Annotated in this window: 42 protein-coding genes (1 of these 42 only partly in view); 8 read left to right on the top strand and 34 right to left on the bottom strand. The window is 45.6% G+C overall.

Features of this window, described 5'->3' with window-relative positions; genetic code table 11:
• Positions 1-714 precede the first annotated feature (714 nt).
• A complete protein-coding gene (locus T489_RS0100500; RefSeq protein WP_157608017.1) occupies positions 715-1,503 on the top strand; it encodes a tetratricopeptide repeat protein in 789 nt (262 codons plus the stop codon).
• 102 nt (positions 1,504-1,605) lie between these two features.
• Here the strand turns inward: T489_RS0100500 and T489_RS0100505 are convergent, their stop codons facing one another.
• From T489_RS0100505 to fabG, 5 genes are all read right to left on the bottom strand, one after another.
• Positions 1,606-1,812, bottom strand: coding sequence for a hypothetical protein (locus T489_RS0100505; protein WP_031578085.1), 207 nt, complete (start codon positions 1,810-1,812; stop codon positions 1,606-1,608).
• Between the two features lie 252 nt (positions 1,813-2,064).
• Complete coding sequence (locus T489_RS0100510) at positions 2,065-3,141, bottom strand: methyltransferase (protein WP_031578086.1); 1,077 nt, start codon at positions 3,139-3,141, stop codon at positions 2,065-2,067.
• A complete protein-coding gene (locus T489_RS0100515) occupies positions 3,122-3,733 on the bottom strand; it encodes a COG4648 family protein (protein ID WP_157608018.1) in 612 nt (203 codons plus the stop codon). The genes T489_RS0100510 and T489_RS0100515 overlap by 20 nt, the downstream gene beginning before the upstream one ends.
• 4 nt (positions 3,734-3,737) lie before the next feature.
• Positions 3,738-4,958 carry a beta-ketoacyl-ACP synthase gene (locus T489_RS0100520; protein WP_031578088.1) on the bottom strand — a complete coding sequence of 407 codons (1,221 nt, stop codon included), beginning with the start codon at positions 4,956-4,958 and terminating at the stop codon, positions 3,738-3,740.
• A complete protein-coding gene (gene fabG / locus T489_RS0100525) occupies positions 4,958-5,701 on the bottom strand; it encodes a 3-oxoacyl-ACP reductase FabG (protein WP_031578089.1) in 744 nt (247 codons plus the stop codon). Before fabG ends, T489_RS0100520 begins: the two co-directional genes overlap by 1 nt.
• Positions 5,702-6,168: 467 nt before the next feature.
• On the opposite strand from fabG, the gene T489_RS0100530 reads away from it, so the two are divergent.
• Together T489_RS0100530 and T489_RS0100540 are read left to right on the top strand one after the other, a co-directional pair.
• A complete protein-coding gene (locus tag T489_RS0100530) occupies positions 6,169-7,827 on the top strand; it encodes a hypothetical protein (protein ID WP_031578090.1) in 1,659 nt (552 codons plus the stop codon).
• Positions 7,828-8,084: 257 nt separating this feature from the next.
• Positions 8,085-8,663, top strand: a complete 579-nt coding sequence (locus tag T489_RS0100540; RefSeq protein WP_031578091.1) for a haloacid dehalogenase-like hydrolase — start codon at positions 8,085-8,087, stop codon at positions 8,661-8,663.
• 101 nt (positions 8,664-8,764) lie between these two features.
• Here T489_RS0100540 and T489_RS0100545 read toward each other — a convergent pair whose 3' ends face one another.
• From T489_RS0100545 to T489_RS0100575, 7 genes are all read right to left on the bottom strand, one after another.
• Positions 8,765-9,271, bottom strand: coding sequence for a FabA/FabZ family ACP-dehydratase (locus T489_RS0100545; RefSeq protein ID WP_157608019.1), 507 nt, complete (start codon positions 9,269-9,271; stop codon positions 8,765-8,767).
• A complete protein-coding gene (locus tag T489_RS0100550; protein WP_031578093.1) occupies positions 9,249-10,442 on the bottom strand; it encodes a beta-ketoacyl synthase N-terminal-like domain-containing protein in 1,194 nt (397 codons plus the stop codon). Before T489_RS0100550 ends, T489_RS0100545 begins: the two co-directional genes overlap by 23 nt.
• A 157-nt stretch (positions 10,443-10,599) precedes the next feature.
• Positions 10,600-12,876: an MMPL family transporter gene (locus T489_RS0100555; protein ID WP_031578094.1), complete on the bottom strand. Its 2,277-nt coding sequence runs from the start codon at positions 12,874-12,876 to the stop codon at positions 10,600-10,602.
• Positions 12,877-12,945: 69 nt separating this feature from the next.
• Positions 12,946-13,632, bottom strand: coding sequence for a LolA family protein (locus T489_RS0100560; protein ID WP_031578095.1), 687 nt, complete (start codon positions 13,630-13,632; stop codon positions 12,946-12,948).
• Positions 13,633-13,663: 31 nt separating this feature from the next.
• The gene (locus T489_RS0100565) at positions 13,664-14,098 is read right to left on the bottom strand and encodes an acyl-CoA thioesterase (RefSeq protein ID WP_031578096.1); all 435 of its coding nucleotides are present in this window, start codon (positions 14,096-14,098) and stop codon (positions 13,664-13,666) included.
• Positions 14,095-15,024: an LpxL/LpxP family acyltransferase gene (locus T489_RS0100570; RefSeq protein ID WP_031578097.1), complete on the bottom strand. Its 930-nt coding sequence runs from the start codon at positions 15,022-15,024 to the stop codon at positions 14,095-14,097. Before T489_RS0100570 ends, T489_RS0100565 begins: the two co-directional genes overlap by 4 nt.
• A 2-nt stretch (positions 15,025-15,026) precedes the next feature.
• Positions 15,027-15,833, bottom strand: coding sequence for a glycosyltransferase family 2 protein (locus tag T489_RS0100575; protein WP_051621664.1), 807 nt, complete (start codon positions 15,831-15,833; stop codon positions 15,027-15,029).
• A gap of 355 nt (positions 15,834-16,188) precedes the next feature.
• Between T489_RS0100575 and T489_RS0100585 the strand changes: the two genes are divergently transcribed.
• On the top strand, positions 16,189-17,610 hold the full coding sequence (locus T489_RS0100585) for an alanine/glycine:cation symporter family protein (RefSeq protein WP_369791967.1): 1,422 nt from the start codon (positions 16,189-16,191) through the stop codon (positions 17,608-17,610).
• A gap of 104 nt (positions 17,611-17,714) precedes the next feature.
• On the opposite strand, the gene T489_RS13935 is transcribed toward T489_RS0100585, so the two are convergent.
• Together T489_RS13935 and T489_RS0100595 are read right to left on the bottom strand one after the other, a co-directional pair.
• Entirely contained in the window at positions 17,715-19,961 is a 2,247-nt protein-coding gene (locus T489_RS13935) for a carbohydrate-binding domain-containing protein (RefSeq protein ID WP_031578101.1), read from the bottom strand.
• Between the two features lie 584 nt (positions 19,962-20,545).
• Positions 20,546-21,295 (bottom strand): hypothetical protein, encoded by a 750-nt coding sequence (locus T489_RS0100595; protein WP_031578102.1) that lies wholly within the window; start codon positions 21,293-21,295, stop codon positions 20,546-20,548.
• Positions 21,296-21,610: 315 nt separating this feature from the next.
• Here T489_RS0100595 and T489_RS0100600 point away from each other — a divergent pair, with 315 nt between their 5' ends.
• Positions 21,611-22,261, top strand: coding sequence for a hypothetical protein (locus tag T489_RS0100600; protein WP_157608020.1), 651 nt, complete (start codon positions 21,611-21,613; stop codon positions 22,259-22,261).
• Here T489_RS0100600 and T489_RS0100605 read toward each other — a convergent pair.
• From T489_RS0100605 to T489_RS0100670, 13 genes are all read right to left on the bottom strand, one after another.
• Positions 22,258-23,040, bottom strand: a complete 783-nt coding sequence (locus T489_RS0100605) for a helix-turn-helix domain-containing protein (RefSeq protein WP_031578104.1) — start codon at positions 23,038-23,040, stop codon at positions 22,258-22,260. The two genes, T489_RS0100600 and T489_RS0100605, sit on opposite strands and share 4 nt — an antisense overlap.
• Before the next feature lie 265 nt (positions 23,041-23,305).
• Positions 23,306-24,322 carry an AAA family ATPase gene (locus T489_RS0100610; RefSeq protein WP_051621665.1) on the bottom strand — a complete coding sequence of 339 codons (1,017 nt, stop codon included), beginning with the start codon at positions 24,320-24,322 and terminating at the stop codon, positions 23,306-23,308.
• Positions 24,323-24,803: 481 nt separating this feature from the next.
• Positions 24,804-25,154, bottom strand: a complete 351-nt coding sequence (locus tag T489_RS0100615; RefSeq protein WP_031578107.1) for a hypothetical protein — start codon at positions 25,152-25,154, stop codon at positions 24,804-24,806.
• A complete protein-coding gene (locus T489_RS0100620; protein ID WP_031578108.1) occupies positions 25,141-26,856 on the bottom strand; it encodes an AMP-binding protein in 1,716 nt (571 codons plus the stop codon). The genes T489_RS0100615 and T489_RS0100620 overlap by 14 nt, the downstream gene beginning before the upstream one ends.
• Positions 26,857-26,862: 6 nt before the next feature.
• The gene (locus T489_RS0100625; RefSeq protein ID WP_031578109.1) at positions 26,863-27,102 is read right to left on the bottom strand and encodes an acyl carrier protein; all 240 of its coding nucleotides are present in this window, start codon (positions 27,100-27,102) and stop codon (positions 26,863-26,865) included.
• A 52-nt stretch (positions 27,103-27,154) separates the two neighbouring features.
• The gene (locus T489_RS0100630; protein WP_031578110.1) at positions 27,155-27,415 is read right to left on the bottom strand and encodes a phosphopantetheine-binding protein; all 261 of its coding nucleotides are present in this window, start codon (positions 27,413-27,415) and stop codon (positions 27,155-27,157) included.
• A gap of 192 nt (positions 27,416-27,607) precedes the next feature.
• The gene (locus T489_RS0100635; RefSeq protein ID WP_031578111.1) at positions 27,608-29,635 is read right to left on the bottom strand and encodes a transglycosylase domain-containing protein; all 2,028 of its coding nucleotides are present in this window, start codon (positions 29,633-29,635) and stop codon (positions 27,608-27,610) included.
• Between the two features lie 14 nt (positions 29,636-29,649).
• Positions 29,650-30,624 carry an ion transporter gene (locus tag T489_RS0100640; RefSeq protein WP_031578112.1) on the bottom strand — a complete coding sequence of 325 codons (975 nt, stop codon included), beginning with the start codon at positions 30,622-30,624 and terminating at the stop codon, positions 29,650-29,652.
• An 839-nt stretch (positions 30,625-31,463) separates the two neighbouring features.
• Positions 31,464-36,197, bottom strand: a complete 4,734-nt coding sequence (locus tag T489_RS0100650; protein WP_031578115.1) for an alpha-2-macroglobulin family protein — start codon at positions 36,195-36,197, stop codon at positions 31,464-31,466.
• A 262-nt stretch (positions 36,198-36,459) separates the two neighbouring features.
• The gene (locus tag T489_RS0100655) at positions 36,460-37,293 is read right to left on the bottom strand and encodes a lysophospholipid acyltransferase family protein (RefSeq protein ID WP_031578116.1); all 834 of its coding nucleotides are present in this window, start codon (positions 37,291-37,293) and stop codon (positions 36,460-36,462) included.
• A 27-nt stretch (positions 37,294-37,320) separates the two neighbouring features.
• Entirely contained in the window at positions 37,321-38,100 is a 780-nt protein-coding gene (locus tag T489_RS13940; RefSeq protein WP_051621668.1) for a beta-ketoacyl synthase chain length factor, read from the bottom strand.
• A gap of 114 nt (positions 38,101-38,214) precedes the next feature.
• Complete coding sequence (locus tag T489_RS0100665) at positions 38,215-39,438, bottom strand: nucleoside recognition domain-containing protein (protein WP_031578118.1); 1,224 nt, start codon at positions 39,436-39,438, stop codon at positions 38,215-38,217.
• A 182-nt stretch (positions 39,439-39,620) separates the two neighbouring features.
• Complete coding sequence (locus tag T489_RS0100670; RefSeq protein WP_031578119.1) at positions 39,621-40,442, bottom strand: pyridoxamine kinase; 822 nt, start codon at positions 40,440-40,442, stop codon at positions 39,621-39,623.
• Positions 40,443-40,885: 443 nt separating this feature from the next.
• On the opposite strand from T489_RS0100670, the gene T489_RS13345 reads away from it, so the two are divergent.
• Positions 40,886-41,437: a hypothetical protein gene (locus tag T489_RS13345; RefSeq protein ID WP_037318318.1), complete on the top strand. Its 552-nt coding sequence runs from the start codon at positions 40,886-40,888 to the stop codon at positions 41,435-41,437.
• Positions 41,438-41,561: 124 nt separating this feature from the next.
• On the opposite strand, the gene T489_RS0100685 is transcribed toward T489_RS13345, so the two are convergent.
• The 6 genes from T489_RS0100685 to T489_RS0100710 all read right to left on the bottom strand — a co-directional run bounded on the left by T489_RS0100685 (position 41,562) and on the right by T489_RS0100710 (position 55,206).
• The gene (locus tag T489_RS0100685; RefSeq protein WP_031578120.1) at positions 41,562-45,899 is read right to left on the bottom strand and encodes a translocation/assembly module TamB domain-containing protein; all 4,338 of its coding nucleotides are present in this window, start codon (positions 45,897-45,899) and stop codon (positions 41,562-41,564) included.
• Positions 45,900-45,936: 37 nt separating this feature from the next.
• Positions 45,937-47,784, bottom strand: coding sequence for an autotransporter assembly complex protein TamA (locus T489_RS0100690; protein WP_031578121.1), 1,848 nt, complete (start codon positions 47,782-47,784; stop codon positions 45,937-45,939).
• 402 nt (positions 47,785-48,186) lie between these two features.
• Positions 48,187-48,723: a hypothetical protein gene (locus tag T489_RS0100695; protein WP_031578122.1), complete on the bottom strand. Its 537-nt coding sequence runs from the start codon at positions 48,721-48,723 to the stop codon at positions 48,187-48,189.
• A 234-nt stretch (positions 48,724-48,957) separates the two neighbouring features.
• Positions 48,958-52,203 carry a carbamoyl-phosphate synthase large subunit gene (gene carB / locus T489_RS0100700; RefSeq protein ID WP_031578123.1) on the bottom strand — a complete coding sequence of 1,082 codons (3,246 nt, stop codon included), beginning with the start codon at positions 52,201-52,203 and terminating at the stop codon, positions 48,958-48,960.
• Positions 52,204-53,346 (bottom strand): glutamine-hydrolyzing carbamoyl-phosphate synthase small subunit, encoded by a 1,143-nt coding sequence (gene carA / locus T489_RS0100705; protein WP_031578124.1) that lies wholly within the window; start codon positions 53,344-53,346, stop codon positions 52,204-52,206.
• A 441-nt stretch (positions 53,347-53,787) separates the two neighbouring features.
• Positions 53,788-55,206 carry an aminopeptidase gene (locus tag T489_RS0100710; RefSeq protein ID WP_031578125.1) on the bottom strand — a complete coding sequence of 473 codons (1,419 nt, stop codon included), beginning with the start codon at positions 55,204-55,206 and terminating at the stop codon, positions 53,788-53,790.
• 394 nt (positions 55,207-55,600) lie between these two features.
• Here T489_RS0100710 and T489_RS13945 point away from each other — a divergent pair, with 394 nt between their 5' ends.
• Positions 55,601-55,921 carry a hypothetical protein gene (locus tag T489_RS13945; RefSeq protein ID WP_051621670.1) on the top strand — a complete coding sequence of 107 codons (321 nt, stop codon included), beginning with the start codon at positions 55,601-55,603 and terminating at the stop codon, positions 55,919-55,921.
• A 169-nt stretch (positions 55,922-56,090) separates the two neighbouring features.
• Here T489_RS13945 and T489_RS0100720 read toward each other — a convergent pair whose 3' ends face one another.
• Positions 56,091-57,050, bottom strand: coding sequence for a KpsF/GutQ family sugar-phosphate isomerase (locus tag T489_RS0100720; protein WP_031578128.1), 960 nt, complete (start codon positions 57,048-57,050; stop codon positions 56,091-56,093).
• 404 nt (positions 57,051-57,454) lie between these two features.
• Here T489_RS0100720 and T489_RS0100725 point away from each other — a divergent pair, with 404 nt between their 5' ends.
• Positions 57,455-57,671 carry the 5' end (the start) of a hypothetical protein gene (locus T489_RS0100725; protein ID WP_031578129.1) on the top strand. The gene runs 503 nt beyond the window's last position, so only the first 217 of its 720 coding nucleotides appear in the window; the start codon lies at positions 57,455-57,457; its stop codon lies off the right edge, out of view.

A 57,671-nucleotide genomic window follows, 5' to 3' on the forward strand; every position in this document is an offset into this window, starting at 1 on the left:
AATATTAAGACTTAATATTTCAGACAAAAACAAAATGAAAATTTTTGCCGTTTATTATAGCACCTAGCAGGTGTTCACTCAACGGCAAAACCGGAACAGAACATAGACAAATCAATAAATTGCGCAACTAAAAAACAGTTTTGTGACCTGACAGGCGAATATCAGGTCTTTTTCCGGTGATAAAAAGACCTCCCGACTGAAAAACAAAGCAGTACGTCAGTTTCCGGACAGGACAAATAGCGGAATCATCATAACGGCCGGCACCTCCGCCGCTGGTTCTGCCTCCTCCATGTGAATGACCGCCGCCGGATCTGCCGGAACTGAGTCTGCCGTTTTCGTAGGTGACAGTTCTTACGGAAGAGCCGCGCGTCCTTATATCAGTATCGTCATTTCTCTTATCCTGCCGGAACCTACTGATAAACAGTCATCACAACTTATATAAATTACATATCAAGATGTATCTATATTTATCTGCATTTATTTCTTTTTAATAATCATGTGTTATTTTTGTAAATTAAATGTTATACTTATGTTATCTCCATCAAAAATATCAGCAGTCAGTAAAACAAATAAACACCAGATATGCACAACATCAGCCATTTCATTAACAGTTCGACAGAGTTTAAATTTTTCATTCAGGTATCAAAGTTTCTGTTTACCGCCCTCCTACTGTCATGTTCTGCAGGTACGGCAGAAGCTGAGCATGCCACACACATGCCGAAGCACGTAACGGAAGAAGTCATAACCAGATGCTCTCATGACTATACCGCCAACGGCTGTGCCTCAATGGGTGAAATTTTTGAGGAAGAAGGAAACGTCCACAAGGCACTGAATATCTACCGGATTCACTGCAACGCCAAAAAAGACGCGAATGCCTGTATTCTGGCGGCCGACGTGCTTGTTTCACAGAAACACGTAACTGAAGCTCTGGAACTCTACAGAAAAGCCTGCATGATGACGACCTCGGAGGAATACTGTGACAAGGCACTTGAAGCATACAGATCCAGCGGCTCGGAGAATTCCGCATTCAAGCTCAGCAAAGAGCTCTGTGAAAGCTACACTGACGGTTCTGAACTGAGCAGGTACTGCTATCTTACCGGAGAACACTATCTTAAGAAAAACAACCAGACCAGTGCAGAATACTACTACCTCAAGGGCTGCAATTTTCTGAACAGCAGTGATGAAATTCACCACTGCATCGATCAGGCCGTAAATCTTGAAAAAATGAAGCAGTTCAAGATCTCTGCCAAGCTCTATGAAATGAACTGTTTCAAGAATAACATCTACAGTTGCAGACGCGGCGGAGACGTATACGGAAAGGAAATGAACATTCCGACCAAGGAGCTTAATCTCAGAAAAAAATCCTGTGATCTGCAGAACGGCGACGACTGCTACAGAGCCTACGTTATCTACAGAAGCATCGAAGGGGATACCGACAACGCCGTCAAGTATCGCAGGAAGGCCTGCGAACTTGATTACAGGGAAGCCTGCACCGGAGAATAAACTTTAAAAAGACCTCCCAAGCGATCTTTCAAGATATAAAAATGGAGCCGTTAAGCTCCGTATCAGTTGACGTTCTTTATCGCCCAATCGATGGAGTGACCTTCATCTTCGAATTCCACTACGCTTGCCTCGATGCTGATCCATCTCTGATTCCATCATTTCCTTGATGGTTCCGACTAAAAGATCTCTGAGGGCAGCTTGTATATCAGCTGTGGTTTCAATGTTATATTCCTGAATAAGCTGCTGAATGATCTGACGTTTTCCCTCAGTCATTTGGATTCGGTGGACGGTCATCTTTTCTTTAACCATAATGAAAAACTCCTGATTATATAAGTTAAATTATATCTCAGGAGTTTTTACGACATTTTTAGCTATACGTAATTTACAGAGTTTGGTTCACACGTCCATGAGGACTATTTCTTTACTCTAATTCGATACCAGTCCTCTCTCTGATTCCCAACAATTCCGTGAAGATCCAAAACATTTCACTATAAAAGCGAAGCCGGAAACAGTATCTGTTATCCGGCTTTGTCTTTTCCTTATGAATGCAGACGCCAGAGATTACTTTGTCAGTAACAGCAGCGTATGGGCAAGCCCCACATGATCCATCATTCTGTGAACCTTGAAGCCAATCTTCTCCACCAAATTCACAAATTCGTCTGAGTGATAGAAACGGCTTACACCGTTGGCCATTGAACTGAAATACAGGCTGTTGGCTTCAATGACAAGACTTGCTATGTCGTTGGACTGCTTGTCGCCGAACACTTCACTGATGGCCACCATCGAATCTTCACTCATGGCATTGTAAACCATGGTAAGAATCTCCTCTATCTGATCCATGCTGAAGCAGTCCAGGAACTGACTCATCCACCACAGATCCCCCTGATTGGGAAGTTTGGCGGATTCCTCGAGAATATTTACCGGATAAGTATCGATTCTGTCTTCAAGACCGTGCTTCCGGATATTGTCTTTTGCCAGTTCACACTGCTGAGGCAGATCAATGATGGTAACTTTCGTATCCTTTGAATACTCGGCCACGGCCAGAGCGAATTTACCTGTGTTGCCGCCGATGTCGTTGATGTGACTGAAATTCTTTTCCTTGAAAACAAGAGGAAGCATCAGACTGAATACATTGTCCGAATAATAATGGTCAAAGCTGAACCAGGCCTTCCTCGCATTTTCCGGAAGTGAACTCAGGTAAGGATAGATGGTGCTGCATGATGAAGTGAACACCTTAAGCCCCTTCGGTGTTCCAGTCTGCAGTGATTCGGTAAGGTAACCGAGCCCCTCGTAACAGAGCTCTGAAGAGAAATCGAAATTGACATTGGTCATTCTGTCATTGGCAAGATAATGAATTATCTTGGTGGGACTGAAGGAATTGTCGTCATTTCTGATTACCAGATCCGCCGCCACTGCCAGATCAATCAGAACTGAAACAGCGTAATCATTCAGTCCGGAAATTTCACAGAGTTCCAGTTTGGTTACGGATTCATTTTTACTCATTTTGCCGAAATGGGACAGAAGCCCCTTTTTCTTCATGGCAGCAACGGCCTGAAAGATAAAAGGACTGACTGCCAGATACTGTGCAGTCTTCAGTGCATCAACGGCACTGATATCGTTATAGTTCTTTTGTGTCATTAGTTCTGGAATTCCTTCTTCTCAAAATTATTCTTATTATGTATTCAACGGTAAACACGGTTCCGATAAGGATATATGAAATGACGCCGTTATAAAGCATCCACACCTCATTGCTGCCCCACAGGGCTGTAGCCAGAGAGATCATTCCGTTAACTACAAAAAAGATGCACCAGGCTGCAGTCACTCTGCGACAGTACATCCTGAAAAAATCATCCCTGTCCTCCTCCTTCACGGTATAGGAGGCAATCTTTTCTATCACCGGAGTACGCCCGCCAGTCAGACTCGAAGCGAATACGGACAGGAAGCAGCCGTTAACCATCAGGGGATACAGCTTCACCGCCAGAAAATCCCCGCTCAGGAGAAATACCGCCGCCAGCAGAATATCAAGAACAAAAACCAGCACGGCCGTTTTTCCCGACATGCCGTTTCTGCCTGCCGACAGCAGATTGCCGAGTCCCAGGCATACCAGCATTACCGCAACGGTCACGGTGGCATTCTGTCTGATACCCCAATATACCGCAAAGGGAAAAATTACACCTAGCACCATGCAGCATATTTTAAAAATAATCACCGGTAATTTCAGTCTTTTCAAGTTTTTATTCCACGGCTTTAAAAATCAGGGAGGTATTCACCCCGCCGAATGCAAAATTATTGCTCATGACATAACGTACTTCCGCCATGCGGCCTTCTCCGGTGATAAAATCCAGGTTCCCGCACTGAGGATCCGGCTCGTTCAAATTAAGATTCGGAGCGAACCAGCCTTCACGCTGCATCAGTACACTGAGTTCAGCTTCCAGGGCCCCGGCCGCACCGAGGGTATGTCCCATGTAGCTCTTGAGGGTGGAAACGGGTACGCTGTTTCCGAAAATTCTGTATGTGGCAGAACCTTCAGCCGCATCCCCTGCCTGTGTTCCGGTTCCGTGAGCATTCACGTAACCGATGTCCCGGGCGTCAATTCCGGCACTCTGCAGAGCCATTCTCATGCATTTTTCCATATGCTCGCTGGACGGATTGGTTATATGGGTGGCGTCACAGTTGGTGGCAAATCCGACTACCTCGGCATATATGCGAGCCCCTCTGGCAACGGCGTGTTCATACTCTTCAAGAATCAGCGTGCCGGCACCTTCGCCCACCACTATACCGTCCCTGTGAACGTCAAAAGGCTTTGGAGTAAGCCAGGGTTCATCATTTACCTGAGTTGCGGCGAACATGGCGTCAAAAACACCTACGGTAAACGGACTGAGTTCCTCGGCACCGCCGGCAATCATGATTTTATGCGCCCCGCTCTTTATGCATTCATATGCATAACCTATACCCTGAGAACCGCTGGTACACGCCGTACTGGTGGCTATCACCCTGCCGTGAATCCCGAAAAATATAGCCAGATTTACGGCCACGGTATGCGGCATCATACTGACGTACGTGGTGGCATTGAGAGCCGTAACGTTCTTTTTATCCACGAAATCCGCGCAGTCCGCCATGGCGGTAAAGCTTCCTCCGGAGCTGCCGTAGGCAATACCGGCTGTACCGTCACCGAGTTCCGGAGAACCGGTAAGTCCGGCGTCTGCCAGAGCCTTTTCGGTTGCGGCCGCGGCAAGAATTCCCACACGCCCCATTGTTCTGGTCTTCTTTCTGGGATAGGCCGGCAGTTCAGTCTTTACGGGAGCGGCCACATGACAGAGCATGCCGCTGTATTCCGAAAGCCCCTCCATAACCTCTACCCTGTTTTTCAGGGCGTGTAGCGAGGACATGCACTCTGAAGGTTCCGTTCCCAGCGGAGAGTACATTCCCATACCGGTTATCACCACTCTGGTCATTAGCACATTCCTCCGTTGATACTGATATTCTGACGGGTAATGTATCCTGCATCGTCAGAGAACAGGAAACCGATAAGAGCGGCCACCTCCTCAGTCTTTCCCAGTCGGTTCAGAGGGACCAGAGGAAGAGCATGTTCAATGACCTCTTCTGAAACCATTTTGGTTTCAATGATTCCCGGAGAAACTGAATTAACCGTAATCTTTCTTTTTCCAAGTTCCAGGGCTAGTGATTTGCAGGCGGCTATGATCCCCGCCTTTGAGGCGCTGTAGTTGGTCTGACCGCGGTTGCCCACCATGCCTGAAACTGAAGCGACGGCCACTATTCTTCCGCCGTTTCTCAGTCTTATCATCGGCATCAGCGTTGGCTGAACCACATTGTAGAATCCGTCCAGATTGGTGGTAAGAACCCTGTCCCAGGATTCTCCGCTCATCCCCGGCATCGGTCCGTCATCGGTAATACCGGCATTGCTGACCACGCCCCAGTAGGCTCCGTTCTTTTCGATGTCAGCCTCTATAAGATCTCTGGTACTCTGTCTGTCGGCCACGTCAAATCTTAAAATCACGTGTGATCCGTTCTCAGGTGTCTTCAGTTCCCTAATCAGTTTTTCCAGCTCACCCAGACCTCTTTCACTGTGGCAGTGGAGAGCCAGAGAAAAGCCCATGTCTGCAAGTTTTGCGGCCACGGCCTGTCCGATATCGGAACTGGCTCCTGAAATCAATACTCTTCTGTTCTTATCAGCCATGAATTGTCTGTTGTTCCTCAGCAGTAGATTATTCGTTAATTACCTTGTTCCAAAGACTGCGCCAGAGCCGTTACCATGCCGGAAACATCCCGGGGTAAAACGGACTGACCGTCGCATCTTCGCTTAAATCTTCAGTCAAACTAATGGATTGTATATGATTTAAGGCTCAGCCATAAAGAAAGTTATGCCTAAATTACAGTTTTCGTCATAATACTTACGCCCAATTGACCGTTTTGTTCATAAATCAGCCGGAAAAGTACTGCAGAAACGCTCCGCCACACACGTTTCCTACATGTGTGTCCCGTCGCATTTTCACGGCAGCGAACACAGATTTCAAAAATAATCTTGAGTTTCATGATAATTATGTATATAATTTAATCAGATTAGATATATTTATTATCTTTTCTATTAATGTGTATGTTTTTCCTTTATTCCACAGATTTAAATAGTAATTAAGGGGTTTCAATATGGATTATGCCATTCCGGGTGCCTCCGCACCGTACCGTGTTTTACCGAACCGCAGTCTGAACCCCGGCGCCGCAGGCCCTGATCCTGATACCGGCTGCCGTGTTCCCGTTCTGCTTGAACGTTACTGTCTCAATGTTCTTCTTGCCGTTTCCGCACTTACCGACTATCTTACCTCCGCTGACTTCGGCTTTCATGCAGCTCTTATTCCCGCTGCCGGTACCGAGGCCTTTGCAAAAATCAACCTCTGGCGTACCGAACATCATCTGCCCATGTATGTGCTTAAGCGTGTTAAGGTGAACAATGCCGTCTTTACCCTTATTGTTCTTAACGGGAAAAAATTCGGTTTTGACGGAACCGGCGCGTCCGCCTATGAGAAGCTTGCCGCTGGGGTTTTCAAAGACGCCGGCATTACCCGTTACGCATTTTTCCCGTGCCGCGGAGACTCTGCCGCCTGCTGTCCTCTTTCCTGTTCCCGCGGAGGAAAAAAATCCGCTCATGACAGAAATGTTCATGAGGCGGATCCTCTCGACTTCACCCTGGCTGACTGCGTAACAGCCGCAGCCGGAGCTGACGGAGAAATCTCCGGCTTCTGCAATGCCGGTAAAACCGTCAGGGAGATTTTCATGCTGAAGCTTCATGAAGACCTGAAAGAACTCGGTGCCTGGCATAATCAGCCGGCATACGGAAGCTTCAGGCCACGCGAGCTTTATCCTGACTCCGTCATGAAGGAACTGAAGTTTTCGGATAACCCCGTTAAAACTCTGTCCAATCACGTAAAATTCACCGACGGGAACTGCCGGGCTCCCGGAGTGCTGAAATTACTTACGCTTAAGGGCTGGAGATTTTATGCCTCCATCAAATGCTGTGATAAATATGAAGAGCTGATATCACATCCTGACTTCCGCAAACTTCTGGGTTTTGAACCGGTCTCTTTTGCGGGCTTCAATCCTGTCGCATACCGGGATCTCGAAGCTTATCTTCACGAATCATCATTATGTGCGCCAAACCTGTACCGGAAACTTGCTGAAAGCGACGTATACCGGAGTATGTTTGCCGAAAGTCTTGCCCGAAACTTTGCTGAATACTCCGGATGCCGGGAGACTGCGGCTGACGGTGAAAAGCGTTCCGGTATTTTTGCCAGTCACACGTTCAGGGCCGGTTTTAGCCTGACGCTTGACTCTTCATCCACCGATTCCGTAAATACCGGAAAGGAAGCGGAGGAAATCATGGATTTTCTGCATGTCACGAAGGATGAAGGCGGGATGAAGCTTTCCGGGACATACGACGGCACCCGGGACTGCACCCGTTTTCTTGCCGGGATACAGCCCTTCGGCCTTCCGGATTTCATCCGACTTGAGGAGTCCGTTCCTCACTACCGGAATCTGCATGCATGCTTCTTTCTGGTACATAAACTCGCCCTGCTTCTGAATGCCGAAAATTTTGTATTCGAATTCGATTCTCCGTTTAAGGGAGGAACCGTCACCGCCGTGTACGGAAAAACCGGCTGCTCTGATGACGAGGCTCTTAATCTTATGGAAAAGGGGATTGTTTTCCGGTGCATGACCTCTCCTCTTGTATGCGGAGGAACCCATGCAGGCATTGTCTACCGGCTGTCCGGAAGCTTTGACCGCGTCACCGTGCTTAAGGAAGAGTACTGAAACCGTTCATGATTAAAACCCTCTGCGGTTTAAATTCCCCGTGCAGATAAGCAGGAATCGGAAAGGACATAAGACATTATGTCCTTTCCTTTCGGTCAACTGCAGCCGGGAACCCCAGCTCTGAAAAAACTAAAATTACCAAACTCAAGCTAACGTGATATACTTTGCAGAACATTTTGATACGGAGTCAGGTCTGAGACAACAAAAACCAGAAACATGCCGGACCGTTCACGGACTCCCTGTAACTAAGGAAATTTATGATTTACTGTGTGGATCTTGACGGCACCTTAATCAGCAATGACATGTCCGTTACTTCATTTTTTGAAACCATTCTGAAAAAACCCCAGCTTATTCCGGCCTGTTACAGATGGCATCACGAAGGCGGCAGAGCCAGACTTAAATACAACATCGGGGAAATATACAATGTTGACATCAGCCGTCTGAAGTTCAATCTGGAACTTATAGACTACCTGAAGGAACTTGCTGAAAATCCGGACAACTCCATCTACCTCGTATCCGGAAGCACCCAGAGCATTGTCAGCAAAATCGCTTCATACTTCAGCTTTTTCAAGGAAGGCTTCGGTTCTTCAATCGATGTGAACCTTACCGGCAAAAACAAGCTGGCGCTTATAAAAAAATACTTCGGTGACAGTGACGTATGCTACATCGGCAACGCCAGAGTTGATCTGAAGGTATGGGAAGGAACCCACAGCGGTATTGTGGTAAGCAACTGCGGTTCCTTCATCAGCAGTGCCAAGAAGGTAACCAGAATCGAAAAGGTGTTCAAAGGCAGATTTGCCCATCTTAATCAGGAAGACATCAGTAATAAAGGCTGATTACCGATACAGGCCTGCTATTACATGAAAAAGCCGGTGTTAATCCGCCGGCTTTAAACATAATCATCTGAAAGCTTCAACATGTCGCGGCAGTCTGACGCTTACTTTTCAAAAAGTCGGCTGACATAGCCGTCATCAGGTTTCATAACCGTTATTCTGGCCTCAGTGAGTCTGTTTCCGGTTTCGGCACTGCAGACACAGGCTTCAGCCATGCATACCCCTGAACTGTCCTCATAGGAGATCTTTACGCGGGAACTGAGCTTCATTCCCTTTACGATAGGCTCCTTCGCCATGATTTTCATTTTACGGATTGAGAGAATAAAACCTATTTTGAAGTTTCTGCCGTTTATTCCGTCCTCGGCAATCATCAGTGCGGCGACAGTCTGAGCCATGGTTTCGGTAAGAGATACCGGAGGCATCACACCGTCCTTTTCGGAGTAGCCGACACACGGTCTCATTCCCGCGGTAAATTCGCACACAATGGTTCTTGCTCCGATATCAACGCTTTCCACACGATCAATGAAACGCATCGGTTCCTTCTGCGGAAGCCTCTCGATTACCCAATCGTATTCAGAGGAGGTAAGATTATCTAACATCTGACTGCTCACTGTCGTATTTTCCGAAAATCAAAGAAATATTGTTGCCGCCGAAAGCGAAATTATTGGACATAATCACCGGTTTTTGGAGATCTTCCGGTTCCTTTACCAGATGAATGTCATCAAATTCATGACTAGGCATATGGCTGAGATAGCCTATGGCCGGAAGTTTCATGCCGTATCTGAATATCAGGTAGGCAATATAGGCCTCAACCACGCCTGCCGCTCCGAGTGTATGTCCGGTAAGATGTTTGGTTCCCGATACAGGCACCCTGTCTCCGAACACGTCACGAATAACCTTGTGCTCCATGGCATCGTTAAGAACCGTGCCGGTGGCATGAAGATTCACGTATCCTATATCCTCCGGGCTGAGTCCGGCATCCATCAGAGCCAGTCTGATGGCGGTCTTGGCGCCGTGACCTTCAGGTTCCGGTGCGGAAATATGATAGCCGTCGGTACTTGAGCCGGTTCCCAGAAGTTTCATCACATATCCGCTTTTAAGAGGTTCTCTGGTAAGGATGGTTATGCCCACGCCTTCACCGATATTGATGCCTGCACGGTCATCACACAGGGGATGACACCTGCCGATATCAAGAGCACCCAGGGCAAAGAAACCGCTGACCGTGATTTTGCTCAGAGTGTCACAGGCCCCGACAAGTACGGCATCGCAGGCCCCGGATTCGAGAAGGGCTCTGGCGCTTACAAACGCCCTGCCGCCTGATGAGCAGGCTGTGGCAATGGAATAGCTCGGACCGGTAATAGCCAGTCTGTCGCTTATAAAAGCGGAGATGTTGCCGATTTCGGAAACTCTCGGATCGTATTTAAGTTCACCATTTTTTTCACATTCGGCGCTCAGAACCTCGTTTTCCACATCGGTAATCGCTGAAGTGCTGGTGCCTATAACCGCACCAATGCGGTCAGGTGAATAGCGTTCCATCATTTCATCGATAAGAGGTCTGATATCATTCAGACATTCATTCAGCAGACGGTTGGCTCTGCAGTCATGTCTGTTCAGCGGATCGGGATAAAGAGGGATTTCCGCAAGATAAGCCTTCTGCCCGCCCGGCAGAAAACCAACACGTTCCCTAAGACAGATATCCGTACCTTCGGAAAGATTCTTCACGGATTCTTCTTCAGTTAATCCAAGTGCACTTTTGCAGGCAAAGCCGTTTATGTAAATCATGATTTTATTCTTAATCTGTATTATTCACGTACATACAAACCGGGACACGGACATTCCGAAGTCCCGGTCGGTAATCCCGACAACTCATACAATTATACATTAACTTAAAAGTTATGCCTGCAAACATTGATGTCAATTCGTCAGATTTATGACGTAATCATGCCGATTCCGACAGTTTAACGGTCCGTGCCTGCTGTTTTTTCAGCATCAGGGCTGTAATCGGAATTACCGCAAGTCCCCAGAAAATCACTGCCCCCATATTAACTACCGCCGGCATGTCTGAAAGCATCAGCAGGCCGCAGGAAACCTCGGTGGAAATCCATGCAAGCGAAAGCGTGGCCAGAGTATTGTCCGAGGAATCCTCCTTCATGTTCCTGATAAACACGCAGTAGTCCGCTCCAAGACCGGTAACCACGAAAAGCGCCACGGTGGTGAACAGATTAAAGCTTCCGGTAATACAGTAATCGGCAATGATTCCCGCCCCGAGTCCGGTGGTAAGAGGCAGTACTGCAGAAGTGACAATTCCAGTTCTCAGGACAAGGGCTCCGGCGGCAAAAATCAGCACCAGTGCAATGAGGAGCATTCTGTTCAGCTCCTGTCTGTAGACTCCGAAAGCCTCAGACCAGTCCTTCCGCCTGTCCAGGGAAGAAAAGCCTCTGAATGACCTTATTTTCTGAATAAGCCCGGCGTTATGGGAATTGGCACGGACAAGCACCGACTTTTCACCCGTCATAAAATCCGAAAACAGGGGCATATCGGTCACTTTAAAGGTTGTCGCCCCGTCGGGACTGACCTCTCCGTCATCAAGGATGAATCCCTGTTCCGCGTAAACATCCTTAAGTGCCGGATACAGTGTTCTGTAGTTTTCAATGCTTGAACGCTGCGCCCTTTCAGAAGGAACCTTGAGACACGGAGCCTCCAGGGCCATGCGTTCATCGGAAGCGAGAGTCAGCAGAAAATCCTCGCAGGACTCCATGGCGTTCTCAAGAGAGTCACCGTCAAGAATAAACCACAGACTGCCGTCATCCCCGTTGACCGTTCTGTTTATTTCCATATCCATTTCGGCAAGTTCCGTCTGGTTCTGACGAAGAGAAGCGACGTCATCATCGGCTCCGGACACAAACATGAGACAGCAGGCCGCAGTCACGGTAAGCAGAGCCGTGGCGGCAGAAACGGAACGGGGAATTTTTACCAGCCACCGGCGACAGATAGCCAGCACGTTTAATGACGACGAGGATGCAGAAATACTGCGCAGCCTGCTCAGACTCAGGCAGTAGCAGGACAGCAGAAAGGTTCCGGTAAGCACTACGGAGGCAAACACGCCGAGTTCCCTGAGGACATTTAGCCCCGTAAACGAGGTTACCCCGTAGGCAAGTACGCTGGTAATGAGACTCAGTGTTAACGGGAGTCCCAGTTTTTTTGTGATTTCAGCCGGACTTTCCCCGGGCTGATGCGCGCGCCTTACCAGCACATGAAGAATATAGTCAAAGGAAATACCGGCCAGTGAGGCGCCTATGGCGATGGTTATCACGTGCATGCTGCCGAAAACCGTAATGACGGTACCGAAGGCGCTGAACATGGCAAGCGAAAGAACCGCCACAGCGGAAACAAGAGGTTTAACGGATCGGAAGAAAAAGAGAAGCAGAATCACCAGCATGATTCCGGAACCGATACTGATTTTACTGATGTCGTTTTCCGAAGACGAGGCCGCCTCCTCGGCAAAGAAAAAAGCTCCGGTATAAAGAAAATCAATTTTCCGGGACTGCAGATTTCTTTTAAGTTTTCTGCAGAAATCAAAGAGTCCGGACTTCTGGGAGGTGCTGAGATCCGATGCGGAAAGAGAAGCGCTTATGACATAGTTTCTGCGGTTTCCGCCGTCGGTAACGAAAGCAAAACCTGAAGGATCAAGACTGTATCTTCCAGCAGTCTGTCTGCCAAGATAATGGCGCATGGTGAAAAACGGATCATTGCGGATTTCCTTTTCGGTGGCACCTCCGAACGGGCTGTACAGTACACTGAGAACCTCCTCCCTGAGTTTTTCGGGATCCGGTCTTCCCCAGGTAAGATAGTCGTCAGCACCGAGAGCATATCTGTGTGCAAAAAGCAGACTGCCGGTTTTTTCCATGTCGGCAAAATTTCTGACTCTGACAAAATCAAATGCGTTCAATTCTGCGGTAAATTCCTGCAGGGTCTGTTTCATGACGGATCCAGAGACTTCTGTCTCTCCGTCAGCCCTGAATACAAAAAGAAGCTCCCGGGAAAGCTTTTCCGTAAAATATGCGGATGATTCACCGTTCTGAGTCAGATGCGGAAGCAGATAACCGATATCCGTGCTGATGATGCCGCTCCCCTTCTGCAGAAATACCGCAGTTCCGGTAATTATCGGAATCATCAGAAGTAAAAGAACCGCCAGTGCCTTTATTTTATCTCTCATGCTGAATTTCTTAATGTGTATCAACGCCGTCATTTTCTCAGAAAATGAGGATTACCGGGAAAAAGAACTTTATCTGAAGCTGCAGAAATCCTTTATGCCGGCAGCCTTCGGAGAATCGGACTGCTGTCCGGAAAACACCATGCCGGTATAGCTGTTTCCGTGTTCCATAATGGTGATGCCGCTCAGCATGTCATGTTTTCGTTCCAGCTTTATACGGTAAATAACTCCAGCGATCTGTCTGTCCTTAGGCTGCAGATATATTACCGATATTCCGTCTTCTCCTCTGCCGCCGCTTACCACGTCAAAGCTGTCGGTTACCTCCCTGGATCTGCCGTTAACCCCGCTGTTAAGCACCGCAAGAAGAATGCTGTTGAACATACCGTTCTGATCCCCTGACACTGATTTTGAGGAACCGTCCGCCTGAAATTCGGTTACCCCGTCATCATCAAAGAGCCAGGCTCTTCTGAAAGGAGTCAGCATCTTCCAGCAGAGTCCTTCCGAAGAAGAAAAAAGCATGCTGCCGGTGGATTTCAGAGTTCTCTCAGACTCAGCCATGAATCTGGTCTGCTCAAAATCACTTATTACGGAATCATGCTTCAGGCTCCCGAAAAATTCTGCCGCGGCTTCGGCTGATGACGGAAACCCTCCGGACAGGGATTCATTTTTTTCTGAAGAGGTCTCGGCTGCCGAAACGCCGTGCAGCGTTAAGGACACCAGAACCGCAGAAGCCGCCAATGATCTGAAAAACACCTTCATTTATTCTTTTACCTCCGTTTCACCGCCGCAGTTATGCTCCGGCTTTTTCAGAAACGCCGGGAAGAGCCTCAACGGCATTTACAAAGCCCTGAGGCATGAAAAAGCTCAGCTCGTTGCCGGATGCCGGCAGGCACACCTGAACGGTTTTTGCCTTTACGCAGATTTCACCGTCACGGATGATTTCAAAGGAATGAACCAGCCTGTTGACGTATTCATCAAGATAGACCACAACCGTAAATTCATCACCGAGTCTCAGAGAGTGAAGATATTTCATGCGTTCATCAACTATCGGAAAGAAATTTCCGTCGTCGCGAATCCGGCGGTAGCCGTATCCGATAAAATCAAGAAACTCACCTCTGGCCACTTCAAGATATTTCAGATAATTGCCGTGCCATACCACCCCCATGGGATCACAGTCGTAAAACTGCACTTTCTGATGTGATTCAAATGTATACAGATGGCTCATTCGCTGCCGCTCCAGAAATCATAAAAATTAAACCATTCATAGGGATACCTGTACAGAATCTTTTCCAGCTCGGAGGCATATTCCTGTGCATACCGCTGAATTGACTGTTCACGGTTCTTTCTGTCCAGTTTTACGGATCCCCATTCATGACAGTAAACCTTGATGCCACTGCCGTCAGTCAATCCTAACATAATACACACCGGAATTTTAAGAATTGATGCCAGAATCCACGGTCCCTGCGGAAGTTTTGCCTTTTTTCCCAGAAAATCCACCTCAACGGAACGGGTAGACTCATCAATAAGACGATCTCCCATTATGGCAACCCACTCTCCCCGGGAGGTTCTGTCGGCAAGCTCCACGGACAGCGAAGGCCCGATGTCTGTGGTACTGATGATATTGAGTGAACTGTCCTTATTGAGACTTCTGAGGTAGTTCATGAACACCGAACTGTTTTCGGCATGCATCAGAACATTTACGGTCTTTTTTATTTTCAGGGTATTGAAGGCTCTGAGTACCTCAAGGTTGCCGATATGAGCCCCCATCACCAGAACTCCGCCGCCTTCCTTCGCCCTGGCAAGAGATCTCTGCAGACCGCCGTCAATTTCTCCCAATTCCCCGAAATCCGTCTGACCGGACCATGATACTATCTTTCCGATGACGGCCCTGCAGAATGAATAGATGTGCCGGCGGGAGCTCAGTCTGCCGAGCCTGATTCCTCTGCCGGAGGCTGAACGGCTCAGAAGCTCAAGATATTCTCCGGATATTCTTCTGACTCTTCCGTTGAACAGAAAGATAATCCATGAGGCGCACCAGGCGATAAAGTAAACCGCTTTTTTACCGCCGATGCGATAAATAAACAGCAGAACATTCATCCCGAAAGGAGAAGTGCTTTCACGCTGTTTTCGCCATGATGCGGGACTGCCCATTACTATACGTAACCTCTCTTTCTGATGGCCGGATAATGGAACACCTTCTCCATACACAGTCTGGTATGCATCATGGAGATGCGCAGGTTGTCGGAAAATCCTCGGAAGTTGCTGCAGGTGCCGGGAGAATATTTCACATTCACAGGAACTTCAAGGAAATCAACTCCGGACCAGTACATGCGCACGAAAATATCCGTGTCAAAGTCCATTCGTCTGCCGACATGTCTGGAATGCATAATGCCGAGAGCCTGTTCCAGGGGATAGAGACGCATGCCGCACATGGTATCAACAATTCTGCATTTGCCGAGTTCCACGCAGACCCACAGATGCGTCATGTATCTTCCGAGCCTGCGGCAGGTCGGAACGGAGTGATCGTATACAGGAGTTCCGTTTATCATTTTTTCAGGATTCTGAGCTCCGAGACTCAGAAACGTCGGTATATCCTCAAGATCATGCTGTCCGTCCGCATCAATCTGAAGCACGTGGGTAAAACCGAGCTCCCTGGCCTTTTTGAAGCCGCTGAATACCGCAGCCCCCTTTCCCATGTTGATCTCATGCCTTACCAGCACCTGATTCATCAGGGCAACCTGTTCCCTCAGCTTTGAGGCCTTCGGTTCTCTGTTGCCATCGTCCACCACAATTATTTTTACTCCGTAGTGCAGAAGGTCAGGCAGAATTCTTATAAGGGGTTCCACATGTCTGTAGCATGGAACCACAAGGCACGGTTTGAAATCAGGCACGACGTTCTTCTCTTCCACAACATTCAGGGGAGCCCTTTCCTGCGGCTGACGATAGTTGCTGTATCTCATAGTTAACCAACTCTCTTTGTATTTTTGTTTACTAAATTTCTAAACTGATATTAAAACCGCATATTTAAACACAGGTTCTATAATATATCAGAAAGATCTGTTCAAACTCTTAACCTATGTAACATATTTCAGCATCCGATGACTGAAATTCACTCATTCTGAATGTTTTTTCGTAATCCTCCCCGTCTTATTCAGACTGATGCGTTTTTCCGTGCACACCGCATAACCTGGAACAAATCAGGTCACCTGTTTGGAATTATCGCCATGCTCATATATAATGCACACGAAAAAATTTTTTGTTCTGGCTTAACGCAGTTTATCTGCTGCAGATTTGGAAATAATCATGAATGATTTTATAAAATCAACTGCAGAATTCATACAGGCCGCGGATGACTTCATATGGGGTCTTCCCATGCTGGTTCTTCTGCTCGGCGTCGGTATTTTTCTGACAGTAAATCTGAAGCTTCTCCAGGTGTTTCACCTGCCGAATGCGATAAAACTTCTCTTCACTCCTCATAAGGAACATCATTCCAAAAAAGGAGACGTTACCAGTTTTGCCGCCCTGTGTACTGCACTTGCTGCCACCATCGGTACCGGCAACATTGTCGGCGTGGCCACCGCTGTCGGAATCGGCGGTCCCGGAGCTCTGTTCTGGATGTTTGTCGCCGCATTTTTCGGTATGGCCACCAAATACGCCGAATGTCTTCTGGCGGTAAAATTCAGGGAACAGGATTCCCGCGGTCACTTCGTCGGGGGACCGATGTTCTACATCAGAAACGGCATAGGATCCAGTCATCCGAAAACCGCAAAGATTCTGGCGGTAATGTTTGCGGTCTTCGGTATTGTTGCCGGCTGTATGGGTATCGGTACATACACTCAGATAAACTCAGTGGTTGAAGCCGCAAACCAGCTCAGCTTTGACAGACTCTACGTAACCATTATCATCACGATTCTGACAATCATCATCACCTACGGCGGACTCAGAACGATTTCCAAAACCGCTCAGAAGGTCGTTCCTTTCATGGGAATCATCTACATAATCACCTGTGTACTGGTAATCCTTCTCAATCTGGAAAAGATTCCTGAATCCCTGTATCTGATTATAAGTTCGGCATTTGCTCCTACTCAGGCCATCGGCGGTTTTGCCGGAGCAACCATCATGATGGCAATGCAGAAAGGCGTGGCCAGAGGCATCTTCTCAAATGAAGCAGGTCTCGGTTCCGCTCCTATCGCCGCCGCTTCCGCCAAAACGAATTCTCCTGTTGAGCAGGGGCTGATATCCATGACGGGAACCTTTATCGATACCATCATCATCTGTATGCTCACAGGTCTTACCCTGGTAATAACCGGAGTCTGGACTTCAGACAAAACCGGTGTTGCCATGACCACCCTGGCATTCCAGGGAGCTCTCGGCAATGAAATCGGCCTGTACGTGGTAAATATCTGTCTGATTCTTTTCGCCTTCACCACCATCATCGGCTGGAATTTCTATGCTGAACGATGCGTGATATTCCTGTTCGGAGTAAAGGGAATCAGACCGTTCAAGATACTGTATATTCTGCTGGTAGCCTCATACATTCTGATTGTGCTTTTTGTCGATATGAACAATGTTGCCGAAAACACGGCCATCAATGCCATCTGGACCATTGCCGATATTGCCAACGGACTTATGGCCTTCCCTAACCTTGTGGCTCTGTTCATGCTGAGAAAGGTTATTTTCGAGGAAACCAGAAAATTCTTTTCGGGTAAAAAGGATGCAGTGAAACTTCAGAATTAAAGATATGCCTTCAGGTTACCTTTAATCAGAATTTATGACACATACTGAAAAAAGAGTCTGCCGCGGCAGACTCTTTTTATCTTTAGAATAAAATCACGGAATGATTATCTTCCGCCAGGGAATGAAGGCGGTTCACCGCCGCCGGCTCCCGGTCCGAAAGATCCGCCGCCCTGAGACAGAGAAGTATAGACATGGGTTGAATCATTGGTGGTTACGGAACCGGTTAGAGAGCCTCCGCTTACTGAAGGCATTACGGTATACAGGCCTCTGAACTCTGTTCCACCGCTTACGGTCACTCCTGAATATACGCCATAGGTATCCGCAGCGGCAAGATTTGGAGAGGACACCGTTGCCAGACTGTATGAAGTTGAAGGAAGCTTAAACACAAACACAGGATTGTCTGAGGAGTCCCTGATTGCCATAACGGTATTCTGACTGCCGAGATAGCTTGAACCGATTACAAAGGTATTCTGAGTTGTGGTTGAAGAACCGGTGCTTGCATACTCATGGTTTGAACCGCTGATGCCGACAGCCAGACCGCCGGTAAATGTCAGCTTTCCGTCACAGTCAAAACCGTCTTCACTGCCCGTGGTGGCCACGCTTACTATAACACCGCCGGAAATGTTGATGTCTCCGTTGGAGTCAATGGCATCCGCACTGGAAGCATTAAGATAGAGACTGCCTCCGCTGATGTTTATATAGGCGGAGCCGTCACGACTTGCATTGAGAGCGTCATCCGTAGTATTGATGTTGAAAGTACCGCCTGAGATTTCCAAACCGAGTTTGCCTTCAATCCCTTCAGGTGAACATTTTTCAGCTTCAGTGGTGAGAATACCGTCTTCGTCATAATATGAAACTGTATTCTGGCTTCTGTCTGAATCAATAACCTGACCGCTGGTGGTGATATTGAAGGTACCTCCGGAAATCTTTACTACCGGACTCGGATCGTCGGTGGTTTCGGTTGTTTCTGCATCATCTTCGATATCCCATTTGGCACTTATGGCCTTGCCGACGGTAGTAATGTTTACGACACCGTCAACAAAGTTCATACCGCCAAGACCTGCACCGTCCTCACTTTCATCGCCTGATACGATAATGCCGCGACTCTGCTTATTGGTATGATTGCCTACACCTTCAATGTTAATGGTTCCGCCGAACATGTCAAAGCCGTTCTTACTCTGCAGACCGTTGCGGCCGCTGTTCTTTACACCTATCTGACCGCCGTACACGTAAAGTCTGTTCTTGGCATAAACACCGTGCTTGTAAGCCGTGCTGATATTCAGGATACCGTCACCGCTGATACGGAAAATTCCCTTGGTACTGATAACACCGTTATCGTCTGAACCGAGAGCCCATTTCTGAGTCATGGATGCCTCGCTGACGTCAACGGATGAATCAACGGATGAATCATAATAGTCAGTACCGTTTGCCTTACTGTATCCTATACCGAAAATACGTCCGTCTGTCAGGTAATTGGTGCCTTTGAGAATTACATATGCGGTGGCAGTCTTGGGTCCGACTACAACGGCAGGATTATTGCCGCTGGTAATATCCACCCCGTTAAGTTCCACGCCTACGGAAGCATTCTTTTTGGCTGTTATGTCAACGGTACCTTTTGTCAGGGTACCTGAAAGAACAAATTTAATGCTGTCTGAAGTACCGGAGGCATCAACTGTAATATAACCTTTACCGTCTCTTACTATTGAAACACCGTCTATGACGGCAGTTTCAGTTCCCTTGAGAATTGAACTGAATTCTGAATTATCGGTTGAGAAAGTCAGATCACTGAGATTTATATAGATGGTATCACTGAATGCCGGTAAGGATTCATCTGTGGCATTATTACCGTAATCTCCGGTATAGCCGGAAAAGAGATCCGCTTTAACAGCCGGTGTACCGTAGGAACTCAAATCCTCATCATCAGCATCGGAATCATCACTGCCAGATTCATCTCCGTCGGAATCTCCGCTGTCAGAATCACCACTGCCAGAATCTCCGCTGTCAGAATCATCACTGCCGGAATCATCACTGCCGGACGAACCCCCCCCTGAAGATCCGCCTTCCCCGGAAGAATCATCGCCGGAATCATCCCCGCCGGACGAACCGCCTCCTGAAGAGCCGCCATCTCCGGAAGAATCATCGCCGGATGCTCCGCCTTCAGATGAACCGTCATCTCCTGAGGAATCACCATCAGACGAGCCGTCATTACCTGATGAACCTGAATCATCGCCAATGGAAATTTCCGTACCATCAGAACTTGCGGATGCTCCGCAACCTGTCAGAGAAGCTGTAAGTGAAGCAGAAATAATTACAGCTAATAGAGATTTTTGAAAACTCTCAAGATTTATCATCTTATAATCCTCAGTTAAAATATATACTGCTGACTGCGATTATTAATCCTGAATTTAACTTTTATGCTTATTTGATTATTATTATTAGTATTTTATTATTTTTAACATCTGCTTTTGCCGAACACAGCACACACAGTGTTTAACGAATTCAATGATATTTCCAGTTACCTTAAAATATACAATTCATTAACATGCTAATTGTAACCAATGATTGACTGGTTTTCCTGTATTAATTTTATACATTTTAAATAATTGTTAGTTTTATCATAAAAAAACTTGAACACGAAGCAGACACAGTGTGTATTTTTTATATTATTTAATATCATTGTCATATAAAATCAAGATAAAACAAGAAAATACTGAAATGTCTTATTATGTATTTCCTCAGAACTAATTTAGCCGATTGACCGCTGTTCTGTTTCTGTGCCTTCACTTGAACAGAACAGGATTTCCGGAAAGAAACATAATCCGTTGTCGTAAACTGATTTTTCTTTTTTTCCATAAATCAGTTTACGACAACGGATTATGTTTTTCTTAACATGGACGGTTCCGTGAATGATAAAGATCCTGAAGTTCTTTGGAAATCACTTCTCCAGTTCTTTCAGTTTTAACTCATCTTCAGATAATTCCTCACGCAGTGTCTCTAACTGCTTTTTTATTTCCGGAATTCTGCCTTTCAGATAGATGCGATGATAGTCATCACGTTCGGCACGTAATCTGTCATAATTTTCCTGTTCTTCCGCCAGCGATTTATTTACATTTATCAGTTCATGTTCCGCCTCTTCTGAAAACTGACGTAATTTCTTATTAAAGTCATAAATTTCTTCATAAGATGATTTCAAAAAAGCAATTAATTCAGAAAAATAATCAGCAGACAGATGATGTTCTTCAAGCTTTTTAAATCCCTTAGTAATCCTTATAAGTTCATCATTCTGGGTATTACCTTTGACTGTCATTCTATACATAGCAATTTGATTTTTCACACGTGATTTGAAGATTTGAATTCTCTTATCAATAATGCCGCACATTCTTTTGTTTGCGGATCTGTACTCGTGCAGGAACCAGCAGCTATTATTATCCAGCAATCCGTAAGCACGAGCTTCATATGCAAAAGAAATCGAACTGGTATAAATATCATCAATATCATGAACAATTTTCTGTAATTTCTTATGCTTTTTTACAATTTCATACCAGACACCGACAGTTTTCCTGGCAATTTCAGCACTTTCCTTACCAGTGGCCAGAGCCTTGCACAGGCTAGATTCAGCAGCTGTCAGTTCTCTGATTCGATCTGAAGTTTCCTGATTGTTTTCTGCATTATTCACATCACCCATCGCATATTCTCCTTATTTTCTTAATAACTGTTTCACATAATCGTATGACGTCTGTATAAACTGATGTTTTATCATCATGTTTTAATATTAGCACATATCAGACATATTTGCTATATTTTAATTACATATTCAATGTTTTTATTGACATAACACCATACAAATGTATACTAAAAACATATTTAACCCACATAAAGCAAATATTTTAAAACAATATGCACCAACAGACATCATTAAGAATTTACACTGTTCAAGCATTAAACGGAACTAATGCCTTCAACTGAATTCCGTCATAAAAATATAAAAGGAAGTAATTTTATGAATTCGAAAGATAATTATGAGACTTTTTCAGCCTCTCAGATTGAAATGACCCTGACTCTTGCTCTTGATAAACCTCAGCGTTTCGCAGGATGTTACTATGCCAGAATGAATCCGGTTCTGTACCGCATGTCGACACTCGTTCCTCTGCCATGCTGTAAAATTGCCCCGTGTGTAAAGGATGCCATGAGCATTTTTCTGAAAAACTCCTTTAACGATGTCGAAGAATACTATTCAGAATATGAAAAGGAACTGGATGATAAATACAGTGAAAAAGGATTACCTCAGGATGGATACACTTCTCTGAAATTCACCAATGAGAAGGAATTTACTCTGCTTGTCGACAATCCTTATGCACTCAGATTAGCCAGACTGATCGTACGTTACGACAATCTGCTGAAGAAACTGGATTTCTACTGGCTTTCAGGTTTTATGGGAGATGCTGAACGCCTTACTCAGACAATACTGCTGAATAATAAAATTAAAACATTCAGACATTCCATTGGCCATATTAACAAAGCGCTTTGCACCAAAAAATATAAAAGCCTCGGTTTCGGCGGTGAAGACGAACTTACGCGTGACGAAATAGTCGCAGCCCTGCACGAAAAAAGCGACTATCCTGATACGGAATTTAAAGCCTCGGCGGCCTAGTTCTTGTCAAAGAGAAGATGAAGCAAATCATTGGTTGATACGGTAACATGTTTTACGGAAACCACCACCGCTTCAACATCTTCAGTTTTATTAACGGAAACAGCGGCGTATCTGTCATTCAGAGGTTTTATCAGGAAGCCGCTGTTTTTCTGTTCCAGAATTCCGAAATCACCGGTTCTGGTTTTTACGATTTTTCCGGTTATATCTTTCAAATCAAAGCGGTTGTCGTCATTGAGATACATAAGTTCTATGAGATCATCGGGGTAAATGGACAATTTAGCCAGATTGGCATCACTTGCTATCATTGAATAATTCTGAGGGAAAACCTCATCCTGTAAATCAAAGCTTTCCTTAAGAATATCCAGAACATATTTCATGTAATTATTTCTGGAATCATTGTTTCTGCTGTTAAACAGGAGAAACGCTCTGCGATCAAAAAGTTCGTTCTGAGACAGACTTCTTTCACCAGACTCTTCGCCCCCGACTCCTCCGAAAAACTCTATTTTCAGATTGAAAAGATTGGCAAGCTTTCTGGCAATTGCAGGACTTATCGGACTCTTTCCTCCTGTCAGACGGTAATAATGTCCAAGTGAAATGCCTATGGCCCTGCTCACTTCCTTGGCCGTAACATTACAGATTTTATTGAGAATTTCTAATTTTTTAGGTATCGGTGCCGCCAGAAGAAGACTTATTTCGTCTTCAGTGTACTTTTTATTGATTACCAGAGTATCAGAATTCTTAAAAGATGAATAATCACTGTAAATTTGACTTTTGCTCATTTATTTTTCTCTATCCAATAATATTCAGGTGTCTGTCGGCATAAATGCTGAAACCGATGCGCCTGACTGAATGTTACAGCCCGGTGTTCATCAGTTATCACTGACATAGATTATAAACAAATCCTGCAATTATTTAAAACACTGATGCAAATAGTTGTCGCCTCGAACAAATTAGAATTCACAAAAGTCTGTCAGAATGAGAAAAAGCAGCATCAAAATGAGAAGAACAACCCTCAAACGAGGGTTGTTCAGCGCAGTGACATCTTTACAGATTATCTGTCATTCCTGCCATGACATCAGATTTTAGTCTTAACACATAACTGCATTCTTCTTCAGAAAGGCGACCGGCAAATGCATGCAGCAGGGCAGCATCAACAGGATCACTGTCATAGGAATATGCAACCGTCAGTGTTGCCCATCTCACTAATGTTCTGGTACTCATAGGTACGGACATATAAATATGATTAGGCATCGGATCAAGGTGCGATTTTCTGATTTCAGAAGCCACCTTTACCATATCAGACAACAGACCCGCATCAAGTTCAGGTGCCACCAGTTCAAGAAGTTTCAGTTCTTCGTCATGTGACATGTAATCACATCTGATGAATCTGAATCTGTCCAGAAAAGCGGCATTAAGGAGCTGTGTACCGTGGTAGGTTCCTCGAGAACCCCTGCCGCAGGTATTTGCAGTAACCACCATCCTGAAATCAGGATGAGGCTTAATCACCTCTCCATTGTTTTGTATCACGACCAGATTTCGTCCTTCAAGGACGTCATTAAGACCGGAAAGCTCTGCAGCATCGGCTAAATCTATTTCATTAAGAATCAGAATATAACCGTACTTCATGGCTCTGGCCAGCGGACCGTGAACAAACACCAACTCATTACTGACAATGGTTGGATGACCAATCAGATCAGAGAGTTCAAAACGACCGTTGATGGTTAGAGAAACCACCGGCCATTTAAGAACCGCAGCTGTCTGCATGACCATTGATGTCTTACCGCAGCCGCTAGGACCGTAGAGATAGAGAGCATCGCCGGAAGACTTTCCGAGAAATGAAACAATGTGTCTTAACATGTGTTCATCAAAAACATAATCATTCTGCTGTTTTACCAGATACTGACAGTTTTCATCAAACACGGGAACCTCAATGGAAACACCTTTAAGGCCGTCAAGTCCGAATTCAGCTCCGATATCAGCCTTGCGGACTGATAAAGATGCTTCATCACGGGTTACATTTTCAGACATTTCAGTTTCAGTCTTGTCATAAGATTTACGCATAATTTTCTCCTTAGCGTACAGCGCCTCCGAGCAGAACTGTGCTCAGGGCAACGGGCTTAAGCCCCAACCCGGAAATCAGAAGATTCCGGAACCCATACCTCCGATAAGAGGCATCAGCGTTTCCCGAAGGAAACAAACTGTCCGGACAGGAAAGCCGAACAGAAGAATCAAGGAGAAAAATTCTTTTTATGCTGTTGAATTATTAAATGATGACAGCTCCCGTGAAAATCCCCGAAAGCGCGTCAGAAAAATTGAAGGAATGATAAGAAATAAAAGATGCGGGCACTGGACGTAAAGCCTTGATTTACGGCTGTGTGTTTACGGATTATTTGAAGTATTTTCCAGGTTGCTCATGTTAAACACGGAAAAGATTGAATAAATTGCGAATCTAAGCAGGTGGAAAAAATCCATTTAGATGATCGATGCAGAAAATACCTCCCGGACTACTTTTACGAATGAGAGGTTTTTATTTAAAGGAAGACTACTTTCCGAAAGAAATCTTTCCCTGAGAATAAATCATGCTTTCATCTGAAGCATCAGCAATGACAAAACTCAGACTGCCGTTCCCGACACTGATGCTGATAACAGCTTCTGTTTCTGGAAAAATCATATGATTGTACTTAACGGTATCAAAACTGACGCCGTCAGTGTTAAGGTTAATTCCGAAGAACTTTTCGGCAAGACGGGAAATCACATACAGCTGTCCCACTCCGGGAAATATTTTCCGGTATTCAAAATGACCGTTGAACCAGTCAAGCTTCTCCGGAAAACAGGCCTTTATGCGTAATGAATTTTCTGAAACTTCACTTTTTCCAAAATCAGGCAGATTCATGATAAAAAGCCCTCTCCACTTTTTTATAGGCAATCTTCCGGCTGTCCGTTAAAGGCAGCTCGTCAGTTATGATGAAACGTCTTGGAACGGTAAGCTTTATCATCACTCTGCCGAGCTCATTTCTGAGTCTGATAAAGAACCGCCCATGAGTGACTGAAGAAAGTTCGCGTCTGCCAGTATCAGACAGCACCAGCATGGCTCCGATGAATTCACGTCCCTTCTGTTCAAATTTCACCACTGCGCATTCCCTGATGAATTCGTGCGCGGTAATTATCTTTTCAAGTTCATCAAGACTTACCCTGTTGTCCTCAAGCTTTATGATTCTGTCACTTCTGCCGAGAAGTGTAAAGCTCTGTCGGCCGCAGGAATTTTCAGAAAGTCTGATAACATCACTTCCGGTATACGGAACCCCTCCGTTAATATGAGCCGAGGTGATTCTGACAAGTCCGGTATCTCCGGCTGCGTTCCCCTCTTCATCAACAGTCTCCACTCTGGAAACTGACGGAACAAGCCATTCCTCCTCGGTATTTTCAGGATATCTGTAGGCCATGACTCCAGTTTCGGTACTGCCGTAGATTTCCAGAAGCGGCGCATCATACACGGCTTTCGCCTTTCTGAATACGGGAGCCGTCAGTCTGCCGCCGGCGGACATCATGAGATTGACACGAACCGGACAGACGGTATCATCGAGTCTCTTGAAGAACCCCGGATTTGATATCAGAAACAGATTTCTGGACAGACCGCGAAGATTCATGAACTGTTCCTGATACTCCAGCATGGAAACATATACAGGGATTTCAGAAATTACCGGAAGCAGAAAACGGAACAGCACTCCGTAGGCATGGAAATTTGTGACCGTGGCGGCACCAACGGTATTGTCAGCGTAAGAAGGGAGAATGAAATTCCTCACACATTCTATTTCACGGTAGAAATCCCCAAGTGTGCGGGGAACTCTTTTCGGGAGTCCCGTAGAACCCGAGGTGAGACCGGTAATGGTAAGCTTCTCTTCTGCATTCCTGTCTTTCACGAACGGCGAAAGACAGTCAATAAACCGGTCAACGCTCTGACAGAAATCGGAATCTGAAATCTTAATGTTTTTTTTCTGTCCGTCGGGAGCGGCATACGTTTCAGTACAGGAACACACCGTTTCCCTTAAGGAAACATCATCAAGAATGTCCCTTACACTGCCGGCAACCGTCTCGTAATCATTCTCTTTTTCAGATTCTTCGGTTTTCTGACACGCCAGAGGCGCCTCGGAGGGAGACGAATAGCGGGGACCGCAAAGACATTCACTGCGGTATTTTCCAAAAATACCGGAAAGATCCAGAAGAGCAGGAGAGTTTATTCCGTATGCCCCGTCTTCATTCCGGAAATGATTTTCGGCATCAGTGAAGATTCCTTCTTCAGAAAACACGCAGAGAGTGCATTTTGCATCGAATACCCTGAAACCTTCAGGCTGAAGCGTATTCGGCTGAACGATATTCTTTCCCAGAACCCAGCCTGCATACATCAGTGCCAGCATATGGGCCGGATTGTCGGTTGCCACCACAAAATCATCATAATCGGAATATCTGCGAAGACGTTCTGTGCAGATAAAGGACAGTCTGATGATATCCCTGCCGAGAAACCCGGCGGTGGCGTCAAAGAACATCACACGATCATGATTACCGGTATCCGCGTATACCGAAAAAAGAGTTTTCACTGAACGTTAAATCCTGTCTGCAACAACCTTTACAATATCACCGACGGTTTTCACTGACTTGAAATCTTCTGCGCTTAAACGGCATCCGACCTTCTTCTGAAGTTCTGCAACCATGTCAATGGCATCAATGCTGTCAAGATCGAGATCGGTAACGATGTTTGATTCACGGGTAACCTGTGCGGGATCTATTTCAAAATTGTCGGCTATAATCTTTTTTAATTCTTCAAATACTTCATTTTCTGTCATTGAAGCATTCTCCTTGTATGTTGTCATATGTCAGGCGTTAATCCGCCTTTAACTATTTCTTCTGAGATTCGATGAACCTGACCAGTGTGGCCACTGAGTAGAAATGTTCCCTGACATTTTCTGATTCCGGACTGATTGAGACACCGAAGGTATTCTTCAGTGCCAGACCGAGTTCCAGAGCATCAATGGAATCAAGACCGAGACCGTCACCGAACAACGGAGCATCGGTATCAATATCTTCAGGTGTGATGTCTTCGAGATTTAAAGCATCTATAATCATTTTCTTTACTGAAAGAACCAGATCGCTGTTCATATACACTACTCCTAGCTGTTTTTTTACTGTCATACCAGTTGGTTATTAAAACATAATAAGCTCAACTTATCCAACAATAAGCATTTAATATCAACCTCAGTGCAAAAATTTAAATATATTTGACCACAAATCACACAGATACAGTGATTTTGACATCTGCACACAACCTGATAATAAGCAATGTGTTTCCGTTCAGTTTCCAAGAAGCACTCTGAAAGTGACGCTGTCTGAATGACCTTCACCGTCAAGAAGACTTACCGTATGAATTCCCTCTTTCTCAACCTGAATGAAGCTGTCTTCGGTCTGTTCACCGTCATGGGACAGATAAACGGTTCCAGTGCCGCCCGTATAATGAATGAACACTCTGCCGTCGGCATCTGCCAGCACCACGTCCCCGTCATTCGGGAAATCAATGTGAAGAGCCTTGTCGTCAATAAGCTTTCTTTCTTCAACCACCTCAAAAAGAGCTTCCGGAGAAGAGATTTCAAGCAGTTCACTTTCAATCACCGGACGATGCATTTTTTTGGCAGGCAGACGGCCGAGAATTTCAAAAAGAACAGGAGCGGCATCCTTAAAGCCGGAATACTGATAGTAACCGGTTCTGTTGTCCGGAAATCTTATGGCAACCGCCACGGTATGATTTTCCAGACTGCCGATGGCAAGGGCGTCCGTAAACCTGCTTGAGGTTCCGGTCTTGTATGAGACCTCGTCAGCGGTAACGGCATTGTCCGGTCTTCTGGTAAGCCTGAGAATATTGAAAACGGCTCTGGCGCTGTCTTTTTCCATAAATCTCACTGCCGGAAAGAGCTTCTGATTTTCATACAGGGCATACGGATTCATCATACCGTCCTCGTTAAGCATGGCATAAAGTCTTGCCAGATTCATCAGGGATATGTCGGCACTTCCGAGAATCACCGAATAATCAGCCGTGCTGTTGCGTACCTTGAGCAGGTTTTCATTGCGGTTCATGGAATTCACGAAGTATCCCGGACCTATGAGCTCAAGAACCTCAAGAGCCGGAAGATTGAGAGAACTTACAAGCGCCTTTGCCGCAGTTACCTTTCCGGAAAAACTTCTGTCAAAATTATCGGGACGCCAGCTGCCGAACAGTTTTGAATTGTCATGAAGAACGGTACGCGGATGCAGCCGTCCTTCCTGAAAGGCCAGACCGTAGGCAAAAGGCTTCAGTGCGGACCCCGGAGATCTCGGTGAAAAAGGCAGACAGATACGGGTAATACCCAGATCCGAAGAACCGAGAACCCCCGTAACTCTGTGAGTATCGGCATCCAGAACCACTGCGGAAAGTACCGCACCGTCCTGATGCTTTTCCCTGAAGGATTCAGACACATCCTGAAGCACGTGCTGCACGGATGGTTCCAGATATGAATGAACCTCCCTGTCAGATGTTTCCGAAAAGACTCTGGATGCCAGTGTTATGGCACTCTGGTCAATGCTTCTGAGATTTCCGGCGACGTTATCTTCAAGTGTGGACTTCCACACGTCGTCTCCGAAAACACCCTTGTCATGGGAATTTCTCAGAACCTCGTTGATATAGTAGGCTGCGGCTTTTGGATTCCGGTCCGGACGGATATGCTCCGGTGCTCTTGGAAGAGCAGTAAGAAGAGCGGCTTCAGAAGGAGTCATTCCTGAAGGCAGATGTCCGAACCATCTCAGTGACGCAGCCTTGACACCTTCGGTGTTTCCCCCGTACGGAGCCAGGGTAAGATACCACTCCAGAACCTGCCTGCGTCCGAATTTCTGAGTTATGTAAATGGCCTGAACAACTTCCTTCAGTTTATTGAGATAGGTTCTTTCGTGTCCGGTGAGTCTCTTTACAACCTGCATGGCCAGAGTCGAACCTCCGGAGGTTATTCTGCCGCTGGACACATTGCCCCACAGTGCACGAGCCATTGCCGGAAAGTCAACTCCGCAGTGGCTGTGAAAATTCCGATCCTCGTTGGCAAGCAGCATTCTGATATAAAGAGGACTTACGTCCTCTACGGAAGTATAGAATCTGTAAGACTCGTTATCCTCTGACAGTGAAAAACCGGCAATGGAACCGTCAGCGGCATAAAGGACTCTGGATCTTTTTTCAATAAGGGAATAATCCAGTTCACTGATACAGCTCAGACAGAACAGTACCGCACCTGTAACCGTGGCAGACATTATCAGCAGCAGATACGCCGCCCTTCTTCCGCGAAACACAGTACTAACTTTCACAAACAAACTCCGTTCTAGTCCCGGTGAATTATATTCATAGCCTTCTGTACCAGAGCTCTTTTTTCCTCTGAACTGAGCTTCTCGTCTTCCACCGCCCTTACGAGTTCAGCCACAAGATCTGACACTTTTTCATTGATTTCACGTTCACGCTGTTCTGATGAGTTTCTGGCCCTGACTTTCGAATACAGTTCCTCATAGTTCTGCAGAATGGCTCCGACCAGCAGATTCAGCAGGAGATACGCTCCGAATATAAACCATGCGGTAAAATAAAAGGTAATCACCCAGGAAGGAGCTCTGATAATTCCGAGTTCCGAAGCCATCACCAGATTGTTGCGCAGATTACTCCAGTCATCACCGGTGACCACCTTGAAAAGAGTGAACATGCTTTCAGAAACCGATCCGAACGGATCCACGTTTTTTCCGACAAAATAGTTCTGGGATTCCTCCTTAAACCTTTCATATACCGCGGATTCCTCAGCGGACACAGAGACAGGATCAGGCATCCGGAACAGGCCTACACCGATAATTGAAAAAACATATACGAACACCAGCATCAGTATCGTGACTCTGTAAAGCGACATCACTGATTTCAGCAGTACCTTTATAACCGTGCTCATCTCGCGGTTCATGGAAATGAATCTGGTTATTCTCAGCAGTCTTACCACTCTGAGTCCGACAAGCACATTGGCACTTGAAACAAAGTTTTCCGGAATCAGACAGCAGACAACCACCAGAATATCAAAAATCTGCAGAGGATCAGTAAAATATGCCTTAACAGATCTGCTGGCAATGAATCTTATCACCAGTTCCAAGCAGAACACCGCCACGCATAGAGAATCAAAGAAACGAAGCTCCGGCAGGGGATAAGACAGCATAAGTCCCGCTGTCAAGGCATTAAGGACAATCACCGCACTGATAAAATATTCAAAACCGACACACGGTCTGTGATTCTTTCTGTCTATCAGACCAGAAAAAAAATTCTTTAGCATAATCACCAATCTCTAATACGACACAGCCGCCTTTTTTAACTTCAGGTATTTTCCTGTTGCCAAAAACCGGCAGGAATCTGTCATTCACATTCATCTTTTCAGTCTAAAAATCATATCAGAAATCCGGCTGTATGCATTTTTTTTTAAGGACTTGTCGTCAAATCTTGTATTACGGGACACAAATAACGTAACAACCTGACTCGCTGATGGTCTGCCTCACCACGTATTGTTCCGGAAAATGAACATTCTTTAACCTTTTGCGGAGCAGATATCCGGACAGGAGAATCAGAATAAATCTGCCGGAATAACATACTGTCTGACTATTTTGTATACAGTTATAGACATTAATTAACTGAAAGACATATAAGAAACATTTTAATGCATCCGTACTTATATTTAGCACAAAAACAAAAAATAATATATCAATCATATTTTTCAAAAGCTATTTAAATCCCCTTGAATAAAATACCCCATAGGGAAGGATTATCCTTTTTTCTGGAAGCCATAAAAAACAGTTTCAGTTCTTACGGAAGAGTATTCGGTTCCATCGGATTCCTCATTATGATTCTGACGGGAATTAACTTTTTCGTTCAGTATGATCTGTTTCATCACCCGGATAAGAGACTGGCGATTTTTGAAAACATTACGATAATCTGTATTACCATCTTTAATGCATTAATGGGCTTATCCTGTTACTACATGGCTGCCGGACAGCTTTTAATAAGAAGAGAAATAACCATCTCAGGTTTTATGGAGATCTCTAGGGACGGATCATACTTAAAAAAACTCCGACACCCTGTATAAAAAGTGTCGGAGCTTTATGTTTCTTACAGCTTCAGTTACTTAACCGTTATTGAAGCATTCTCGTTATATGACACGAACATCTTGGTGCCTATTCTGTCGAGATAGGCACTGTTCATCAGAGGAACCGATACGCCCCTGTGAGCCGCCTTGATGGTGTAGGCTACGGTAATGGCATTGGTATTGTATGCAGTGACAGATGATACAAAACCGGTATCGCCCTTTGAGACTTCCTGATATCCGAGACTTCCTGAAATTATGCCCTTAAGCAGTTTTTCATCGTCACCGCTGTATACCTTTAGCAGTACGGCATTGGCAGGAATCTTGTTTTCCACGGTTATCAGACCGCTGAACTTGGTCTTTGAGGTTAACTCGTTAACCACCAGAATTTCCTCGTTAACCTTGAGAGTTACAGGTCCGGTAATTTCCTTTCCGTTACTGTCATAATAACGAGTAGTCAGTCTGATGCTGTCTCCGGTCACAGGAGCCTTCACCACGTAATCGTTGACACTGACGGTAGAAACAGCGGTTTCTGATGACGGATTTTCAACTGAAACCGCATTGCCCTTAACCTTCAGCTTGACGGTGGATGCAGGAGTTCTGTTAACTCCGGAAATATCGGCAATCAGGTACTGGCATGAAGGATCAAAATAGGTATCCTCGCTTAAATAACCGTACAGTCCGTCCAGACCTTCTGAGTAACCGGCCCTGACTGATGATCTGATTAATGCCAGAACTTCATGACGTACGTTGTTGATGACGTAAGGGAAATGAACCAGAAGCTTCTTGTACAGCTCCACACTGTCATACACGTGTACGTTCTTTGAGGTAACATTATAGGTGTTGACCACGTTGTTCAGAGATGAAATTCCCTTTTCCAGAGCACGGGTACGTCTGTTTCTGTCTCCGTACAGTCCGAAAATATCAGCATAGTACGCAAAGGCTTCAATCTGATAATTGCTGCTGTTTTCCAGAGAGTCGAATCTGTAGATGGCATTGGTCTTTACATTAACCCCCATTCTGGCGAGAGCGTACATTGCCAGAGCCGCCGTGTTGTGACTTTCAGCGGTCTGCAGATCAGACAGCTTGTTCCTGATAATGGCAAGCATATTCCTGTTTACACCGAAGCCTGCGTTGTTTGCCTCAATGAGGAAGAGAGAAGCATATGCGTAGGCGTAGCATGATTCTTCATATGAATATGAAACATTCAGGAGAGAACCGTAGGTATCGAATCTGGACTCTACCAGAGATACCCTGTCGCTGATGCTCTTCTTGATTTCACGAAGCTCACGGCTGTCGGCCGCACTGTTCTTTTCCATGGTATTGAGAACACTCAGAAGCGTCATGCCGTTGGCAGACTGCTTGTAGATGTTGCCGAACATGGTGTCGTCAGCCAGAATGTCCTTAACCATTTCAGAGGTATCAGACAGAGGGAACTTTCCGAGTTTGGCCACAACGTCGGTACCGTCCCTGTATGCATTCACAAATGATACGTCTGCCTTCTGACCGGCCTTGAGCACCACAATTCTGTTTTCGGCGATTCTGGACATAGGGTTAATCACCTTGATTTCGCGTTCGGTGGCGAAATCATATCCGTCTGATTTCACGGACAGGCTGACGTGACCGTCTTCGGACCCCGTGGCTTCAATCTGAACCGGTACGGATGCAAGAGAGTTGTTTTCAGCGGAAACACTGCCCTTGCTGTCGCACTTTATACCGCCGGAGCAGGTTACGGAATAGGTATAGGTTCCGCTCCTGCCGCTTAAGTTATTTATGGTAAGCTGCGCTTCCATGGTATCACCGAGATGCAGGTAGTAAGGCATAACCATTCTGCTTACGGCAGAATCCTTTACAGGTACGTCAACGGAATAGGAGCCGAGTTTGTCGGCAGACCATGCGGTAACCATAAGAGATGCCGTGCTGCTTACGTCCTTCAGATCATAATGAAGTTTTGCTTCACCGTTTTCAACCTTCACTCTTGGCAGATGGTATGACATCAGATTGTCAGTAATGTTGCTCAGTGTCATGCCTGCCATCATGTTTATGTCTCCGGATTCATCACCGTAGCCCTGCCCCTTGTGAGACACGCTCTTCATGATGTATGAGTACGGATCATAGATATCGGTATTGAAATATCTGTGGTTGTACAGTTTCTTCTCAGGTTCCGGCGCCTTCTGACCATTAATGCTCAGAATTCCCTTGTCGATGAATGAGGCCGCCACGTAAGTGTTGCTGTCGGCATTATCCACTTTGACGACGATATCAACACCGCTGTTAGGTACAACCTTCTGCGGAATATCTGCGGAAATCTTCAGAGTATCGGCACTCTTGTCGGCTTCGAGATAAGCCACGCCGATGGAACGGAGAGAGCCGAGATACCTGTTCTCTGCGGAAGCATAGGTGGACAGCACTGCATAGCTGCCGCGGACAAAGGAATCGGAAAGCTTCACAGGAAGTCTGTTGTGCCCCTTTCTGATCTCGTAATGAGTCATTGAGGAATCAGGAGTATCCACAACCAGATCGGCAAAACCGTCATAACTGCTGTCGAATTCAAGGTAGGCTGTCTCTCCCGCCTTATATGCAGTCTTGTCCGCAAAAAGCTCAAATCTGTCAGGATACTTAGGATCTATGTCAGAGCATGAACCGGCATAGAAATCGGATGATGTTTCCAGCCCGTTGTAATTAAGTTTGATTACATAGCTGCCGCTTTCAAGTCTGTATCTGATCCTGCCTGAGGTGTCTTCCTTGAGATCAAGCGAACCTGCTGTTACCGGGGTCAGATGTTCATTTCTGAGATAATTCCAGGAATCGTTGTTATACACGAACTGGTATGAGATGTGACGCTTGTAGATGGAGTAATCAACCTTTCCTTTATGAAGATTGCCGGACTGATCCGCCAGAATAACGCCGAAATCCGTCATCATGGAGTCATTTTTGTCGAAATCGGTCTTTACCCCGACAAGCGGAGACTTGAAATAGATTTTAAACTCGTCTTTCTTGTTAAGAACCTTGGAATTAGGATCAGTAAAGCCGTAGCTGGATTTTACCTTCTGGGCATAATCATCTAAAACGCCTTCGGAATCAAGGGTTATGGTAACGGCACCGGTATTGTCCGTCTCTAACTCAGGTATATTTCCGTAAACTGTCAGTTCTGACACCTTGCGCTGATTAGGACCGAAGTAGTAATCCTTGTATGCGTCCACCGGATGATTATCAGGTTCAATGGTGTAGTAACCTGACACACTGATACCCGGAGCAGGAGCGTCATAAGTGAATCTGGTACTGATGATTACACTGTCGCCGACCTTGAGCACCGGCCCCTTTCTGATAATGCTAGGTTCAATGGATGACGGTATGAAATCATCAACCAGCACGCTGGTTGTACTTAAAGTATGCTTTTTGTCAAAGCCCAGTACGAATTTCCAGCTACCGTTCTGAGAATATTCATCGAAATCAAAATCATAATCGAAGGCACCGGCTGCAGGATTGCTTAAGGTAAGTTCCTGATAAAGCAGTCCGTCAGGTCTGTACACCATAAGCTTCAGCGCCTTGACGGAGGTGGCATTGAGTTTTCTGTCTCTTACAATGGCATGATAGTTCACCTTTTCACCCGGACGGACCATGGTTCTGTCGGTATAGGCAAACACGTTGTAGTCGGAATCTGTTCCGCTGGTATCAGTGGTACGGACACCTTCGAGCACCAGAGGCATCAGACGCAGATCCTGACTGTAAAAATCACCGTCTTTGGTAACATTTACGATCACCGGCTTCTGGGAATTTACCCCCTTAACGGCCTCTCTGCCGAAATGAGCATAACCGTTCTTATCGGTAACGGCTGTAGCCAGCACTTCATTGCTTGAACTTATGAGCGTGGCTCTGGCGCCAGCCATCGGTTTGGCGGAATTGAGCGCCCTCACGGCGATATCAATGCCGGTATCCTTCTGGTAGGTGGTCATTCCTATGTTGGAGATAACCAGAGACTTTGCCATGAACATGCTTTCGTAATGATCCGTGATGTAGTCAAGGCAGTCTCCTTCGGCATCACATTCAGTGGTGTCGGTGCCGGTAATGAACAGTACATAGGTACCCGGTTCCTGCTTTGCGGAAAGATCCTTCAGATCCACAAAAGTAGTGACGGTGGTGTTTTCTCCGCCTTCAACCTTGTAGACTTTTGTTCCGAGGAAAGTACCGTGATCGCGGATATAGTCAACCGTGCTCCAGCGGTAATCCAGATCACTGGTTGCTCTTGAAGTGTAAGCTGCCAGATCCATGGAGGAGATTCTGTAGAGAACAGCCCTGAACTTATCATGGTTAATGCTTTCTACGGCTACCTTCTTATCCTTTTCGGCTGCAGAAATTATATTTCCGGCCTGGAATCTGATGCTCGGCTGATGATCGATTGTCTTGAATTCCACGGATGTGTCATGACTAAGCTTTGCATTGGTGGAATCCCTGAGACCTGCCTTCAGGGTAACCTTGTATTCGGTTCCGAAATCAAGATCGGAAAGACAGAGATTTCTGCCGCTGGTGAAAAGGTTCACTTCCTGAACCCTGCCGGTTGTCTTATTAAGCGCGGACACGTAATTGGCCAGCACCTTCGGAGTATTGCCTTCGGTTTCCATGCTCTGTGTCATGACAAGACAGGTGGTGGCTGCTCCGGTCTGATTCTGATCAATTGTTCTCAGAACCTCTGGGTCGGCCGCCAGAGCGGCTGCTCCGTATCCTGAATAAACCAATGCCGTTACTGCCACTGTCAACTTGGATAATTTCATTCTTCAGTCCTCGAAAAAGTACATAATCTTTATGCTGTAAATCCGATTCTGCATAAACATGTAAAACAAACAGAATATTTATGTACAACATTTTATGTTTTATCGGACTGTTCATCAAAACTTATGAAACATCAGCCCCCGAAAAGCGTGCCTCAGTCAAATATTGAGCCTGAAAAATATCCGTAAGCATGAAAAACAATCTCCGTCCGCCGCCGGACTGCATGTAAAAGCCTCGGTTTTCCTAATTGAGTACGGCTTTATGTCAGAAGCCGGCCAGACCTTCATCACTGGCTGATTTCAGTTCGGGAATTTTCTCTCTGTACATTTTTTCAAGATACCTGTTCAGATGTCTTGCCCGTATGGCAGGAGGCAGATTATCTTCCGGCACCATATCGGAAACCTTAATCGGCCGATGCCTTTCAATGTAGAAATGAGGAACATGCTTCGGAGCCATGATGTTCAGGAAACCGCGGCTGAGATATTCAGGTTCCGAGCAGTAAATGAATATCGGAACAATATCCATGTCCAGACGTGAAGCCAGATTGGCGGCACCTCTTTTAAAACAGATGTCACCGTGGGTTCTGCTTCCTTCCGGAAATATCAGAAGGCTGTCTCCGTTTTCCAGAGATGAGGATACCTCATCCAGTGATGAGAGATTATTCACGTATCCCAGATGATTTATGATGTGTCTCATGAATCCAACGGTAAGCGAATGCTTTACCATGGTATTTACGGTTACTTCGGTATGAGTAAGCAGAATCACGTAATCGACCAGTGTCGGATGATTGGAAATGTAGATACGGCCTCGGCCTGAAGAGGAAGACAGGGAGCGGTCACTCGAGGCTGCGGAATCATTTTCGTCCTCGACATCCCTGAAATGAACTCTGAATACAAACATTATTCCGGACAGAAAAACTATAAAGCGGAAACTGGATTTTACGAGCCCTCTGAGTACCAGACAGCGCTTTCTGCCGTTACGGATGACAAGACTCAGCAGAAAAAACACCGGAACGCCGAGAAGTACCGCTCCCAGCGAGAAGACACCGAAAACGGTCAGTGTTGCCAGACTTCTTAAAATCAGCGCGATTTTCTGCATGTTCTTTTTCCGTATCAGAAAAGCTGTTTATCTGTCTTCTGCAGGTTCCGGCTGCGGAGGATTCACGAACCTCAGTTCCCTGAAATAATCAACCGGATCCATTCCACCTTCTCTGCCGTAGTCAAATTCAAAATAATGCTCTTCGGTTTCCGGATCGGATTCGGAAGTTTTCATGGCGCTGTCCGTGCGGTAAAGCTCATCCACCGAACTGATGTCCGCCTGCCATTTTTCAAGAACTGCGGCACAGGCATAGGAACCGTTGCCGTACACGCTTTCCGGAATCGGCATGATATTATTTGAAAGATCCTCCTCATAAACCACAATCAGGACTCTTTCCTTTCCTTCGCCGTAAAGGGAGGCATAGGCCTCGGCCATGGCCGCACCGAGTGTTTTTTCAGCGGCGCTTACCGCCGTGGTTTCTCCGAAGAATCTGCTGACGATGGAGAACACGCCGATATTGCCGTTATGAACCGATGCGGAAAACTCGGTAGGAGAAACACCGTTGTCCATGCATACGTCCCTTAGCAGTGTGATGCACCTTTTGGTCTCTCCTGTTCTGCTGGCAAAGATAACCTTGTCGATTTCATAATGTCTGAATGCTTCCATTGACAGGGCAACGGCCATCTTGCCCGAAGAGCTCAGACGTCTGCGCATCATCATGGGAATGGCCTTTATGACAGGCAGTTCCTTAATCGAACCGTCATCATGATGATTGTAGTTGCTTCCCTGTATTTTTTTCAGTTCCTCGTACGCATGCGCATAGCCTGACAGGAAATAAACCTGCTTTAAATTAAATCTGAAGCTCACGACACATCCTTAAATATTCAGAAAAAACAGCCGGAAACTCCGGCGCAAACAGCCTGAATTATACAGCAGATCCGTTATTCTCCCAAACGGAAGGCTGACAAAACCATAACGCACTTAACCAAAAAACATGTAGCCTATAACCACTGCGGCTATCACTGAGGCGAGATCCGCCATCAGACCGCAGAATACGGCATGTCTGACTCTGGTAATTCCCACCGAACCGAAATAAACGGCTATGACGTACAGTGTGGTTTCAGTAGATCCCTGCATAATGGAGGCTATGTGCCCCTGCAGCGAATCAGGTCCGTAGTTTTTGAAGACATCAAGAAGCATGGCTCTTGCCCCGCTTCCGGAAAGAGGTCTGACCAGACCTACCGGCAGCGCATCGGTAAAGGCCGTATCCGAAAGGAACAGACCGAACAGCCATTTAAGTCCTCCGGTAATCAGTTCCAGAAGTCCGCTGCTTCTGAATACCGCAATGGCAAACAGCATGGCCACAAGATAAGGAAGAATGTCGATACAGATGCCGAAGCCCTGTCTGGCTCCCTTTACGAAGTCCTCAAACACATTCTTTTTAAGAAACATCGCATAGGCAGTCACCGCACCCACGAAACCCACCATGCACACGTCACTGAATACGGTGGCCTGTGAAGCCAGATTTTCTCCGGCTCTTACCGCCCATACGGCAAGCCCCGCAATAAGCCCCGCCAGAAAGACGAAAGCCACCAGCACAGGCACTTTGAAAATATTGATTTTTTGGATAAGAGCCGTCACCAGAAAACCGACCGTGGTAGAGACCGCGGAGGTAAGCAGCAGCGGCAGAAACACATCCGTCGGACTTGCGGAACCGAACTGGGTTCTGTACATGATGATGCTTACCGGAAAAATCGTGATGGCCGAGGTGTTTATCACCAGAAACATGATCTGACTGTTCGAAGCCGTATCTGAACTGCCGTTGAGTGTCTGCATATCCTTCATGGCACGGATACCGAAGGGAGTTGCGGCATTATCGAGTCCGAGCATGTTTGCGGACATGTTCATGGTGATGCTGCCGATGGCCGGATGTCCTTTCGGAATATCCGGCATTATCACTCTGAAAAAAGGTTCGAGCACTCTGGCAAGCTTTGCGGTCAGTCCTGCGGATTCCATTATGGAGGCAATCCCCATCCACAGACAGGTCATTCCCAGAAGCCCGATGATAACCTTGACCGACAGATCCGCGGAACTGAAGAACTCCTGCAGGAATGCGTCAATCTGCATGTCATCCGTAACCAGACATCTTATGAGCGCGGAGATAATTCCCAGAACTATCATCCCGCCCCAGATCTTATTAATCATACACTCAAATTCCATTAACCTCCGACTGACAACCTCAAGGTTTCAGACGGTATAAAAACATATCCGGCCGCGGTCCTTCATCAGAACCGTCAGCCGGATAATTATAAAGGGATTACCGCAGACTATGCATATCAGAAGCGCGGATATGCCGGTTATCTCAAAAAAACGACCTGTACTTTCGCCTACTGCAGAACGTCAAGACAGGCTTCGATTCTGATGCCCTTGAACTTGTCATCGTTGTCCTTGTTTCTGATAACCATCTTCTTGACTGAAATCATGGCATCTGAAACTGCGGCCTTGAGATACATTCCCTGAAGCAGTCTGCCCATCAGTATTGACAGGAATATGTCACCGGTTCCCGGCAGGAATACCGGTACGGAAACATACGGCAGCACGAAGTATTCATCCTGTTCGGCGCTGTATCCGGCAACGGCCTCGCTGCCTTCAACGTGACAGCTGGTAATTACCACTGAATGGGAACCGAGGTCTCTCAGGCGGTCAACCAGAGCAAAAACCTCTTCCCTGGTAAGATCGTCCTTATACTCGGAATCAGTCAGATACACGGCTTCGGTATAATTCGGAACACAGCAGTGGGCAACGGCCAGAAGTCTCTTCATGTTGGCTACGGTTTCCATGCTCATGCCGTTATACAGAGAACCGTTGTCCGCCATGATTGGATCCACGAAAATCAGCACGCCCTTCTGAGCTTCCCTGCCGCAGAAATCAATCAGCAGATCCGCCTGAGCCGTGGAGGTGATGAGTCCGGTGGAGATTGCATCAAATCTGAATCCGAGTTCTTCCCATACCTTGATGGAATCACGCATATAGTCCGTGGTATCCTGTATTCTGAATTTACCATACTCCAGAGTATTTGAAACCAGTGCGGTAGGAAGATTGTAGATGTGGTACCCCATATTTGTAAGCACCGGAATCATGGCTGAAAGAGCCACCTTGCCGTAACCGCAAATATCATTTATCAGAAGAATCTGTTTGCTGCTGGTCATAATCTGTCCCGAAAATAAATATTCAGGCAAGCGCCTGAAAAAAAGTTTTTAAACCAAAAATCAAAAATTGCATGCATTATTGCACATTGATTTTTTTTGATCAATCACACATTTTAAGAGGATTTAAAGACTGATTTACGGGAAGCCTTCAAAAACCTATAAAAACACAAGGAATTACCGGAAACAGCCTCTTTCCGAAAAACACCGAATCATTCCGACAAACCGGAATGATAATACATTCCATGCCTGACAGTTTCACACCTTGTCTTAAGTTTTCGTTTTCTGTTTCTTTCATAACATTTTTATACATACCGTGTCTCGTATTTATTATATTGTGTGTGTATCTTTATTTTTTTCATAAAAAATAACCGTACCTTAACTTTGGCATATCCACAGCACGTAAGATATGCCGTTGCGGATATATAGAGAAGACCGGCAGACTGGTGGGAACACTGCCTGCTGATGAAATAGCTCCGTACAGGAGAGCCGCTTTTCTGCCCGTTGTCAATCTGGTTGTCTCCACCATAATCATGTGTGCGTGTTCTATCCTTTCAAAACACGCCTTTGAACTAGGTCTGTTTCTGGTTATGGTGACTCAGCCTTTTTATTTCATAGTTAACATTCAGCCTGATTACTACAGTCTGTTTGAAGACGAGAGGATGTCCAGGATACTGTTCAACATTGCCCTGACAGTCCTGTTCCTGCTGGCACTGTTCGTGATATTTTTTACCAAGCCGGTATTTATAATAGCGCTGATAATATTCTTCTGCGTACAGCCGATGGTTTACAACTCAATTCTCAATGAACTCTATCTGCACAAAGAAAAACGATATGAGGAAAAAATAGAAAGAGTCTTCGATGCCAATGATTATTTCGTGGCAGAACAGAGCAGCATTGAAACAACTAAGCCGGAATATACAAGGACCTATGACTCCACACCAAGATACGTTACCGTATCAGCCAAGGACGGTTCGGTTATCAGATACAGTAAGTAACGAATCATGCGGTTGCGCCTGAATCCGAGTAATTATGGCCGAATCCCGTTATCAATCTGTGTGATCAATAACGGGATTCGCACTGACCCCCGGTAACGGGATTTTTTACCTCAGAATAATCTTATTATCTGGCATCAGTCTTTTCAGCCGAATCCGAATTCCAGAAATCAAAATCAAACTTGTAGACCGCATCAACCGCCTGTTCGATGGAACTCAGGGCTTCGATATAGAATCTCGGGAACATTTCATATCTGATGCGGAATTCAGATACCGCATTGTAGATACCGTAACCGTATGCCACCTGAACCTTAGGAAAAATGTAAGCTGAAACCTCAACGGAGGTATCATCGCCTTCCCCCTTCGAATCAAGAGACACATCCTCGAGACCTACAACCTCTCCCATGCGCCCCACTATGCTGTTGGTCTGCATCAGCCCGACACCCAGCAGCAGCTGAGTAGCCATGTCGCTGCTGCCGCTGGTCTGGTCAAGCCCCTTGCCGCGAAGCAGGTAGGACAGAGCCTCACTCTGATTCATTTCCGGACGTGAGAAGATGGAAACCGTAGGACTGTTGGCATTACCGGTAACCTTGATACCGACTATGATATTGTCATCCTCCATGGACTGAGGATTTCTGATGGCTCTGATATTCAGGTTCGGACTTGCCGGATCACCAACAAACAGAATTCTGCCCTGTTCAATCAGAAGATTCTGACCGTAGGCATGGAATGTACCGTCAATCATTTCAATCTTACCGTTGAGAGTCATCGGCCTTCTCGGTCTCTGAGCCAGGGTCAGACTTCCCTTGAGGTATGATTTCAGACCGAGAGCGTTAACCTTGATTTCGGGTCCGAGATTAACCTTGATATTCATACGGAAAGGCATGCTGTTTTCCTCGTTATCGACATACATGCCGTCTTTGTTCTTATGATATTCCGTTATGTCGCTTGAAGCGGATACGGAACTTGCCGGAAGTTCCTTGACCTTGATTTTAGCCAAAGGAATGTCAACCGTTCCGTCAATACTGCCGTATCTGTCGGTGAACTTGCCGGTAATATCCAGCTTGACAAGAGCGTTACCGTAACCCATAAGCTGAACCGGAAGCTCTTCTGTATCAACTCTTATCACGGCATCAAGACCGTTTTCCCAGGATACGTTGCCGTTAATCTTTCCGTATTTGTCGTTAAAGCTGAAGGACGAGGTTATGGAGGCTTTACGTCCGTCCACGTCCATGGTGCTGTTGATATGCTCAATCATACCGATACCGGCTGAAGGGAACACATTCATTTCATTTATTTTCAGCTGTCCGTAGAAGGCAGGATTATCAAGAGTTCCTCCATAGGTTCCTCTGGCTGACAGAATACCATTGGCTGATGTTACCTCTTCGGAGAATTTTTCCGCAAGAATCAGGTTGAGATTGCTGATATCCAGACTTCCGCTGACAATCTTCTTTGATGAAAGCTGATTTACATTGAAATCAGTACTGATATAACCGAGTTTGCCGAGATCTATTCTTATGCTGGAAGTCAGATTATCCTTTGACAGTTCGGCATTGAGTCCCAGTCTGTCAATATCAAGACGTTCCTTGTTGTAATACAGGGCATTGGCGTCTTCCCTGAGTCTGAAGGAGGCAAAAGGCTGACTGTGCTTCGTGCCGGCTTTAACGAAGATATCCAGCGGCTTGTCAATCATGAAGCTTTCCGGAAGGAATTTCTTGAAACGCATCAGATCAAGCTTCGGAATTTCCAGATTTATTTCTGAAGCTGCTGATGAATAATATCCGTCGGATACATTAATCAGCACATCATTGACTGACCATGCATGACCGTTAAGACTGGCTGAAAAATCAGGGGCAAGCTTCATTCTGAAATTTACCGGTCTTACAAGACTAACGGCAACATCCCTTGCTTTGGCGGTCAGTTCACTCACACTGCCGATATACAGATCTCTGGCCTTGTTGAGACCGCCGTCAAATCCCAGAGTAACGGGACCTGCGATGGTATCTGATTTCATCAGCAGATGATGCTTTGATTCACCGCCGTTAAAATCGAGATTGAAATCCTTTATATATGAGTCCTTGCCTTTTCTCAGTTCTTCCATGTACAGACTGAGTTTACTGTCGGCAAGCACCATGTTCTTCAGAAAGGCCTGAAGCTCAAGGGCCACGTTGTATACATGGTAATGTTCGGCTATAAACTCGCTGGCATATATCTTTGCATCGATGTTTGGTGATTCAAAATCGCCGGTTATCCTGATGACACCATTAATCAGACCGTAATAATCCGGCATGATGACGCTTATGTCCTGCACGTCCAGACTGACATGCAGATCCGCCGTCTTCTGGATTTTTCCGCTGATATCCAGGGTGTTTTCATCACCAACGGCCAGATGTACGCCTTCAATAATTCCTTTGCGGGAGGAATTCAGCTCAAAACGGCCGGAGGTTAAGGACAGAGGATAGTTCATCAGTCTGCCGTCGGCATCCAGTCTGGAAACCTTTACCACCCAATCATCGCTGTTCTGGAAATGCACGTATGAGGTTATGCCGAGATTTACGTTGCCTTCATAATCCGGCAGATATCTGGCAAGTTCAACGACATTGGCATCAACCTTGCCGTCAAATGAATACTGATCACTCCAGATGGCCTTTCCTGAAACATCCAGACTGTCACCGATGTCTGAATTAACCCTGAATTCGCTTATGTCGACAGATCCGAAATCAGTATTCAGAACTCCGTGCAGATCCAGCACAGGATAATCCAGAGCCCTGATACCCGATGCGGTAATGTCGGCAGCCACACTCTGCAGACTGCCGTCTGCATGAAGCTTCAGACTTTCAGCCGAATATTCAATCACATCGGCATCAAGAGGCCAGAGAGCATGTCTGACATCAATATCGGCACTGAAAGGAAGTGTCGGAGCCAGAACATTGCTGCGGACAATGACATCCGCGTCAATTGCCCCCACTGCGTGAATTCCGCCTTTGAGATCCGCCAGATCTCCGGTCACATTGGCGTCAAGCGTGTGATTGTGAAGCAGACCGAACCAGTCAGGATTATTTGAACTCGCTTTTAAATGAGCTTCTATAGGATAGTATTCTTTAAAGGTCATGTCACTGTCATTGAGCTCGGCATGTCCCAGCTCATGATCAAAATAAAGATGATCAACATGGAGCTCCGGTCCGACGAAATTCATTTTGAAGCCGCCGTTGAAAATACCGGTATCAAATGAATCCATGTGATATCTGGAATTTGTAAGAGTAACCTTTTCAACGTAAAGGTCAAACGGCAGAATTACGGTATAAAGCGGTTCAATGCGCTTATGTATCTCATCTCTGTCATAAGGATCATTAAGAGGAAGTTCGTCTTCGTAAGCGGGAGTCTCTGAAGATGCCTGTACATCGGCTGAAACCTGAACCGGAGTCTTTTCTTCTGGCTTTTTACCTGTCTTCACATCTGCCGTTTCAGCCGTTTTTTCCAACCCCCTCTCAGTCTCTGAGACAGAAACATCCCCTCTGTTTTCAGTCTGACTGTCTGCTGCCTGTTCTTCAGCGGATTCATTATCCATGCGGGCTGATTCGGCTGCATATTCAGGATGAAGGGACAGCAGAGATTCATAAGTAATCTGCTCTCCTCCTGCACGACGGGCAAGCAGTGCGTCACGATCATCTCCGTGAAGCAGGGAATCCCCGTATTCAATATTGAGGTAATCCACGTTAAGCACGGTGTGATTCATTGAAGCTGACGCGGTACAGCGTTTTACAGCCACGTCAATAATGTTTGAAAGCATCAGGAAACGATCAATCTCGATGTTCTTCACACTGAGATTCACGGGCATGTCCAGAACGAATCTTTCCCCGTCATCCTCGACCTCTTCTTCTGCTTCCACGTAAGGATTCACGTCCGGAGCGGGCATGTATATCAGGGTAGGATCCGGTTCTTTTGCCGATTCCCTGATTCTTACCATGTCTCCCTGTTCGTTAAGGGCAAAGGAATAGTTCTCGTAAAGACGTTTTTCCAAAATATCACTTATTCCCGGAAATTCCACAGGCTTATTGCCGAGCACCAGCAGTATGTCTGAAGTTTTAAGATATCTGACATTCAGATGACCGTACAGCAGATCCCATACTGAATACTTGATTTCCAGTTTTCCGGCATCAATATGAATGGAGTCCTCTATATCCAGTCGAAAATTCTCCATGGTAAAGCCGTTGGCAAGATTACCGAAGGTAAGATCACCGTCAATACCGTCCACAAATCCCTTGACCCTGTTCCATGTGAATTCCGAACCGGTATGGGTAAACAGTACGAATGAAAGCGTAAGAATAACAAATATCAGCAGTGAAAAAAACACTACCGTTGACCACTTGATCACTTTGAAAACGATAGATCTGATTCTGCCAAAAACACCTTTCTTCTCTACCGTTTCTTCTCTGACTTCCAATGGTTCTTCTGGATTCTGCATAACTATTAAACCGCTGTCTGAGACAAAAATTCAAAAACTAAATATCAGGACCTATACCGAAATGAAGATGGAACGGAACTTTTTTCTCTGAAACCCCGAAGCCGAGATCCACCTTGACAAGTCCAATCGGCGTTACATATCTTATACCGGTACCGACACCGATAACGGTATTTTCACTCTTGTATTCATTGGTTGCCTGTCCGGCATCGATAAACCACGCGTTGCGCAGATCCTCGATAACCGGAATCTGAATTTCCGCCGTTCCTGACGTCATGTAGCGACCGCCTGAAAGCTTGCCGCCTCTGTCACGATCGGAAACCGTCTTGTACCCGAAACCTCTTACGGAATTGTCACCGCCGACAAAGAACCTGTAGGAAGGTGGAGCCGATTTGGCGTCCGGACCTATGTTTGCCCCCTGCTCCAGTCTGAGGATGAATCTGGAATCCCTGGTCGGACTCAGCAGCCACTTGGCTGAGCTGTAGAGCTGCAGGAAGGTAACGTCTCCGCCTAAATTGGTGGAGGAACTGAAAATTCTGAAATTATAGTTCTCTCCTGAACGAGCGTCCCTGTACGGAAAAGCTCTCGCAAAATTAACTCTGAAACTCGGGCCTATGGTCCAGGTGTTTCCTTTTTCTATACCCTGAGAATAGTCTTCATACTGCACGGTAAACCCGTAATCCACAGACCACGGAGCATGCTCCTTGGTCACGTAATGGCCCTGAAATGACGTGATGTTATCAAGGGTATCATTGAGATTTTCACGAATCTGCTGAGCCTGCAGGAAAAAATAATCGGAAAGCGGATTTCTGAACGGAATCTTGTATCTTACCAGAAATTCACGCTTTACTTCAGAAGCATGAAGCTGCATGACCAGAGAATCACCTCTTTCATTAAGCAGCGGCATGTTCCACTTCACCTTGCCTCTGACACCTTCGTCTGTGGCGTAACCGAGACTGGTTTCCACCACGTTAAACTTCTTGCGCTTGAGATAAATGTTGATTGGGACCTGATAATCCTCGGTTTCCTCAAGAATCGGATGAACTTCAGCATCGGCAAAATAACCGGTGTCATACAGATGACTGCTTACGGAAGACAGTTTGTCTGTATTGAACCTGTCACTCTCTTCAATCTGAACCAGGGGTTCTATGGCCGGAACATACCGGGTATCTCCGGTAAAGGAAACCTTTCCGAATCTGTATCTTCTGCCGCTGTTGAAAATCAGATAGACATCAGCGCTGTTTTCAGTAGGATCCGCATAAACGTGATTCTTTACGAAATGCGCATCAAAATAACCTCTTGTGAGAGCCGTGGCAATAATCTTTGCCTTGAGACTCTCGTAGGCGTCATGGGTAAGAATCGTATACGGCTTAATAGTCATTTTGCGGAAAATACGCATGAAGCCAGGATCCGTCAGAGCCTCTCCGAGAATCTGAACATGGGTATTCTTAACCCATACCGGCTTGCCGGGATCAACATAAACCACCAGCACGGCATTCTTTTTGGATCTGAACGTCATTTTAACATTTGGTCTGTAGTATCCGTAGACCTTGGAAGCTTCATTGACGCGCTCTTCAATTTTTCTGACTGAAACATGAGGAGTATTGAAGCTGCGGCGATGCAGTTCAGGGAGAGTGGAAAGATATGCCTCCACATTATCCCTTACACTGCTGTTGCCGCATTCAACTTTGTATTTGACTATTTTTTCCAGAACCTGTTCGGAAACACCGTCATTGAGCCCACCGTCCTTCTGGACGTATTCGTTCTGGAACTGAAGCTGCCGGTTATAGTTATAATCAGCATCATACGTTGTGTCGGCATAACAGTTAGCAGCACAGGTCAGAAGAAAAACCAGCAGACACAGAACACGGTAAAGACGGAATAACATTACTGTCGCCTTCCTCTCCACAAAAAATGATTATTACCTTATGCGCAATGTCTGTTGATAAAAATGATGACTTACCGTCATAGAATTACGCACGGCATGGTTGACGGAGCCGTGATTCCGACGGAATAAAAAAGTAGCCCCTGTTATCGCAGTATACAGAGTGCTGACCGTTCCGGATGCAAACATGGATGATTTTCACCATGAGTGTCATCTGCAGCCGGATATAAAAAATTCTGAACCGATAATGCACAGAACATTACACAAAATCCCTCAATATAATACCCCACAGATTTTCATAAAACCATAATTAAGGGAATTTAATGAGAGATTTGTGCATATTAGGTCGGATTTAAAACAAATCAGACTATTTATTGAACAGCTTCCGTATCTGAAAACACCATATTATCTGCTGTAGAAAGGACATGTTCTGACAAGCACGTTGTCCATGTGAGCCGGAACACCGGCAGCGTTAAGCTTTTTGAAGATGGCATCCGTCATGTCATACATGAGAACATAACGGTAGAATTTTTTATTTGTGTCGTATAATCCCTCAACATAGCCGTTGCCTCTGAAACATTTTGCTTCAAAACGGTATACTCCGTCAGGTGTCACTCTGGGCTCAGAAGAAATGTTTCCGCTGTTATCAATAAAGGTTACTGAAGTACAGCGTTTCTTCATGTCATTGAAGGTCAGGGAAAAATCTTCAAGAGAAGGTCTGCTTACGGTTTCTACGGTAATCTGATATTCCCTCGGATGCATGTCATCAAGTTCTACCGAGCAGATGCCTTCGTTGTCAAATTCACCGCTGGAAACATTAAACTTATGACCGGCAAAATTGTAATTGTCGGTACCATCAGTTTTTTCCGCAGCCAGAGTCTGCCCTGCTACTGACAGTAAAAACACACCGGCAACCGCCGCATACAGAAAAGAAATCTTCATTTACCACTCCGATATCGGATTCATCCGACAGACCACCTCAAAAAATTCTGTGCGGAATTCTAGCACAACAGAACGCTTATTCAAAAATGATTTTTGCCGTACCCGGCCGTAATACACGGACGCGCATTACCATGTAAAAACATAAAAGGCACAAACCGCAATGCGGCTTATGCCCTGTATTATGATTCTTCATATCCGGGGCTCCGCCCCGGACCATTCATTGTCAGATATCAGTTACTTCTTGATATTGAGTCCTGAATGTAAAGCTGCGTGAAGTTCCTGAATTGAATGAACAGAAGCAGTTTCATCAACCTTGGTATCGTTAGCCATGCATGAAGCGAAAGCCGCATTCATGGTGGTGGTATAGGTTACCTTGTACTGAAGAGCGCCGCGACGGAGAGTCTTGGAATCTTCGATAGCCTTTCTGCCTTCAGTAGTATTGATGATGTAGTTATATTCATTGCTCTTCATGAAGTCCAGAATGTTAGGTCTGCCTTCGTAAACCTTCTTAACCTGACGGCAAGGGATACCTGCTGCAGAAAGAACCTGGTAAGTACCATGAGTTGCATCGATGGTAAATCCTTCGTTGATAAGTCTCTTACCTAATTCAGGCAGACGATGCTTATCAGAGTTTCTTACTGACAGAAGAACATGACCGTTTCTCTGAATCTTTGAGTTTGCACCGAGCTGAGCCTTGGCGAACGCTTCCGGGAAGGTTCTGCCGATACCCATAACTTCACCGGTAGATCTCATTTCAGGTCCTAAGAGAGGGTCAACGCCTGGGAACTTATTGAATGGAAGTACTACTTCCTTAACAGAGTAGTAAGCCGGAATAACTTCCTTGGTTAAGCCCTGTTCTTCAAGAGACTGACCAACCATGATACGTGCTGCAATCTTGGCTAAAGGAACACCGGTAGCCTTTGATACAAACGGAACGGTACGGGCTGCACGAGGGTTTACTTCGATGAGGTAAACTTCGTTTTCACGTACTGCGAACTGAGTATTCATAAGACCTACAACACCGAGTTCAAGAGCAAGCTTTCTTACCTGGTCACGAATCTTGTCCTGAATTTCAGGAGTAAGCTGGTATGGAGGTAATGAACAGCTTGAGTCACCTGAGTGAATACCGCACTGTTCAATGTGTTCCATGATACCGCCGATAACAACGTTCTTACCGTCGCATACTGCGTCAACGTCAACTTCTGTTGCGCTGTCGAGGAACTTGTCAAGAAGAACCGGAGATTCATTGGAAACCTTAACAGCTTCCTTGAAGTAACGGCGAAGGTCAACTTCATCGTATACGATTTCCATTGCACGGCCGCCGAGTACGTATGAAGGACGTACAACCAGAGGATAGGTAATCTTCTTGGCTTCTTCTACAGCTTCTTCAAGAGCGAATACGGTTGCATTCTTTGGCTGTAACAGGTGTAATCTGTTTACACACTGCTGGAAACGTTCACGGTCTTCCGCACGGTCGATGGCATCCGGACTGGTACCGATGATAGGTACGCCTGCCTTTTCAAGAGACAGAGCCAGCTTCAGAGGAGTCTGACCGCCGAACTGTACGATTACACCGTCAGGATTTTCAACACGGCAGATTTCAAGAACGTCTTCGAGAGTTACAGGTTCGAAGTAAAGTCTGTCTGAAGTGTCGTAATCGGTAGATACGGTTTCAGGGTTACAGTTAACCATGATGGTTTCGTAACCGTCGTGACGTAAAGCCATTGCCGCATGTACACAGCAGTAGTCGAATTCGATACCCTGACCGATTCTGTTAGGACCGCCGCCGAGAATCATAATCTTCTTCTTGTCTGAAGGAGCAACTTCTGATTCTTCATCGTATGATGAATACATGTATGAAGTATTGGTTGAGAATTCAGCAGCGCAGGTATCAACACGCTTGAATACAGGAAGCACTCCTAATCTGTTACGTAACTTTCTGATTTCTCTTTCAGTGGTGCCGACGAGCTTTGCGATTCTGATATCAGAGAAGCCCTTGCGCTTGATTGCACGCATGAAGTCTTCGTCAAGACCGGAAATACCGAGTTCCTTGATCTTTTCTTCGTACTTGATGAGTTCTTCAATCTGTACGAGGAACCATGGATCGATATCAGTATGGTACTGAACTTCTTCAAGGCTCATGCCGAGACGGAAAGCATCACCGATGTACCAGATACGATGCGCACCGGCATCTTCGAGTTCATGTTCAATGGTGGTACGTGCATCTTCGTCATCAAGCTTAACAATCGGATCAAGACCGCTCTTACCGATTTCAAGACCGCGGAGAGCCTTCTGCAGAGATTCCTGGAAGTTGCGGCCGATAGCCATAACTTCACCAACGGACTTCATCTGAGTGGTTAAACGATCGTTTGCCTGAGCAAACTTTTCAAAATTGAAACGAGGTACCTTGGTAACAACGTAGTCAATTGAAGGTTCGAATGATGCAGGAGTCTTGCCTTCAGTGATGTCGTTCTTGAGTTCGTCAAGGGTGTAACCTACGGCAAGCTTTGCGGCAATCTTTGCGATCGGGAAGCCGGTAGCCTTTGAAGCGAGAGCTGAAGAACGTGATACACGAGGGTTCATTTCGATGATAACCATGCGGCCGTCCTTCGGATTGATACCGAACTGAACGTTTGAACCACCAGTTTCAACACCGATTTCTCTCAGAACAGCCATAGAGGCGTTACGCATAATCTGGTATTCCTTATCAGTAAGAGTCTGAGCAGGAGCAACAGTTATGGAGTCACCGGTATGGATGCCCATAGGGTCTAAGTTTTCGATTGAACATACGATAATGCAGTTGTCGTTACGGTCACGAACAACTTCCATTTCGTATTCCTTCCAACCGATGAGTGATTCATCGATCAGAAGTTCGTGAGTTGGGGAGAGATCAAGACCTCTGTTACAGATTTCTTCGAATTCATCAGGGTTGTAAGCGATACCGCCGCCTGAACCGCCCATGGTGAATGAAGGTCTGATGATACAAGGGAAACCAACCTGTCTCTGTACTTCCCAGGCTTCTTCCATGCTATGAGCGATACCGGCCTTAGGACAGCTTAAACCGATATTCTTCATAGCCTTGTCGAAACGATCACGGTCTTCTGCCTTGTCGATGGCATCAGCGGTAGCACCGATCATTTCAACGCCGTACTTCTTTAATACGCCGTTGTTCTCAAGATCGAGAGCACAGTTAAGTGCAGTCTGGCCACCCATGGTAGGAAGAATTGCGTCAGGTCTTTCCTTTTCAATGATCTTTTCAACAACCTGCCAGGTGATTGGCTCAATATAGGTTGCATCAGCCATTTCAGGGTCAGTCATGATGGTGGCAGGGTTTGAGTTAACCAGAATTACGCGGTAACCTTCTTCCCTTAAAGCCTTACATGCCTGAGTACCTGAGTAGTCGAATTCGCAGGCCTGACCGATTACTATTGGACCTGCACCCAAAATAAGGATGCTTTTTATGTCTGTACGCTTTGCCATTTACTTACCCTGACGATGTGCCTTAATTAAATCTATGAAATGATCGAATAAACCTGATACGTCATGAGGGCCCGGACTTGCTTCAGGGTGTCCCTGGAAGCTGAATGCAGGCTTATCAGTACGTTCAATACCCTGTAAACTGCCATCAAAGAGAGATACATGAGTTACCTTCAGGCATGATGGAAGTGTATCCTTGTCCACGGCAAAGCCATGGTTCTGTGATGAAATCATTACAGTATTGTCTGAAAGATCCTTTACAGGATGGTTGGCACCGTGGTGACCGAACTTCATCTTAATGGTCTTTGCACCGCTGGCAAGGCCGAGGAGCTGGTGACCGAGACAGATACCGAATGTAGGGATATTATGATCAAGAATTTCTCTGATAGCTTCCTGAGCATAGGTACAAGGTTCCGGATCTCCAGGACCGTTTGAAAGGAATACCCCATCAGGATTCATGGCAAGCACTTCAGAAGCAGGAGTTGTTGCAGGAACAACAGTAAGACGACAGCCTCTGTCTGCGAGCATTCTTAAAATATTTCTCTTAACACCGAAATCGTATGCTACTACGTGATATGGAAGGTCTTCGGCTTTCTGTTCCTTGTGACCTTTACCTAAAGACCAGGTACCCTGAGTCCATTCATATGGAGCATCACAGGTAACTTCCTTGGCCAGATCCATTCCCTTTAAGCCAGGGAAATCCTTAGCAAGACGTAAAGCCTCTTCTTCATTCAGATCATCACAGGATAAAATGCAACCGGCCTGAGCGCCCTTTTCACGAAGAATTCTGGTAAGCTTTCGGGTATCGATGTCACAGATACCTACTACGTTGTGCTTAACAAGATAATCTGAAAGGGAACACTGACTTCTAAAATTAGAAGCTAACAGAGGAAGATCGCGGATTACTAAACCCTGAGGATGAATTTTTGGAGACTCCTCATCTTCTTCGTTACAACCATAATTACCGATATGAGGATATGTGAGTGTTACAATCTGTCTGGAATATGAAGGATCGGTTAAAATTTCCTGATATCCAGTCATTGAAGTATTGAATACTACTTCACCAACAGCGCAGCCTTTAGCGCCAAATGAAACACCCCTGAATACTGTGCCATCTTCCAACACTAGTAATGCAGAATGAGTCAAGATGACCTCCGGAATACTTACTATTTTTACTACTTTATGAAATAAAATTCCTGTTACCGGGTAAAAAAAACATGCCTCAATAACAAAAATCTTCTTAAATCTTAAGCATTTTATACTATTAGCTATTTTTATCAAGATAAAAATGCAAACTGCTTCACGTTTTATGCTTTTTTGAACTAAAACAAATCAGCAAAAACAGCTTCCGGTACAGTTTTTTCTAAATCCTTTTATGACAAATACCGCCCCGGCATAATACGGAGTCATACATACATATATATGTATACCCACTCCGGCTGAGCAAAAAACAGATAATTCCCGAAATCCGGACATACAGGAAAAAAAACCGGACAAAAGTCCGGATCCGTATTCCTTAATTATATAAGTATATAAGGACTGCAAAACAGAGGTCAGGTATAAAGAGACCTCTGTCTTATATCGTTATTATCTGTAGAATGCGGCCACAGCCCTGTACAGACTGTAAATATCATATTTTGCAGCCAGTTCAAACGGAGAGTGCATTGCCAGAATAGGCACGCCGACATCCACTACATTAATGTCAAAACGGGCGATATACAGAGCAACGGTTCCGCCACCGCCGACATCCACAGCGCCTAATTCACCTATCTGCCAGCTTACGTTATTTTCATCAAGGATACGGGTTACCATGGACATAAGTTCGGCACTGGCATCGTTACTGCCTGACTTGCCGCGGGCTCCTGTATACTTGGTTATTACGCATCCTCTGTTCAGCTGACAGCTGTTCTGCTTGTCGTACACACTTGAAAAAACAGGATCATAGGCAGCATCAACATCTGTTGACAGAGCATTTGAAGCACGAAGTACCCTGTTTACATTTCCACCCATGACCTCGGTAAGATCTTCAATGAAATTCAGCATGAAATCTGAACTCATACCTGTAGGACCGTAGGAACCTATTTCTTCCTTGTCAGCGAACACGGTAAGTGTGGTGTATTCAGGTTTGTCAGCTTCAAGTTCCGCCATGAAGGCGCCGAAGGCGCATACACGGTCATCCTGTCCGTAGGAACCTACCAGACTTCTGTCGAGACCCACATCCCTTGCATTATATGCAGGAACAAGAGAAAGCTCTGCAGTCAGGAAGTCCTTTTCGGTAAAGCCGTATTTTTCATTAAGAAGATGCAGAAGGTTAAGCTTAACGCCATTCTGAATAACCTCGTCAGTACCGTCCATAAAAGGAATTGTAGCGGCAATGGCCTTTAACTCTTCGCCCTTTATGCCGTCCTTAAGCTTGCGTTCACTCTGTTCCTGTCCGAGATGAGGCAGCAGATCGCTTATATAGAGTACCGGATCCTGAGGATTTTCACCTATGGACACTTCAACTGACGAACCGTCCTTCTTAACAACCACACCGTGCAGTGCGAGAGGGATGGTAACCCACTGATATTTTCTGATACCGCCGTAATAATGAGTCTTGAGATAAGCAATGTCACTGTCTTCGGAAACAGGGAACGGCTTGAGATCAAGTCTTGGTGAATCGACGTGAGAAACGGTGATTCTCAAACCGTCATTTATAGGACGGGAACCGATGGTACACATGATGAGAGCTTTCTTTCTGTTTACAAAATACAGCTTGTCACCCTGCTTCAGTGTTTTCGTGCCGTTCCTTACCTCTTCCGCCGCGGATTCAAACGGAACATAACCGTGTTCCTTAAGGAAAGGTTCGGCATATTTGACAAATTCCCTTTCTGTCTTGCAGCTGTCAAGATATGTCTTGTATTTTTCCGCAAAACTGCTTACTTCAGCGGCGTCGTAACTTTTATTCTTATAGGCAACAGGAAAATCCCACAGAAGTTCCTTCTGCTTTGTTTTTGCATCTGACATGATATGGTCTCCTAAAATAACCTTCATTTTAAACATAAGGTCATTTCAGGCATAATCAAGTAAAAAACTGCAATTGCGTAATATTTATCCTCGCAGAAAAAACGCAGTCGTTTTTATAAAAAAAAGATAATTATTTTTCAAAGCAGGAAAAATAAACGGTTATCCCGGCAGGCACCGGAATCATGATTTTAATATATAAAATTGAACTATAACCAGCAATAACAAACTGTTTTATATATTTTGTATCTGTTATTCATTTCATTTAATCAAATAATGAACAGGTATCACACTTTTTCAAAAAAAGTGGTATAATCCGCGAGTCGTGGAATTCACGTACATAAATTTAATAATAATTATTACAAGAATATACATTAATTCTTTTTTGGAAACTTACATGAAAAACAAAATAATTCTCTCAACATTGCTGTTCAGCACGTCAGCACAGGCAGGTATTGCCACTACTGATGCCATAAACCACATAGGAGAATATCAGACGGTATGTGGTCATGTGGCAAATGTGATACAGAAAAAACAGCAGGTTTTTATCAATTTCGATAAGAACTACCCTGAACAGACATTCACTGTTTACGTTACAAACAACGACTACGGCAATCTTCACAAGTACCGTTCAAAGAACGTATGTGCTGACGGAGTTCTGACAAAGTACAGAAACACTCCGGAGATAGTGAATCCGGACGGAATCTATCTGCAGTAGTCATGCAGAAGTAGGCTTAAGTACAGACTGCCTCATTCCAGCATCTATACTGTAATGCTAAGATAAAAGAAACCGGCAAATGCATCCTTGCCGGTTTCTTTTATCTCCTGAAGTGGAAATCAATAATTCTGCAGAGGCTGTTCCGCATCATTTACAGAACTTTAAATTCCTACTTTCTGATTCCCGACTGGAACAGATCATGAATATTGAAAGCCCCCACTACTCTGTTGTCGCCATCAACTACGACCATGGTGGTGACCTTTTTCTCTTCCATAAGAACCAGAGAATCATAAGCCATCTGATCCTCCTTAACCGTGTAACAGCCCTTCTTGATTACATCGCTCACCTTTGCGGTTCTGAAATCAAATCCGCTGGTAAACGCTCTTCTGATGTCACCGTCGGTGAACACTCCGTACAGTCTGTCTTCTGCATCAAGAACAATTACAAAGCCGAGTTTTTTCTCGCTTACCTCAAGAATCGCCTCACCGAGCGTGTTATCCAGTCTTGCAAACGGAATTTCTGAACCGGTATGCATAACGTTTCTGTTATGAACCAGGAGTCTTTTACCCAGGGCTCCGCCAGGATGACTTGCCGCGAAATCTATCGGCGTGAAATTGTTTCTTTCGGCAAGAGCTATGGCGATGCCGTCACCTAAAACCATTGTAGTGGTGGTACTGGATGTCGGAGCAAGATTAAGTCTCCCCGCCTCCTCAGTAATATAGGTGCAGAGATGGACATCGGAAATAAGAGCCATTGAAGACTGAGGCTTTGAAGTAATGGTGATGATCTTTATTCCCCTGCTTTTTACAATAGGAAGAATTGTCATTATTTCAGAGCTTTCACCTGAATGGGAAATGGCTATCACCAGATCGTTCGGCTGAATCATGCCCAGGTCTCCGTGACAGGCCTCTCCCGGATGTACGAAAAACGCAGGAGTTCCGGTACTTGCCATGGTGGCGGCGATTTTAGAAGCTACGTGACCGGATTTTCCAACCCCGGTAACCACTATTTTGCCTTTGCATGCCTGAATCAGATCCAGAGCTTTCTGATATTCAGGCTCATCCAGATGTGCGGCAAAAATCTTAAGATGTTCAATTTCCTTTTCTACAACTTCTTTAATGGTATTCATCCGTGCTCCTATAAACCTGTCTGTTCAGACTGCAGATAAGTCAGCGCATCTCTTTTCAGATTGACGCACCGTGCGTATATCCGAAAAGCAGGTGTTTTCACCACGCCGATCTCTGTTCCTATATTGTAACATATCAGAACTGACATGTATCCAGGACAGTTCAGGATTGGTTCCTCATTCGCCGTAAAACGGTGTGTAACGATGCCCCGGTTCTGCACGCTGCAAATATGAGAACAATTCTGACAGAACGTTGTTTTTACAAAAAAACAACAAAAATGATCATAGTTGTTATAAAATAGCAATACTGAATAAAAAACATATACATAAAAAATATAATTAAAGCATTAACTACATATTTCACAAAGTATCTAAAACCCAACACAATCATTGAAAAAGGGAAACTCATGATCATAAACATTAAAAGCAAACTGCTGTGTTCAGCAATTGTTTCATTACTGCTTTCCGGCTGTGCCGGCACGCATCTGTCATCGGAAGAAGTAAATCAGTTCACCATCGGTCAGGATACCGAATCTGCCGTAAAAGCAAAACTCGGAGAACCATGGGAGACTTTTCCGGCCATAGATGAAAAGGAAATAACATATATTCTGACAAATATTCCGG

It is taken from the genome of Ruminobacter sp. RM87 (genome assembly GCF_000701925.1).
GTDB classification, from domain to species: Bacteria; Pseudomonadota; Gammaproteobacteria; order Enterobacterales; family Succinivibrionaceae; genus Ruminobacter; species Ruminobacter amylophilus.

Excerpts from the sequence above, each read along its gene's own strand:
- T489_RS0100655 (WP_031578116.1), bottom strand. The coding sequence starts at position 37,293 with ATGCAGAAAATCGCGCTGATTTTAAGAAGTCTGGCAACACTGACCGTT.
- T489_RS0100510 (WP_031578086.1), bottom strand. The coding sequence starts at position 3,141 with ATGACACAAAAGAACTATAACGATATCAGTGCCGTTGATGCACTGAAG.
- fabG (WP_031578089.1), bottom strand. The coding sequence starts at position 5,701 with ATGGCTGATAAGAACAGAAGAGTATTGATTTCAGGAGCCAGTTCCGAT.
- T489_RS0100530 (WP_031578090.1), top strand. The coding sequence starts at position 6,169 with ATGGATTATGCCATTCCGGGTGCCTCCGCACCGTACCGTGTTTTACCG.
- T489_RS0100550 (WP_031578093.1), bottom strand. The coding sequence starts at position 10,442 with ATGATTTACATAAACGGCTTTGCCTGCAAAAGTGCACTTGGATTAACT.
- T489_RS0100505 (WP_031578085.1), bottom strand. The coding sequence starts at position 1,812 with ATGGTTAAAGAAAAGATGACCGTCCACCGAATCCAAATGACTGAGGGA.
- T489_RS0100615 (WP_031578107.1), bottom strand. The coding sequence starts at position 25,154 with ATGAATCTGCCTGATTTTGGAAAAAGTGAAGTTTCAGAAAATTCATTA.
- T489_RS0100540 (WP_031578091.1), top strand. The coding sequence starts at position 8,085 with ATGATTTACTGTGTGGATCTTGACGGCACCTTAATCAGCAATGACATG.
- T489_RS0100560 (WP_031578095.1), bottom strand. The coding sequence starts at position 13,632 with ATGAAGGTGTTTTTCAGATCATTGGCGGCTTCTGCGGTTCTGGTGTCC.
- T489_RS0100720 (WP_031578128.1), bottom strand. The coding sequence starts at position 57,050 with ATGAATACCATTAAAGAAGTTGTAGAAAAGGAAATTGAACATCTTAAG.
- T489_RS0100520 (WP_031578088.1), bottom strand. The coding sequence starts at position 4,958 with ATGACCAGAGTGGTGATAACCGGTATGGGAATGTACTCTCCGCTGGGA.
- T489_RS0100600 (WP_157608020.1), top strand. The coding sequence starts at position 21,611 with ATGAATTCGAAAGATAATTATGAGACTTTTTCAGCCTCTCAGATTGAA.
- T489_RS13945 (WP_051621670.1), top strand. The coding sequence starts at position 55,601 with ATGAAAAACAAAATAATTCTCTCAACATTGCTGTTCAGCACGTCAGCA.
- T489_RS0100605 (WP_031578104.1), bottom strand. The coding sequence starts at position 23,040 with ATGAGCAAAAGTCAAATTTACAGTGATTATTCATCTTTTAAGAATTCT.
- T489_RS0100570 (WP_031578097.1), bottom strand. The coding sequence starts at position 15,024 with ATGGGCAGTCCCGCATCATGGCGAAAACAGCGTGAAAGCACTTCTCCT.
- T489_RS0100640 (WP_031578112.1), bottom strand. The coding sequence starts at position 30,624 with ATGCTAAAGAATTTTTTTTCTGGTCTGATAGACAGAAAGAATCACAGA.
- T489_RS0100555 (WP_031578094.1), bottom strand. The coding sequence starts at position 12,876 with ATGAGAGATAAAATAAAGGCACTGGCGGTTCTTTTACTTCTGATGATT.
- carB (WP_031578123.1), bottom strand. The coding sequence starts at position 52,203 with ATGGCAAAGCGTACAGACATAAAAAGCATCCTTATTTTGGGTGCAGGT.
- T489_RS0100565 (WP_031578096.1), bottom strand. The coding sequence starts at position 14,098 with ATGAGCCATCTGTATACATTTGAATCACATCAGAAAGTGCAGTTTTAC.
- T489_RS0100500 (WP_157608017.1), top strand. The coding sequence starts at position 715 with ATGCCGAAGCACGTAACGGAAGAAGTCATAACCAGATGCTCTCATGAC.
- T489_RS0100595 (WP_031578102.1), bottom strand. The coding sequence starts at position 21,295 with ATGGGTGATGTGAATAATGCAGAAAACAATCAGGAAACTTCAGATCGA.
- T489_RS13935 (WP_031578101.1), bottom strand. The coding sequence starts at position 19,961 with ATGATAAATCTTGAGAGTTTTCAAAAATCTCTATTAGCTGTAATTATT.
- T489_RS0100650 (WP_031578115.1), bottom strand. The coding sequence starts at position 36,197 with ATGAAATTATCCAAGTTGACAGTGGCAGTAACGGCATTGGTTTATTCA.
- T489_RS0100625 (WP_031578109.1), bottom strand. The coding sequence starts at position 27,102 with ATGACAGAAAATGAAGTATTTGAAGAATTAAAAAAGATTATAGCCGAC.
- T489_RS0100710 (WP_031578125.1), bottom strand. The coding sequence starts at position 55,206 with ATGTCAGATGCAAAAACAAAGCAGAAGGAACTTCTGTGGGATTTTCCT.
- T489_RS0100630 (WP_031578110.1), bottom strand. The coding sequence starts at position 27,415 with ATGAACAGCGATCTGGTTCTTTCAGTAAAGAAAATGATTATAGATGCT.
- T489_RS0100695 (WP_031578122.1), bottom strand. The coding sequence starts at position 48,723 with ATGAAGATTTCTTTTCTGTATGCGGCGGTTGCCGGTGTGTTTTTACTG.
- T489_RS0100670 (WP_031578119.1), bottom strand. The coding sequence starts at position 40,442 with ATGACCAGCAGCAAACAGATTCTTCTGATAAATGATATTTGCGGTTAC.
- T489_RS0100690 (WP_031578121.1), bottom strand. The coding sequence starts at position 47,784 with ATGTTATTCCGTCTTTACCGTGTTCTGTGTCTGCTGGTTTTTCTTCTG.
- T489_RS0100575 (WP_051621664.1), bottom strand. The coding sequence starts at position 15,833 with ATGAGATACAGCAACTATCGTCAGCCGCAGGAAAGGGCTCCCCTGAAT.
- T489_RS0100685 (WP_031578120.1), bottom strand. The coding sequence starts at position 45,899 with ATGCAGAATCCAGAAGAACCATTGGAAGTCAGAGAAGAAACGGTAGAG.
- T489_RS0100610 (WP_051621665.1), bottom strand. The coding sequence starts at position 24,322 with ATGCGTAAATCTTATGACAAGACTGAAACTGAAATGTCTGAAAATGTA.
- T489_RS0100665 (WP_031578118.1), bottom strand. The coding sequence starts at position 39,438 with ATGATTAATAAGATCTGGGGCGGGATGATAGTTCTGGGAATTATCTCC.